Consider the following 57,671-nt stretch of genomic DNA (forward strand, 5'->3'; position numbering starts at 1 on the left):
CCTGGAACCGCACCGGTTTGAATTTCATGCCTTCCGACATCAGGCTGTCCTTGAATCGCGTAATCACTTTCAGGAAGGCTTCGGAAGACTTGAAGCGAATGCCTGACATACGCGCCGTGTATCCTGGATCCTCCATATTGGAGAGGACGTATTCAAGCTGAATGAATGGATCCTCCAGCTGATATTCGCGGCCAAGCCTGCGTTCCAGGTACTCCTGAAACGTCGTTTGCAGCATATTTTCTTCCCCTAGCTCAGGCAGTACCGTGGATACGTAACTGTTGAACATCGGATTCGGCGAAAAGAGTACCATCTGATCGGCCTGCAAATGCTCGCGATACTTGTATAGAAGATAGGCTACACGCTGCAGTGCAGCTGACGTTTTGCCGCTGCCGGCTGCTCCCTGCACAATCAGCATACGTGTACGGTCATTGCGGATAATTCGGTTTTGTTCCTTTTGAATGGTCGCCACAATGCTTTTCATTTGCGCATCCGATGTACGGCTCAGCACCGCCTGAAGAAGTTCATCTCCAATGGTAACCCCAGTATCGAACATAAAACGGATACGACCATCCCGAATGACAAACTGTCGTTTCATTTCGATATCGCCACTGATTTCCCCGCTTGGTGTATGGTAAGTAATTGGTCCGGGGGCACCATCGTAATACAGATTGGATATCGGCGCTCGCCAGTCGTAGACCAGGAAGGATTCTTCCTTCTCATCCAGCAGTGAAGCAATACCCAGATAAATCCGCTCTGCTTGCGGATAACCGTCTTCCTTAAAATCGATACGTCCAAAATAGGGCGAGTGATGCAGTCGTTTCATTTTATCCAGCGCCGCTGCCGTATTCAGATGACTGCGTTCCCGATCCGACAGGACCTGCGATTGCTGCCGCATGCTGGTGGATGTTTCCCCAACATCATCCGCCTCACTGAAGTTCATGGTGACTTCATCCCAGAAGTCCTTTCTCATTTCCACAACTTCATCCCGGAAGGAACCTACCTCCTTTTCAAGTTCGGTTATTTTCCGCTCGATCTGATCGGTTACGATGTCTACTCTCCGCTGCTCCTCGCTCCATTGCTGGTCAGTACTCATATGTTAATACGCCCCTCTTTCCCCGGATTGTGTCCTCAAAAGCCCATTTGACAAGCCCGAAAAGGCTATGGTATAATTAATTAGAAAGTAAACATTTTAATTTTATGTTAATTAGTTCTAATTTTCTGAAAACCATTTTTTATTGTACCAGTGACAGCGTCCCGATGCAAGCGGAGGCGTTTTTTGTTGTTTCTACCCTTAAATACGAACCGCATATACGAAGGTCATCGTTCCCATAGACCTCTTTATTATTACCCTCGAAATGGATGAATATAGATATGGTTTGTCTTCTATTGACGCAATTCTGCAATCGTCTCTTTCCATCTTGATATGGATGCTGCTTCGTCTTTTAGTTGAAACGTGATTCCTGTTGTGATATCAGCATACGGAGCATGATCCACGCGTACGCCTGCTACTTGAGCCTCATATCGATCTCTAGGATGAACGGCTTCCTTCAACGAAGGAAGAGCCCTGATCTCCAAGCGCACAAACAACAACTTATGCTCATGTACGGCAATCAAGGTAGCCTTGCCTGTTCTGTTCATATTCATACTTGTTTGTGTCCCTGGCCATAATGCGAGTCTAAGTTTATTTGGGTTCATAGCGATAATCTCACCCACACTAATCATGGCCTGATGCGGCCATCCATCCTCTGACACGGTTAGCAGCTGCATGGCATCATGCTGTTTCTCCTCCAATTGATCTCCACTCAGCCATTCAACAAATGCTGTATTAAGATGTTTATCGTTCATATTATTCTCCCTCGGTTCATTAAGATGACCTTCATCCCTTGGTTATGTATACAAAACAACCCGGACACAGTCGTCCGGGCTACACGTTGTTTTTCTATTGTATCTGATGGAGAAGCCTGTGTGCAATTGCTGTTAAGGCCACTTAAGCCAGTTCAGCATTTTATCCTGTGACTCGTTGTCTTCCGTGGAGCTATGCACATGTTCAGCAAGCCTGTTGAGTCGTTCCAGCTGATATCCGTAATCGTATATTGCTGCAGCAACGATAGATAGTCTCAGCATGCCTTCCTGATCCATATCAAACTGGGATATGGCTTGTTCCATGAACCGATCATTATCCAATATGAACTGTGCTGCCTCTTCCCCGTTCGGCTTCAACTTATCCTCAAACTTGAGCAGGGCGTGCTCATGGAATTTAATGACCAATTCAAGATGTGTATCAAAAAACTGATCCATCTCCGGCGTCCGCTGTGCCTGGAAATAATGCCGCTCCACGGAATCCAGCACATCATACCCTTTTTGCAGGCTCAGCAGCATTTGTTTATATACAACCATCTGCCGGGTCTCGCTGAATTTGGAACGCTTCATTTTCTTCTGTTCTTCCTCAAACAAATTGTACTTATCCGAGAGCGATTTGATGGAACCACCCAGACTGCCCTTCTCATCCCTGAAAACGACTTCCTTGATCTCATCCGAGATGGACGTGCGTAACAGCAGGGACATGCTGTTGAATACATTCTGGATCTGCTTCACAAACTGCACCTTGGGCTTAGGCGGAAATACCGTAATATTAATAAGAAACGCAGATACAATACCAACAAGCGTCAGCAGGAACCGGTTCAATGCAAAGTGCCAGTCACCTGAAGCTTCCATAATGGAAACGACGGTAACCAGAGTCAGCCCTACGGTCTCACCCATATTCAGTTTAAGACAAATCATAATAACAAGCACAATGATCAATCCCACTGCGATTGGCTCATTGGACAATACCATACCGCCCAAGAGGGCAACAATGGCTCCAAGCGTCGTTGTCTGCAATTGATCCAGGAAATACTTCCAGGAACGATAGATTGATGGCTGCATCGCGAAGATGGCAGCTATGGCAGCCGGTACCGGTGACTGCGGATTCAAGAACATGCTCAGGTACAGAGCAAGCGTTACCGCAATTCCTGTCTTAAGCACGCGTGCTCCAAACGACACGGTAACCCCTCCTTACCTGTACTCTCATTTTGAACGAAACCATTAATAATCATTATTACCCCGTATTTCTTTTTTTGTTGAATTATTTTGATCCAATACTCCACTTTTTCATCCATTAACGATAACAGCAGCTCCTTTTAATGTTCCGTAGCCATGTAACTTCAACATAATTTTTATCAGAACGACTTATTTTACCACGGACGCTATGTGGTTACCATGTGATTCCTCATAATGTTTATTTCACAAGATTATATAACCTGTTTTCTTGCAAAAAAAAGCAAACCTTTGGAATGTGTTATTTACCACCACCAAAAGTTTGCTAGTATATTGCTTTGGTTATCGCTCACCATGTACAAGGGTGCTTAACGATCTGTCCCTTCCCACTCCCGCTTAAACTGCTCCACGAACTCTACCATAAACGCATGGCGCTGCTCGGCCAGTTCCTTGCCATAGGATGTATTCATGAGATCCTTCAGTTTAAACAGCTTCTCGTAAAAGTGATTAATTGTCGTGCTCCGTCCATTCCGATATTCCTCCCGGGTCATCTGCTCCCGCGGCGGAAGGGATGGATCATACATTTCACGGCCTCGCGCACCTGCAAAAGCAAACGTGCGTGCAATACCTATGGCCCCCATTGCATCCAACCGGTCGGCATCCTGCACCACCTGCGCTTCCAGCGATGATACAGCAGGGCGCTGCCCTCCCGCATAGGAGATTGTACTGATGATGTTAACCACAGCTTCCCGGGTGCCTGGCTCAAGCTGCTGCTGGTCCAGCCAGTCGTTCAGCTTGTTCATCCCCGCTTCCAGGCTTTCGTTCAGCTTCTCATCCGGCACATCATGCAGCAGTGCAGCCAGCTCACATACAAATGGATCTGCTCCCATTCGATGGGCTAGCTCAACAGCAAGAGCCGTAACTCGCTCAATATGCGGCCAATCATGACCGTCCGTGTGCTTCCCGGCATCCCCTTGGACAAAGGCTCGTGCGGCGCCAAGGATAGCCTCTCTGGCAGATGTACCATCTACATGCTCAGGATGTCCGGATATATTCATTGTCAGACTGGAATTGTCGTCCACGATTACTCTTCCCCGCCTTCTCGGGCTTGTTCACGCGGCACACGCCGGGCAACTCCAGTTCTCACTGCAGCTTCAACTACACGCTTACGGATCGACTTGACCACCTTCTCGTTGAATACACTTGGAATAATATAATATCGTGTACGTTCCTCATCCGAGATGGCAGAAGCAATGGCCTTCGCGGCTGCGAGTTTCATTTCTTCATTAATCTCCGTCGCACGGCAGTCCAGAACGGCTCTGAACATCCCTGGGAAACAAAGCACGTTATTAATCTGATTCGGATAATCCGAACGGCCTGTAGCCATGACGGCCACGATATCCTCCGCTACTGCCGGCATAATCTCCGGTACCGGGTTTGCCATCGCAAATACGATAGGGTTCTCAGCCATGGATTGCACATCTTCACGGGTTAACAGATTGCCACGGGATAATCCGATAAACACGTCAGCTCCGCGAATGACATCACGCAATGAGCCCGACTCCAGCTCCGGATTGGTTCGCGAAGCATAATCACTCCATACCTCATTTTCATAGGTTTGTGTCCGTACTATAGCTCCCTCGCGGTCAACACCGATTAACCGGCTTGCTCCAGCGGACAGGAGAATATTGCTGCAGGCCACCCCTGCGGCGCCAATACCACAGACAACCATCTTCACATCGTTAATGGATTTGCCGACAAGTTTGAGCGCATTAATCAGACCCGCATATAACACAACTGCGGTACCATGCTGGTCATCATGAAACACGGGAATGTCCAGTTCTTCATTCAGTCTTCGTTCAATTTCAAAGCACCGCGGAGATGATATATCCTCCAGATTAATACCACCAAAAGCAGGTGAAATCGCTTTCACCGTTCGAATGATCTCCTCGGTATCCTGTGTATCCAGGCAGATCGGGAATGCATCCACACCGGCAAACTGCTTAAACAGCATTGCCTTTCCTTCCATGACCGGCATCGCTGCGCGAGGTCCAATGTTCCCCAGTCCGAGCACGGCACTGCCATCGGATACAACGGCCACCGTGTTCCGTTTGATGGTCAGCGAAAATGCCTTGCCCGGTTCATCGGCAATCGCCGAACATACACGAGCCACATCGGGTGTATAAACACGAGACAAGTCTTCCCGGTTATGAATCGGCGTTTTGGGAGTGACTTCGATTTTGCCGCCAAGGTGCAGCAGAAACGTACGGTCAGACACGTTAATAATGGATACACCTTTGAGCTGGCGTACCGCTTCTATGATTTTGCTGTTATCCTGCGCATCCGTTACCGCAACTGTCAAGTCGCGCACACTCACATCCTGATTGGTCGAAATCACGTCGATGGCAATGATGTCTCCCCCAGCTTCCGAGATGGCCGAGGCCACTTCGCCAAACTTGATATCTTTCGTTGTCATTTCCAGCCGAATAATAATGCTGTTGCCGTCCAGATTTCTCTGATTCATTCCAATTCCTCCCAGACTGAAAGTCTTGAGTTGCACGTTACCTGTTTCTCTTCGCTGTACATGCACTCTTTTCCTTTATCTTGTCCAGAAAAAGTGACAACTGCTACATGACTTTATACAAAAAAAGACCACCCTTACGTCTGACCTGACGTGTAGGACGGTCTTTCTCATGTATCTTATTTTCGTGCGGCCTGTCTTCTCAAGACACGAATGTCATACGGCTGCAGATCCAACTGGGCATTAACTTCATCACCATGTAGCAGGTCCGTATAAGATTGCTTGTCCAGTTCAAGCTGCTTGGTTTCCGGCGTATAGTTCTGTACAAATACATAATCGGATGTACCATCCGTCCGCAGATGCGCAGTGACTCCTCCCGGAAGTTTGGTATCGATTGCACGTTCAATTCCCAGATCGGCAATGAGCTTGCCGTAGAAATCATCATAGAATGGTGCAGTGAAACGTGTTGCGATATAATACGCTTTACCCGATCCCAATCGGTTAACGGTCAATGCCGGCCGACCGGCATAAAAGTCTGAACGATAGGTTGCCAGCGTCTCTGCCCCTTCCAGATGGATGAGATCACATAATTCGATGGCATCATATTCAGCCTGCAGACCGAGCTCGTTTCCACTCACAGGAATCGCCCCATTCTGATCCCGGTCATGCAATCCGTCGATCTCTTCGGACCAGATTCCAAGCGTTTTGCGAAGCGGGCCGGGGAAACCTCCCAGGAAGCATAGGTCATTCTCATTGACGATCCCTGACCAATAGGTTCCGACGAATGTACCGCCATTTTCGACAAATCGCTCAATCCGTTCGCCTACACCTTCCCGCACAAGGTAGAGCATCGGTGCGATCAGCAATTTGTACTTGGAGAGATCCGCTTCCATATCGATCACGTCCACAGGTACTCCTTTTTTCCAAAATGCATCATAATGCCACTCTACCGTCTGCTCATATTTCACGCCAATATTACGTGGTCCCTGGGAATCCTTCACTGCCCAGCGGTTCTCCCAATCGAAAATGATGGCCACTTCTGCCGGTACGGACGTGCCTACAACTGCTTCCATTCCTTCAAGAGCTGTGCCTACGTCCGTCACATCCTTGAACACACGTGTGTGTTCATGTCCAACATGATCCACGACAGCGCCATGCAGTTTCTCGCTGGAGCCTCTGCTCTTTCTCCATTGGAAGTACTGCACACTATCCGAACCATGCGCTACCGCTTGAAGAGAAGACAGCAGATGCATGCCTGGACGTTTCAGCTTGCTGGTCTCCTGCCAGTTCGTAGAACTTGGCGTACTCTCCATCAGCAGGAACGGCTGCCCGCCTTTGATCGAACGAACGATGTCATGCATCATTGCTATTCTGGAGGCCTGCTTATCTTCCTCGTCCGCATCATGCCATGTCGGGTAGCTGTCCCAGGACAGGAAGTCCAGAATTTCGGCAAACTTCCAGTAGTTCAACCCTTCATAGAATTCCATCAGATTTGTGGTGACGGGCAGATCCGGATTACTTGCTTTGAGCGGCTTGGTTTCATGCACGATGAAGTCTGCTGTCTGATCCGTAACGAACCGGCGCCAGTCCAGATTCATGGCATGTACCTGTGTCTCACCATGCGGCGAAGGGGATTCCACCTGACTCCAGTCTGTAACCGTATGGCTCCAGAACGTAGTCCACCAGGAATGATTCAATTCATCAAGCGTGCCGTATTTATTTTTCACCCAGCCGCGAAAAGCCTCCTGACAATAGTCACAATGGCAGTCGCCGCCAAATTCATTGGAAATATGCCAGCCGATAACCGCAGGATGTTGCGAATAACGTTCTGCGAGTTTGGTATTGATCGCCGTTACCTTTTCCCGGTATACGGGAGATGTATAACAATGGTTATGACGGAAACCGTGCAGGTTGCGAACCCGATTGGCTCCTACACGCAATACTTCCGGGTATTTGGCGGACATCCAGGCAGGTCTTGCACCGCTCGGCGTTGCTAGAAAGGCGTAGATTCCATTCGCTGCAAACGTATCCAACACACGATCCAGCCATTCAAAGGTGTATACACCTTCCTCTGGTTCAAGGGATACCCATGAGAAGATGCCAATGGACATCACGTTGCACTTGGCAAGCTTCATCAGGCGGATATCTTCTTCCAGCACCTCAGGATATTTAAGCCATTGCTCCGGGTTATAATCTGCACCATGCAGCATGTGCGGCACCTTCGTACTTACAGGTGGATATTTATAAGTCATATTTCGATTCTCCTTATCCTTATGTTGAATAGCTCTCTATCTGATCAATGCTGAGCCCTTCGGCGTATCCGTTTCGGATTCTTCCGAAGTTACATCAGCCTTCAAAGCTGTAAACGATTCCAATTTGCGGCCTTTAAAATCAAACATCGTCAAATTGCCCCAGTTGTTCGGATGTCCAACAGACCATTCCGGCTTACTCGGAATCCATGCAGGCTCCCAGTAGTAAAAACCTTGACCCAATCCTCCCGGAACCTCACGAATAATCTGAAGTAAGTCCTGCAGGTAGCGCGCTTGGCCTTCCACACTTGCCGGATAACCTGGCAGCAGCAGATCTTCCTGATTCAGAATCCACTCGTGATCTTCGGGTTGCTCCAGTGTCCAGGGATAAGCGGTTTCAACCACGTTAATGGGCTTGCCGTATCTGGCGGCCAGGTCATGCAAATTGTCACGCAGCGCGTCCAGTGTTCCATGCCACCATGGATAGTACGAGAGTCCAATCGTATCGAACTCCACGCCAAGTGCTTCGAAACGGTCGTAAAACTTCCGGCTTTCCACGTTATCCCCGCCACGATCAATATGGATCATGATGTTGATATTGGAATCAACGGATTTAACAGCAGCAATACCGTACTTCACCAGGCCTGCAAAACGTTCCCACTGCTCGTCAGTGTCATGCTCTTCACCGCTCACTCGTCCTTCATCCCACAGCATGCCAGGGGTAATTTCATTCCCGACTTGTACCATGTCAGGCAGCGCGTCATGTTCTTGTAACGTGCGAAGCACATCTGCTGTATAGGTGCACACCGCCCGCTGAAGCTCTTCATAAGACAGATTCTCCCACGCCTTGGGCTTCCACTGGTTGGCCGGGTCTGCCCAGCGATCCGAGTAATGGAAGTCGAGCAGAAATTGCAGCCCTTGTTCTTTGATCCGCTTGGCAATCGTTACGGTTCGCTCCAGATTGCAGAATCCTCCGACAGGATCGTTCCAGATCCGCAGCCGAATCGCATTGGCACCGTTCAGCTTCAGGATGGACAGCAGGTCCTGTTCCCTGCCGTCCGTGTCGCTGTAGCTCCCTCCATGCTGTTCGATTTCATCCATAAAAGACACATCCATCCCAAGAATGAATGGCTTATTCTCCAAGTTGCTCACTTGTTCAACCTCCATTGGATTAGATTTAGAACCAGGCTCAGCCTTTAACTGAACCCAGTGTCATGCCTTTAACAAAGAAACGCTGCAGGAACGGGTACACAATCAGAATTGGGGCGCTTCCGATAAAGATTTGTGCAGCTCTTACCGTGGTTTGAGATATGGTCTCCATCTCTTTCGGGTTCATGGCCATCGTACTCATATCACGCTTAATAATGACGGTCTGCATGAACGTAGCCAGCGGATAATCCTTAGCATTGTTCATGTAGAGCAGTCCGTCAAACCATGAGTTCCAGTGAAATACCATGCTGAACAGTGCAATGGTTGCGATCGATGGCATGGAGATCGGCAGGAAAATACTGAACAACGTTCTGAAGTGATTCGCTCCATCCATCAGCGCCGCTTCCTCAAGCTCTTTCGGAATACCCCGGAAGAAGTTTAACATCAGAATAACGAGGAAGGTATTAACGGCTCCCGGCAGCACCAGCACCCAGAAGGAATCCATTAGGCCGATTTTCTGAATAACCATATAGAAGGGAACCAGTCCCCCATTGAAAATCATACTAAAAACGAAAATCCACGAATAGACGGTTCTTCCTTTAAATTCATTATTTTCTTTCGACAACGGGTACGCCGCCAAAAAGGTAATCAGCAACGTAATTCCCGTACCAATAACGGTCCGCAGCAAGGAAATCCAGAGAGAATTTAGGAAAATCGGATTATTCATCGTTTTTTTGTATGCTTCAAGTGAGAATCCTACCGGCCAGAGGCTGACGAGGTTGGCGTCAGCGGCAGCCTTGTTACTGAAGGATACAGCCAGGACATGAATCATCGGTACAATACACATAATGGCAACCAAAATGAGAAAACAAATATTAATGACGTTGAACACGCGATAAGGCGTTGATTTATGATACATCGTGGTCCCTTCTTTCTCCGTTCATTCGATTAGAATATACGATATCCGGCGTATTTTTTGGCTAGGCTGTATGATACCAGGATCAAGACCATGCTGATGACCGATTTAAACAATCCAATCGCGGTCGCGAAGCCCATCTCTCCATTTTCCAGCGCAGAGCGATATACGAATGTATCAATAATGTCGCCCGTTTGATATACGAGCGGGTTGTACAGGTTGAAAATCTGATCGAACCCGGCGTTAAGCACGTTGCCCAGTGCCAGTGTTCCAACCACCATCAGCATCGGTACAAGAGACGGGATGGTAATATGCAGCGTCTGCTTCCAGCGACCCGCTCCGTCAATCTCTGCTGCTTCATACAGCGCCGGGTTGATGCCGGCAAGGGCAGCCAGGAAAACAATCATGTTATAGCCGAATTCCTTCCACACATCCGTTAGAATGATCGTTGGTCGGAACAAGCTGTTATCGCCAAGGAAGAAATATGGCCCAAGTCCGAATGTCCCGAGTACCCGGTTCACCAGTCCTCCGGTGGATAACAGATCAATCAGAATGCCGCCCAGGATGACCCATGACAAGAAGTGAGGCAGATACACCAAGGTTTGAATCGTTCGCTGGATCGCCATCTTGCGAACCTCATTGAGCAGAATTGCAAACACAAACGGGACAAACAAGTTAAAGATGAGTTTTAGCACAGCAATGATCAATGTATTCCAAATGACCTGCAGGCTGTCCTCGCGTTCAAACAAATATCTAAAATTATCAAGCCCGACCCACTCCGAGCCGCTGATGCCGAGCCATGGTTTGTAGTTCTGAAATGCCATAACAATTCCGCCCATAGGCACATAACTGAATATAATCAGAAAGATGATGGCTGGCAGCAGCATTACGTGAAATGGCCAAGTTCGTTTCAAAGTTCTCATGATTGCTCCCCCTGTAATTCTTCCTACTCAAGGCTTCCTGAGTGGCTTATAATGCGATTATATCAACCGTTTGCATAGGTCAAACAGCACATAAAAGCAATATAAATGGCACAAAAGCAACCACTTTGGACTCGCTGTCTATCGAGTCATTCATTCACTGCAGACACGTATCTCCCGCAAGCAAATTATGCTCTCCTAACGACAAAAAAGCGTGCAGACCCTGGATGGTCTGCACGCTCCTTGTATCCTTATTTTTTCACACTGTCATACCATTCGTTGACCTCTTGTGTGATTTGGTCACCGCCACCCGATTTCCACGTTTGTACAAATGTATCGAACGCATCTACAGGATTTTTACCATAAATAATTTCGTTGAATGCTTGATTCTCGATTTTGTTCAGATAGTCGAGCTTAGATTTCATCGTCGCTGTTGTAGGACCTGTAAACATGTTTTTGTATGAGATTTCTTCCTGACTGAGCAAAACTTTTGCAGCAGCAGGAGTTTCTGGTCCATAGTTAACCGCCACATCCTTCTCCAGCTTCGTTTCAGGCTCTTTGCCGTCTGCCAGATTCAACAGTGCTTTCATCTGGGCATCCGGAATACGGGCACCATCACGCACAAGCAGATAACGGACAACGTTCACATATCCGCCCTCAATTTGATCAATCGGCAATTGTTTGCCGTCAGCATCCAATTGATAGTCATACTTTTCAAACAGACCGTTATCATAAGGGCTTCCTGGTGCTGGATCTGCATAGTTGTCGAACAGGTAGTTCTCATAAGTAAAGAAGGCTTCAGGATGCTCCATGTCTTTCTTGATCAGGATAACACCATTAACAAACTGTGTACCGTGACGCATGGCTTTACCTTCAGGTCCTACTGGAATTTCGATCGGCTTCCAAACGGCACTTGGCACATTTTTCACCGTATCCAGCAGCGGCCATCCGCTCATCCAGTAAGGGCCTGGAATAATACCGGCCGTACCCGCCACGGCAGGCTCTGCCGTTTTGTTCTCATCCCACAAAGCTGCTTCCTGCGGAATGTAACCCTTTTTGAGCCACTCGCTCAATTTGGTCAAACCTTGCTTCATGCCAGGGTTGATGGAGCCATACTCCAGCTTGCCATCTGCACCCAGATTCCATTGGAACGGCAGTGTACCATATGCACCGAAGATCCAGGATGGATCACCCATCCAGGTGTTCATGGATGTTTTGAAACCGATACTCAGTGGAGTGACCTTGTCTGGAGCCAATCCATCCGGGTTATTATTTTTGAACGCTTCCATTACGGCTTCCAGTTCGTCAATCGTTTTTGGCGCTTTCATGTTCAGCTTGTCCAGCCAGTCCTGACGGATCCAGAGCAGGTAGTCATTGTTGTAGGCATAGTCGAGTACCGGGATACCCATTCTTTTGCCATCACGGCTGTACTGGTTCCATACGTTCGGGTCCTGCTCCATTGCTTTCTTCCAAGTATCGGATGCGTATTTATCGAAAAGTGGACCGACTTCCTGATACATGCCGGAATCAATCAAATCCTGAGCCAGCAGGTTATCTCCTACCGTTACCACGTCCGGCATCTCTTGACCGGAAGACATGGCCAGACGAAGTTTTGTTGCGAATGCGTTGTTCGTATCTGTCACAGACCACAAGGATTTGATTTCAATTCCAAATTTGTCTTTGGCCCATTTGGTTGCCACGTTATTTTCCATCGATTCGCCATTTTTGAATTTCAGCTCAGGGTCGATTCCCCATGCTGTTGTAATCGTTACTGCCGGATCATATTTTTCTTTGTATTCGTTTTCAACGGCTGGCGTGCTGGAACCAGCACTCTCACCGCCACTGCCTCCACCACATGCAGCAAGAATGACAGCCAAACATGTTGTCGTAGCCAGGAGCGGCAGCCATCTCTTTTTTGTAGATTTCGCTCTCATTGTTGTTCCCCCTCAATCAATCGTTTTGGTTACCCTTTCATTATAGGCCTGCCAGGCCTTTCAGCCTATGTCACGAAAACAAGATTTCTGCACCTTTGACAACCTATATATTGGAATGGAGGATGAAATTATGCCTGGTCACGGAATTCATTCGGCGTCATGCCGTAATGCTTTTTGAACATTTTGCTAAAATATTGCGGATTTTGATATCCTAGTTCACTCGTAATCTCGTATATCTTCTTGTTGCTGTTCTTCAGCAGATACAGCGCACGTTCCATACGCATGCGAATCATATAGTCCCCAAGTCCTTCACCCGTTTCGGCTTTGTAAATCTTCGACAGATACACGGGATGCAGGTATACCTTGTCGGCAATCATCTTCACGGACAGATCCTGTCCCGTATCTCGAGTAACCATCTCCTGAACCTGCTTAATGACATGCCTGCGGCTCTGGGTTCCCGCCTGATCGGACAACTCTTCCTGCAGCTTCGCAAGCATTTCCGTAGCCCAGCGTCGCAACCGTTCGGGAGATTGGATCAACTGATGTGCCAGCAGCAGGTCAAAGCCTGCATGATCGATCTCGTGCACCAGGTGACCCTGCTTGTGGGCGATATACATAAACGCATTGGTCACAGACAAATACATCTCATACACGTGTTCTCTGGACAAACACACCCGATCTGCCGCGTCAAATACAGTATTAAGCTTGCTTGCTGCAGCTTCCCACTGCTTCGTTTCGAGTAACTGGGGCAACACGGGAGGTTTATAGAGTTCTTCCAGCGCGTGCGCTGCATCATTTTCCATCCGAAGGGATCTATCCTTGTCCATGAAAATAATCTTGTTCTCTTCCGGTCCGGAAAGAACCAGCGATCCCAGACTTCTGCGATAAGCCGCAGTCATTTCTTGAAACGGAAACGGAGGTGTAACCACCATGGACAGATCACCCTGCAGGTAACGAATGACATGCTCCCGGAAAGTATCCACCGGTCCGGTCAATGTCTCCTGGGTCATGGACGCTTCCTCCACTTGTCCCTGATGTTGTAGAAACATGACCAGACATTCATGCGGCCCTCGTCCAAACCAGACTCTGAATTGGTCTCCGAGAACTTCCTCTGCTATATTCCCCACCGCAAAGTCCATCAGGTCGAGTGATTGCTGATCCATGGAAGAAAATCGACCTGTAAGACGAATAAGGAGCATAACCACCGGTTGTTCGGGTTCAAGTCCAATCTCATATTGCTGAAGCTGTTCGCGAAGGGCACGCGTTGTAATTTCACGGCCAAGCAGCAGATCATGCATCAGATTTTCACGCAAAATTTTATAATCCGATTTCCGGCTGTACAGGAGCCTATGATATTTATCGAACTCATCCCACTCCCCGCGGAGAGACGTAATCGCAGCAGAGACTGATTCCATAAATTCCTCATCATTCACGGGTTTCAGAATATAATCGGACGCCTGCAGCTGAATTGCCTTTTTGGCATAATCAAAATCACTATGCCCGGTCAGCAGAATACAGCGGATATGAGACCATCTGCTGCTCACCTCTTCAATCAGGTCCAATCCGCTCATACCGGGCATACGAATATCGGTTACGACGATATCTACCGCATTTTCCTCCATGATCTCTAGCGCTTCCTTGCCGGACGCTGCACGAAGCACCGTCGTTACTCCAAGTTCTCCCCACGGAATGGTCATTTCCAGACTCTCCGTTACATACGTTTCGTCATCCACCAGCAGTATATCGATCAACGTTCGTCACTCCTTGTCTGCTACATTTGCAATATATTTTCACTCTCTAAAAACAATCAATGGTCGTTAATCACTCTGCATCGGCACTTGCCTCTTCCTCATCTATTTCATCTTCTGCTGGCCATGACAAAGCTACACAGACCCCCCCCAGTGGGGATTCGGTTATGTGAATGCCTGCCTGTTCTCCATACCGCAGCTGCAATCGTTGATTCACATTCCACAGACCACAACCCATATCCTGATCCATTGTGCCCCTGAGCTTGTCCAGCAGCTTATCCCGTTCCTCACTGGTCATGCCCTGACCGTCATCTTCGACCTTTAGAATCATGACACCATTCTGTTTTTCTCCGGATACCCTAATCTCTCCAGCATCTGCATCGGCTTCAATGCCGTGAATGACCGCATTTTCAACCAAAGGCTGCACGATAAGGGGTGGAACCTCCTGCCTCATCATGCTGTCTGGCAGATCAATGCGGTAACGAATCCGATTCATGCGCATCTGCTGGATTTCGAGGTAACAGTTCACGAATTCGATTTCCTCGTTCAGCGGCACAACATCACGTTCCTGTCTGGTTGTATAGCGATAGTATCTGGATAAATTGTGTGACATGGCTACTACGGCATCCACACGTTTCAATTTCGCCATACTTGTGATAAAAGAGAAACAGTTATAGAAAAAGTGCGGGTTAATCTGGGATTGCAATTGCTTCAACCTGGCTTCACGTACGTGAATCTGTTCCAGATACACATGCTCAAACAGCTGCTGAATCTGTTCCACCATGGAGTTGAATCGCTCAGACAAAAAGCTGAATTCATTCCGGCCCTTGGGCTTAATTCGTACCGAATAATCTTCCTGCTTCAATCGCTGGAATCCGCGAATAAGCTGCTTCACAGGTACCTGTACCTGAACGTACAACAGATAGGCGGCCAGGAAACTCATGCCGAGCAAACATATCATTGAGGAATAAAAAAGCACATTCGATTGATGAATGGGTTTCAATATATCGGATAACGGCATATAATCCACCAGATACCAGCCTGTCGTGCTGGATTTGACCGTATTCACCATGTAAGGTTCGTTGTCAATGACCACCGTTCGATTGTCCACATCCTGAAGTGTATGAATCGCCAGCTGGTCCATCAGCCGATTGGTCAGCTCACGATCCGAGGTTCGGTTATAGATGACACCGGATTCCTCTCGATAATAGAAAGGATCATGTCTTCCATCGTCCTTGAACTTGTCCAACATATCCCGAATGTTATCACTGTCGAATTCCAACTTGATAATGGTCTCTGCATTCACAGCGGGGTCCTTAATCCCATACGGAGAAGCAGTAATCCAGCTGAACATGAATTTCTCATCTTTCCCGTCCACAATCTTGCGGACATCCCAGCCCGAAACCATACTTTCCCTAAGTGCCTGCTTGTCATAAAAACGGGCATCCCTTTCGGAGACAACCCTGCCCATGGAAGGGGAATATAAATATAATTTCGTTGTCCAGTTCGACGAACTTTCCTGGATGCTCAGCTTGTTCTGGATCCGCTTGACCAGATTGATTGCATCAAGGTCAAAATACCGACTATCGGTATAAATCCGGCGGAAGCTCGCAATATCCGGATCATGGATGAGAAGATTAGGCCAGGACGATAACAGCTCAATGTGCGTATTCACCTGATTTTGGAAAAACTCAAGCTGGTTGCTATTGGAACGATTCAATTCATCCCTGAGTACAGCCGTCGTTTTATGATTCGAGTACCAGTAGAGCAATACAACGGGGATTAGCATAATCAGAATTAAGATCACCATTTTGGAAAACAGATTGGTCCGGTATGACATTATTCATCTCACCTTGTCTAAAATTGTCGTGACATTAATTGTAATGATGTAAGCGGTAAAAACAATCACTTTTTTATCCGCACAGTTCTCTGCCTTCACCCATTCATCAGACTTAATCAAACCGGCTCATTTATAGCGTAAGCGTTACCATATTGAGGATAAAGGTCACAAAACCAATATTTCTGCACTAAATGCAACTTCCACAACACAAAAAAGCCAGCCTATTGGCCAGCTCTTCGCGGATAACATCGCTATTGCATGCTTCTTAAAATCTGATTCTATATGTATTGTTCCTTGCTGAAAACTTATGGTTTGGCATAATCGAATACAATATTCTGACCTTCTACCTCTACATCCAGCACAATATCCCTAAGCTTTCCCCTTACTTGAAGCGGTGACTGTGCAGAGCCTGAAAATGCAATTTTGCCGGTGAACGTGCCATGCGGCATGATCTCGAGATGGACCGGCTGGAGTTCAACAGACTTCAGAGCTTCGGATAGAGGATCATCCTGCTGCCTGTAACTTCTCGCCAAGTCGGGCAAAATCACAGCTGCGACGGGCTGCCTGCTATAATTTTTAAGTGTGAGATCACAGCTTACTCTAGTATTTCCATCCAGAGCCACTTGGTACATGCAGGTGCTATCATTCTGAAGATATGAGACACTATGGATGCCTGTGGAACCCCATTTGGCGACATACATCACCTTATCTGTTATGTAGGAATAACTTAAAATAATGACCACGACGATCAGCCAGAGCTGTCTTGCCAGCCGAGGATACGAAGACTTGATTTCTTTGCGGGTTAGATAAAAACTGCATCCTAATAAACCTAGTCCTATAAATAGCGTAATATGTACACCGCTCACGTACGCTGTGGTATAGGGGGATAACCCTATTTTGGATAACATCTGATCTCCCACCGAGTAACCGAGGTGGTGATTAAACGTAAAAATGATTGCAAAAAGCAGCAAAATCGCAGAGAACGCTAATTTCGTCCTCGACACAGGAACACCCCCTATTTAGCCACCTGATTATATCATAATTTTCCTAATTATGGTGTACAATCCATATCAAAAAAATAAATCAAGGCGTCTTCGACTATTGCCGAAAACACCTTGATCATAAGAAGTATCGTTACTTGGCTAGGAATGCGTCGAGCTGTTCCTGTTTGGCTGCAATGATTTTATCGATACCTGCTGCCTTCAGCTTCTCCAGATACTTGGGAATCATTTCGTTTGGATCCACTGCTCCGGATGTCATGCCTGGTTTGAACTGTTTGTTAACGTTATTAACCGCTGCGATTTCGTTTTTGACGGACTGGCTGTTGAAGGTAAAACCAAGTGCAGGCGACTTGACTCCCTTGGCATTAAACTCCTTGAACTTCTCCCACTTCTGAGGATCTTCATTATCCCAGAGGAAGTTCAGGAACTGGTTACCAAGCTGCCACTGTGCACCAGGATTATATGTGCGGCTGTTTGCATCCACGCCTTCAGGCAGCGTGATAATATTGTCCTGACCATCCTTTTTCACATAATGCTTGCCTTCGATTCCGAAATTCAACAGATTATTGATTTCCTTGTCCGAGTGGAGCAAGTTGATGACCTGCATCGCTTTTTCCGGCTGCTCGGAAGAACGTGAGATGGCCAGCATGGCACCCGAAGCATCACCGGTTGTGATGGTCGGCTCTGTCATTTCAATCTGAGTCAGCGGGTATCCGACGTACCCTTCTTCTTCCTTGTCCTTCCCCGGTTTCATGCCGTCCGTCCACATAAACGCCTTGCCTGCCTTCGCCTGATCTTTCGGGAAGACGTTGGAAGTTGCCGCATCGCTATTGATGTACCCCGCTTGATACCATTTGCGAGCCAGTGCAGCGGCCTCCTTGAATTCAGGTGTCTCCACTTCGTTCAGCACAGTTGTTGTGCCAGCTGTCTTGGAGATGACTCCAGGTACGGATGCATCACCGAGATAATCCCAATCCAGATTTTCCAGCAGTCCGTTACCATTGGTGTTCGACATATAGAATGGAGTAACGGATGGTTCATTTTCCTTGATTGTTTTCAGCAGAGGTTCCAGATCGGTCCACGTTTTTACCGTGGTCAGGTCGAGTTTGTATTTATCCGCGAGATCCTGGCGCACCAGAACACCACGTGTAGCTGCCAATTCCTTGTTTGTCGGAACGCCGTAGTTTACACCATCCACCTGGGAACCTTCCAGGAAAGCAGGGTCCAGATTTTTTTTGATATCCTGCCCATACTGATCAAGCAGGTCATTCAGGGGCAGGAACGCACCTTTGGCCACGTTGACGGTATAGTTCTGCCATGCCGCCGTGAAAATAATGTCCGATTTTTCTCCAGAAGAGATCATCAGGTTGAGCTTGTTATCCCACTGTCCCCAGTCGATTGCGTTAATCTTGAGCGTAGCTCCGATCTTGGGCTCCATTTTTTTGTTAATCTCGGCTTCCACCAGTGCCACGTCTTTCTGTGGTGTCCCCGGGTAGTACAACGTTACCTCATACGGTTTGGCTGCACTTTCCCCTGAGCCTCCATTTTCTGCCCCTTGCGTTGTTCCGCCTTGGTCTGATGAACATCCGGCAAGCACCAGGCTGAATGCCATCACGGCTGCCGTAAGTCGCGTCCATACCTTCATTGATTTGATCAACTGAACCCCTCCCAATAATGTTGAACTTTTGCGCACACGATTTCCCCAATTCGCATGTAACCCGGATCTAACTCAGATCCTTCACTGCATTGTATATATGCCCTTTCATTCTATCTTGGGATCATCCACTACCCCGCTGACCGGGACGGAGTTATCCCTTCACAGCACCCACCGTCAGACCTTTAATAAAGTACCTTTGGAAGAACGGATAGGCCAGCACAATCGGACCGATGCCCACGACAGCCATCGCCATTTGCAGCGTTTTGTTAGGAAGATTCAACAATCCGCCCTGTGATGAAATCTGTGAAGAAACATTGGAGTTGGATGTTAAATATTGAATATCGAGCAGTGTTCGGTACATAAGGTACTGAAGACTGATCGTCCGGTTATCAGAGATAAAAATCATACTGAGGTACCAGTCATTCCAGTAGTTCAGTGTGCTGAACAATGCCACGGTGGCCATAACCGGTAAAGAAAGCGGCAGTACGATACGTGTAAACGTTCGGAGCTCACCTGCGCCATCAATTCGAGCCGATTCAAGAATGGATACCGGAATGGAATTGGCGAAGAATGTCCGCATCACCAGAACGAAGAACGGTGATAACAATAACGGCAATATCAAGGCCAGAATGGAATTTTTCAGATCCAGGACATTGACGTATACGAGATACCAGGGAACGAGCCCCCCGTTGAACAGCATCGTGAAGAAAATAAAGAAAGCAAACCATCCGCGGTAGGGCAAATCCCTTCTGGAAAGCGGGTAGGCATATAGTGCAGTCAACGCTACGCTGGTAATGGTACCTACCACCGTTACGATGATGGAAATGCCGTAGGAATGGATAATCTGATCCATATCCTTGAACAGAAACTCATAAGCGGTCAGGCTAAACTTCTCAGGGATCAGCTTGTATCCATTCGCAATGACGGTTGTCTCGTCCGAGAAGGAAATGGCGAAAACAAGCAAAATCGGAACGATGCAGGCTATGGCATAAAAGATGAACATCGCGTGTATAACTGACGCGGAACGCCGTGATACAGCAAGTGGGTCACGTGATTTCACAGCAGACTTGCCTCCTCTCTAAAATAATGCATTATCTTTATCCATTCTTCGGACGATCGTATTGGATACAAGCACAAGTACAAATCCGACAACAGCCTGATAGAGTCCAGCCGCAGAAGACATCCCAATGTCGCCACCAATGAGGAATGTGCGATAGACATAGGTATCCAGAACGTTCGTTACAGGGAACAATGCCCCCGATTCCAATGGAACCTGATAGAACAGACTAAAGTCCGCATAGAAGATTCGGCCGATCTGCAGCAAGGTCATGATGACAATGAGCGGAACGAGAAACGGAACCGTGATAAACCGGATCTGATGCCACTTGCTTGCTCCATCCAGCACGGCGGCTTCGTAGTACTCCTCATCAATGCCTACGACAGCTGCGAGATAAATGACGGCATAGTATCCGATGTTTTTCCAGGTGTTCACAATCGGCAAAATGTACGGCCAATACTTCGGCTCGGAGTACCAGTCAATGGGCTGCCCGCCAAAGAGCTGAAGGATCGTCGAGTTCATAAAACCTGAATCCTTGCCGAGAAACGCCAGAACCAGATAGCTAACCACGATCATGGATAAAAAGTAAGGCAGGAGCATCAAAGATTGATACAGTTTGGACATCGCTTTGTTCTTTACTTCATTCAGCAGGATCGCAAGTCCTACCCCTACAAACAGATTCAGCGCAATAAATACCGTGTTATACGCAAGTGTGTTGCGTGTGATCTCCCAAGCATCACTTGTTGAGAACAGGTACTTGAAGTTATCCCAACCGCTCCAGGGACTGCCCCAAATTCCGTCGGCATAATTCACATTTTTGAATGCAATCAGGACGCCAAACATCGGCATATAGTTGTTCACCAGCAGAAACAGAATCCCTGGCAAAAACATGAGATACAAGACTTTGAACTTACCAAGATTGTACAAAACAGACTTTCGCTTGCGGACGGATCTATCCGGTATATCCGCTACCCGTACACCCTTACCCGCCTGGGGTTGTGTCTTCATAACCTCTTCTCCCTCACTCCTCTTGATTTCCTTCCTCAGGATGAAGCACCGCTGTGTATCCTGTGGTTCAAGTATAACCGCGGGCGCTCTGGCCCAATATCGGCTGTGGTGACCTTTTCACTTATCAAATGATGACATTGGCATAATACCAAAAAAAATAAAAACAAAATAAAAGACGCAGCATGCTGCGTCAACGCTAGACCGTTTTGGACTGTTTACGGAACTCCTGCGGCGTAATGCCCGTGCACTTTTTGAACATTTTCGTGAAATGGGAGTAGTTATAGTAACCCACTTTGCCAGCAATATCGGTGACCTTTACGGTGGATTCAGACAACAAGGTTTTGGCTTTGTCTACCCGCCGCTGCAATATAAATTCAGAGAGAGACATTCCCTTCTCCTTCCGAAACAGACGGGACAGATATGCTGGATTGAAGCCGGCAAACGACGCCAGTTCCTCACGCATCAGATCTTCGCCAATATGATTCTCGATATAAACGCATAGTTGGTCCACAATCGTCATCGGACTGTGATCATCCGGATACAGGATCGGTATGGCACGGTCAATCAGATCTAGCGACCAAAGTTTTAATTGCGGCAAGGAGCGTGTAACCATACCTTCTTCAGGCTCACGCTCACCAGGGTACAGACTGCGTACGGATACATTTTTCTGATGAAGCAAGGGATAGACCACATGCAGCATGGCATGATAGAACAGGCGCAGAATCTCTGGAGATAACTGTTCCTGTGCAGCCAGCAGCTCGAATATTTCTTCCACGCGTTCCCGAAGATCATCCACTTTGCCGGTTTCAAACAAAATCGACAACTCCGAAAACCAGGGGATTGGCAGAAATCGGTCCTCCGGTTTCTTTCCCTGCTCATCATATACGAATACTCCCTCAAGCTCCCTGATATTGCGTCGCTCCATATCCATCAGTTCATTCAGCAAACCCTGCAATTCGGTTACGGCCACGGGTGCACCTACGTAACAGGACAAGCGGCAGTAGAAATACGTCCCACATTCCCGAATATACAGCTGACAATTCTGTGCCGCCTGGCTAGCAGCAGGTACGACCCCATCCTTTTCATACGCAAGTACAATATTCAGACCGCTATGGTCCTGAAATACTTCTCCTGGCCGGTCCCCAAGGATCATCTCCCTCGCTGCATTCCGAAGAGCATATTCCAGTACCTCCTCATCACGCAGATCGAATTCCCTTACCCACTCCTCTACTGATATGACAATCGGCAGAATGCGGGCGTGCGGGTCAATCTCCGCACCATAGACTTCGGCCAGCTCCTTCAGCCTTGGCCTGGTTAGAGTCACTCGCTGGGAAATGGCATCTTTCCAGAACCGCTCCGTCAGCAGTGGTTTGTGAGTTTGCCAGCGCTTGTATACCGACTCATATATTTCGTTGGTACGCGAACGCTGCTCTCCGGCCTTGAGTTTATCTACGGCCTGCGTAACCACCTTAAGAAGTTGATCAGCCTGGGCAGGTTTTAGTACATAATCGAAGCTGTTTAACTTGAGCGCTGTCTGGGCGTAGTCAAATAGGGCATGACCAGTCAGAAAGATCGTCAGGATTCCCGGAGCATGCTTCAATACCCAGCTCTGCAGATCCAAACCCGTCTCTCCCGGCATTTCAATATCAGAGATCATGATCGAGATGGACTGGCTCTGAAGCACCATTCGTGCCTCTTCCGCATCACCCGCACTAAATACCCGATCGATGCCGGCCAAACGCCAATCAATCCCTTCTACCATGGCCTGAAGAGCATAAACCTCATCGTCCACGATTAATAGATTTCGCATCCGTTCAAGCCCCCCCTTCTTCCTCTTCCGTTTGCGCGGGCAGATACAGGATCACTGCCGCTCCGCCAGCATTCAGATTTTGGAACTCCAATTTGGCTGATTCATCGTATTTCACCAGTAATCGGTGAGCAACATTCCAGATCCCGATGTGCTGTCCACTCGGGTCTTCCGCATACTTTCCCCGCTGGAGACGCACAAGCATGTCTTGTTCGAAGCCGACACCGTTATCCTCGACCGAAACCCTTAATATAGTGTTGTGCTGTATAGCTTCAACCTCAGAATGTGGACTGGATAACGTTTTCGTTAAGTTGGCTGAGATGCGTATGACAAATGGTTCCGTACGTCGCCTAAACCCATGAATGATTGCATTTTCCACAAAAGGCTGGAGGGTCAAAGGCGGCAGTACAAAATGACCAAGACCTTCATCCACGTCCAGAGAAAAATCCAATTTATTCGGGAACCTGAGCTTTTGAATCTCCAGATAGTGACGAATGTGCTCGAGTTCTTCATCCAGCCGGATAACACGTTTGCCTGCCCGGAGACTAAACCGGAAATAATCGGCCAGATGTCCGGCCATTTGCTGGACCAGTTCATGTTTTTGCAGTGAAGCCAGGCTATGAATAATATTCAGGGAATTCAGATAAAAGTGTGGATTGATCTGCATCTGAAGCTGCTTGAATTCGGCTTCCCTGGTACGCAGCTGTTCTTCATAGACATCGATTTTCAGATGCTGAATCTGGCTGGTCATCTGATTGAAGCTGTGAGTGACGAACTCTAATTCCGATGAAGTCGGCGGATCAAGTCTCACGTCGAGCTCTCCACGACTGACCCGTCTCATTCCTTTGATTAGCGTATTCATAGGTCGAAACAGCAGCTGACGAAGGAAAATCAGGGCCGTGATCAAAATGACCGCTGCACCAATAGGCAGCAGACGAATAATCTGCTGAAAGAACGGCAGGTTGCGAAGCATATCCTCTTCCGGCAGCAGGACAATATAGTTCATGTCGGACATCGCCGAAGGCAGGCCGAGCATGAGGTACTGCCTTTCATCCCCCTTGGATGTAACCTCCGATATGACCTGGTAAGGATTCTCCAAACCGGAGAGATGTGCTGCAGCCAGCTTGATCTGCGCCGAGCTGAGGGCTGAACCGGACAGTGCTCCCCCATTGCTATCCACGATAACGGCACCTCCCCGTTCACCGGACTCAGTAAATTGTTCGGGGTGGTTCAGTGCATTCATATCCACAAGCGCTCCAGCGTAGAACTGCTGATTAATTCGGACCGTTTTGACCAGTGCATTCCATCCACCACCGCGAACAATGCTCCATTCTGGCCGCTGAGTCTCATCATCTAGTTGTGTCATCTGTACAGGCATGCTCTCCCGGACGAGTGACATTTTGATGTCATAACTGCCCGAAGTCGCCAGCAGCAGATCATCATTTACCGCATCATATAGAAAGAAAGAATCAATCAGATTGTAAAATCCGATATCGGTCATGAATTTGTTCATGATCCGCTGTTTCGCAATGATATAGTCCCCGCTGCCGTATTTCAGGAAAAAAAGCGAAATAATATCCGGGTCCCGCTCGCCCAGACTGTATAGGTACCGATTGGTCTCCTGCAGCACTCGCTCATTCTGCTCCACACTCTTCGCCAGATGGTTCATGTTGGTTAGGGATACTTTGTCTCTGACGACTCGAATTGCATAGACATTGTTGTAATACAACAGCAGAAACAGCGGCAGCATGATCAGCGTCAAGCCAACCATGAATTTGAAGCGCAGTGAACGGATAAAGTTCATGGGTTCCAGCCCTCTTATTCTCAATGTTTTAAATGTCCCTCTACTCTGTAAACGTTATCAAAAACAAACAACTTACGATTCTGTTTCTACTCCGACCTACCGTTAAATTTCCATATTTCTTCCTTAACGACGGCATGTTCATTGTAATCATGCTTATTACGTGCTGTATATATGATGAAGTGACTTTTCTCTGTCAGCTCTGGTGACCTAATCACGTCGTTCATTCGATATGTACCGTCTAACCAATTCTCCATTTGCAAAAAAATTCCTGCTGGTTGTCACACGCACACATTTTTACACAAAAAATAAAGCCTTTCTGCCCTCCTCTTCTCCATGAACGCCCGGTCTTGACATGCATACGATATATCACGCCTTAGGACTAAGGTGGAAGGAGGTATGCGGTGTGAATATTCAATTGGTACCGTTACATTATGTATATCTGGCTTTTATCGTGCTCATTGTGGCTGTCATGATACGGCGCCGGGATACGATGATTATCTGTGTTGCCGGGATTATGACGATTGGATTACTGGCAACAGAGACGTTAAGCGGTGCGGTGTCAGGAATCTTTAATAGTTTTGTATATGCAGCCAAAGAGCTGCTCAGCACGATCTTTATCATCTCGATCATTGTCGCCATGAGCCGGGTACTGATTCGCACAGGTATTAATGAAGTCATGGTTGCTCCACTAACCCGGTTTATTCGTTCTCCGCAGGTGGCCTATTGGGGAATTGGGCTCATCATGATGACGGTCTCCCTGTTTTTTTGGCCTTCGCCCGCGGTAGCATTGGTCGGGGCAGTTTTGCTTCCCGTCGCCGTTCGTGTAGGACTTCCACCCATTGGAGCTGCTATCGCAATGAATCTGTTCGGACATGGGATCGCCCTCTCGGGAGACTATATCATTCAAGGCGCTCCCAAACTGACAGCAGATGCAGCTGGCCTTCCGGTTACTTCCGTCATGACCGCAAGCATACCGCTCGTCCTCGTGATGGGTGCAGTATCCACACTGACGGCCTTTTGGATGTTACGAAATGAGATGAAAAGTGGCGTCGGCACTCAGATGCGTTCTCCTATCCCAGGTGAACCTCTAATTGGGGCTTCTTCTCCTTCCGAAACCTTACCTGGGTCAGGGGTTGTACCTGTACAACAACGTCAAGCGATACCGATACGACTACAAAAGGCATTCGCCATACTTATTCCATTGTTATTCGCAGTGGATGTGATTCTGATGTTTGTTCTTAAGCTTCAGGGCGGGGACGCTACAGCCTTAATCGGAGGCACCGCCGTACTTATCCTTATCACGGTTACTCTCGCAGCACATCGGCATGAAGGCCCTGAAGAGACAACGAATTATTTAATTGAAGGCTTTCAGTTCGGCTTCAAGGTATTCGGTCCCGTTATCCCGATCGCAGCTTTCTTTTATCTGGGAGATGCAGCCATCACTGAATTGTTTAGTAACCCTCTACCCGATGGATCACACGGGATAGTCAATGATCTTGGTGTTGCTCTTGCGGGGCTGGTTCCCTTGAATGATACGGTAGGTGCGATCACAATGACCTTGATTGGAGCCGTTACAGGAATGGATGGTTCGGGGTTTTCAGGGATATCCCTGGTGGGGTCCATCGCTTCGATGTTTGCCGGCACAGCAGATTCAGCCCCCGTATTAACAGCACTCGGTCAGGTTGCAGCCATCTGGGTTGGCGGTGGTACCTTAATCCCTTGGGCTTTAATTCCAGCTGCTGCCATCTGCGGAGTCAGTCCATTTGAACTGGCGCGTCGCAACCTGAAGCCGGTACTGCTTGGTTTAACGGTCACGACGATCGTCGCCATCTTCTTACTATAATTAGTGCAATCTTTTTACGTATTTTGAAAAGAAGTACGCTGCCTGGCCCAGAGCCATAGCTCGTGCCTGCTCCAATGGGCTAGATGCAGCAGCTCCACATAAGGGTCACCCTGTAACCCCAGCACTGCGGCAAAGGCTGGCTCTGTCTTCAACCCAGCCCATTTCAGTCTGCGTATTTCGGCGTGACCTTCGGCACCCCAGAGCTGCAGCAGCTCCCATTCGACTAACATATGAAGGTAGGCATTTTGTTTATTGATCGGCAACGACTGGGCGTAAATCTCCAATGGCCAGCCCTCAATCTGAAAAGTACAAGTCATGTAGGCACTAGGGATATCCATACCTAGCCCCGTTCCGTGTTTACACGAAAAATGCTCCATTCCGCTAAAATGCTGAGTCACTACCCTCTCGAACGAGTTCAGATCGGGAACTTCACACAATATATCAAGATCACTGCCAGGAATGTCTATATCAATGGGTACGGTTCCTGCCGGATAAGGATTATATGCCTCCAAAATGGAGAACAAACCACTCTGAAGAAGCACCCGGTGAGCATCCCGCTGCCGTTCATTCCCGGATGCCAGATGTGCCAAAACCTCAGCAGTTGTCTTCATGAATTCTGAGGCAGCCGAATCATTCCGCCGCTCCTGTAATCACCTGTTTTACACGACCAACTTGCCCACTTGTCAGACGAACCTTGATGCCATGGGGATGCGTGGGTGATTTGGTCAGCAAATCCTTGACGATTCCCCTTGTCAGTTTACCTGTAGGCTGATCTTGCTTCAGTACGATATCCACTTCCAGACCAGGTTTAATGTTCACTCGTTGTTGTCCGTTCATTATTCAATCCTCTCCTTCCTCTTTTGCAACGTCAATCCATTCAGCTATGTTAGAGCAAAGCTTCATCTATTGTAAATCTTTTGGATTTAAAACAAAAGCCATGCCCGCTGCATGGAAACGTGCAGCAGCCTTATTTCGGATCTGAATTGGGAGGGGAGGATTTGCTCTTCATGTCCCGCAGAGCGGACCGGTAGACCTCATCCGCACTCTTTTCAACTTCATTAGAGGTGGACTCGACTGGTTCCTCTTGGGGTTCAGGTGGTTTGCGAAACTGAAGCAGAGCCTGACGGTACTCACTATCATTTCCTTTTGTTTGAGTCTCCTGCTGCCTGGCTTGGTGGCTCACTTCCATCTTGTTTTCCCGCAATTCCGTTTCCGTCTCTGTTAGTCCATCCGGGTTCGTATAAACCACCGGGTCTGAAGAATCGAGCAATTGTTCCTCTACCTGATCGTCCCCCTGCAGAAGGACAGGCTCTCGTTCTGTCTCCGCGGATTGGGCAGCCCTGGCTTCTGCAGCTCTGCGTGTCGATCTTGAGTTAAAGATCATGAGAAAAATAACCCCAAGTAAAACAATTACGGCCAATATAATCAACATCTGAGCATCCTCCTTGTCATCGCCTGTGGCAACTTATCAATATATTGGTTCCCCAATCTGCGAATTATATTTCATGTTGTTTCGTATAGAGCAGCAGAGTACCGGGAATGCTCCAAACAGGATTGTCAGCAGAAGAACATATTAGGAGGAATGATCCACATGAACTCTCGTGCCATATTGATCAATATCATTGTCATTCTGGTGATTTTGGGGGCAGGTGCCGCAGGCATATACTACTACAACCAATCCACCAGCTATGTGAAAACGGATAATGCGTTAGTCTCGGGTCAACCCATCTCTATTGCTTCCACCGTAAGCGGTGAACTCCAAACGTGGAAAGGCAAAGTAGGTACCTCGTACAATCAAGGGGATACGATCGGGACTGTCTCTGCAGGCGGTAAATCAACTCCCATTACCATGCCTGTTGCCGGCACCGTTGTCCAGGCGACCGCAGTGGAGAACTCATTGGTTTCTGCAGGTAATCCACTGGCTAGAGCCTATGATTTTAATAACTTGTATGTGACCGCTAATGTGGAAGAAACCGTCATCGACAAAATCAAAAGCGGACAAATCGTTGACGTATACATCGATGCATTTCCAGATACCACACTAACAGGCAAAGTAGATCAGATTGGGCTTGCTACGGCTTCCTCTTTTTCCCTGCTGCCGTCGTCCAATACCAATGCCAATTACACCAAAGTTACGCAGGTTATCCCGATTACTATTACGATTGAGGGTTACAAAGGTCTGGGTGTTGTCCCAGGCATGAGCGCCACTGTGCGCGTTCATATATAAAGGGCTGCCGATGGATAATCAATTGCCGCTCGGAAGAACCATTGCCGTCCTGCTGCTCGGCGCCTTTATCGCCATTCTGAATCAGACTCTGCTTAATGTGGCGATCCCCCATCTGATGAATGATTTCAACGTCTCGGCAACAACCGTGCAATGGCTATCGACTGCCTATTTGCTCGTGAATGGGGTTCTCATCCCCATAACAGCCTATCTGATTGAGTCATTCGGGACCCGTAAACTGTTCACCACAGCGATGCTGCTGTTCACCGTTGGCTCTGCTATCTGCGCAATCAGTCCGGGATTTACAGTCATGCTGATTGGGCGTATCGTACAGGCCAGTGGTGCCGGCATTATCATGCCGCTGGTCATGAACGTCTTTTTAACCGTATTTCCACCCGAAAAACGGGGAACAGCGATGGGAACCATGGGGATCGCCATGATGTTTGCTCCAGCTATTGGTCCTACCTTGTCAGGCTGGATCGTGGAGCACTACACCTGGCGCATTCTGTTCTACATGGTTATCCCGCTGGCTTTGCTCGATATCCTGTTTGCTTTTCTCTGGCTGCGAAATGTGTCCAAGCTCAGTTCTCCCAAATTCGATGCATATGGTGCGCTCTTTTCTACGATCGGATTCGGATTTCTGCTGTATGGCTTCAGCTCTGCCGGTGACAAGGGATGGAGCAGTGCCGTTGTGCTGTTAACCTTGATCATCGGTATTCTGTTCATCACGTTCTTTGTTCTCAGGGAAACAGCAATGAAACATCCCCTGCTGGAATTTCGTGTGTTTAAATACGATATTTTCACCATCTCCACACTGGTCAGTGCCACCATCAACATGGCACTTTTCGGGGGGATGCTTCTGTTACCCATCTATCTACAAAATATAAGAGGATTCTCCCCTCTGCAATCGGGTCTCTTGCTGCTGCCAGGTGCACTGCTCATGGGGGTGATGTCACCCATATCAGGAGCGCTATTCGACCGGATCGGCTCCCGCCCACTAGCCATTGTAGGCCTGCTGATCACGGCATTCTCTACCTATGAATTCAGCAAATTGACCGGGGAAACACCTTATGGCCACATTATGATGCTGTATACTCTTCGGAGCTTCGGCATGTCCATGCTGATGATGTCCGTGCAGACCGAGGGCCTAAACCAGTTACCTCCTCATCTGACCAGTCACGGTACAGCCATGTCCAACACAATAAGGCAGGTAGCAGGCTCGATTGGAACAGCTCTGCTAATTACCGTTATGGCTACACGTTCAGGCATTCATTTGGCTGACTACAGCAATACGGTCACGACAACCAATGTGCCCCTGACTGAACAAGTCGGGCTCCTGGGGTCGCAGATGGCTGCCATAGCAGGCGTGCCAGCTGAACAGGGTTCTACACTGGCGTTACAGCAGCTGTACGGTATCGCAGTTCAAACCTCGACGATTGAAGGCATTAACGATGCCTTTATTGTTGCCACCTGGATTTCCATTATTGGTTTACTCCTGTCGCTGTTTCTGCGGCGGGCAAGAGCCCGCCCTCGTGCGGTGAAGACAGAACAATAATCTTATTCCGAAACTTAACAAAAGCCGCCGGTCTCTCCTAAGAGAAACCGGCGGCTTTTAAAATTGTATTAGGAGCGCTATTTAAAGGAAACGCCATCCTTCGCTGCTTCTTTTGCCTTCACTGCAAGCAGTTCTGAGACGGTGACGAAGCGGTATCCCTCTTGCTGAAGCTTGGGAAGAATTGTTTTGAGCGCAGCAACGGTCTGATTCCTTCCTTCCACCTTGTCGTGGAACAGCACGATATCCCCATTGCGCGCGTTTTTCAATACCTTGTTCGTAATGGCTGCTACCCCAGGGGAAGCCCAGTCCCGTGTGTCCTGATGCCAGGACCATAATACAATGGTATAACCTTTTTGTTTGGCAACATCAATGACCATGTCATTGTAAAATCCCCCTGGTGGACGGAACAGCAGCGGACGTGGGACACCAGCATCCATAATGGATTGCTCGGCAGCCACCATATCCTGCGTAAACTTGTCCTTAGCAGTGGATTTAACCGCATAAGTGTGTGCATAAGTATGATTGGCCACTTCATGTCCTTCATGCTGTTCCTGCATGACCAGCTCAGGATACTTTTCCGCCCATTTACCCAGTACGAAAAAAGTGCCTTTCGCTTGGTACTGCTTAAGCAGAGCCAGAATCTGCGGGGTCTGTACCGGGTCAGGACCATCATCGAAGGTCAACGCAATGAGCTTGTCATGGGTAGGGACCTCCCAGACAATCTCTCCTCGTTCCTCGTAATATTGACGATTCTTCTGCACCGGCTTCGCATAGGCAGAACTGGTGCCTAGCATGAGAATCAGGGTGAACAATCCGATCGTTCGGGCTGCCTTCAGGTTCATGTTTAAGTCCTCTCTTTATCGTCAAACGTAAACTCCCTGTTAGCATTTCCCGAAATGCCGGAACTATTTAACGGAAAATCTGGTCAATCACTGCGATCTCCTCGGCAGACAACGTTACATCCAAGGTTTTCAGATTGTTGATGACCTGCTCCGGTTTCTTCGCCCCTGGAATGAGTGCATCAATCGAAGGCTGAGTCAGGTACCAGGCCAGCACAAGATGTGCAACCTCGGCATTTTTGGATTCAGCAATGCTGCGGAGCTGTTCCACTTTGTCCAGATTGCGGATAAAGTTTTCACCCGTGAACAGCGGATTTTTGGCCCGTCCATCCTGGAATGTCGTATCCCGATTATATTTACCACCCAGCAGTCCGGCTGCCAGCGGAAAGTATGGAACAAAAGAAATTTCATGCTCTGCCGTGTACGGAAGCAGTTCTTTCTCAGCCTCTCGTTTGAACAGATTGTATTCGGATTGCAGCACATCCACATAACCATCCCGGTTCGCTTCTCGCAGCTGTTCGACGGAGAAGTTGGATACACCGATCGCGCGGATTTTGCCATCGTCTTTCAGTTGTTTTAATGCACCTACAGCTTCATCCTTCGGTGTCTGCTCGTCGGGAAAATGGATATAAAACAAGTCGATGTAATCCGTCTGAAGACGTTTCAAGGCTTCATCCACAGAATCTTTCAGAAAAGCAGGAGAGTTATCAATCACCACGCTGCCATCCACAAATTTGTGAGCTGCCTTGGTGGCGATAATGGTTTGTTGACGCTGCCCCGTTTCCTTAAGTACCTCTCCAATTAAACGCTCTGAATGTTCAGGTCCATAGATGAAAGCCGTATCCACAAAGTTAATGCCTTGTTTCAGCGCTGTACGAACCACTTCCTTGCCTGTTTCATCGTTCAGCATATCCGGGTAGATATTATGTCCCCCTACTGCGTTTGCCCCGAGTCCAACGGGGTTAACGAGCAAATCGGTTTTCCCCAAGCGAGTCTGCTTTTGTGCCATAATTCATCCATCTCCTTTTCCTGAGCGTTGGCTTCATGGTTATCGTAGCAGTTCTTCCTGCGATGAACCCATTATATCAGAGTCGTATTCGCATTTAAAATATCGGATTTATCGGGTTAGCTATTTTTCAGTACGGTCGCTTCAACATCATTGATAAATCGGCGGAGCTTCGCAGCCACGTCTCGATTGATCTCACCATTCTCATATAGCTGTTGAACCGTGTTACGCTGCTCTTGAATGGCTACCATTTGCAGCTCAAGCTTCTCCTGATTGAATGGATCTTCGGTTCTCCCCTGATTCCAGCTTCTGAGTCTGGCGATTACCCGCTCATACTTGGCAATCACGAACAGAGCCACAGGCCGATTGCCGTCGTTCATATGTGCCCGTATGGCTTTGATAGCCGCTTCCGAAGTACGAAGCTTAACCTGACGAAATTGATCTGCATTTTCTAACATGAACGGCTGCTCGGGCTTCTCCGAGCGATTCGTAAACAGATGACCGAGCACGCGTCCGATCTCACTAATGGAGAACATCATCTGCGTATTGGTGCGGTTAGCCAGCATCATTTCCTTACGGTCCAGCCAGCTGTTACATTTAAACGCCGCTTCGGATGCAATGACGTTCTCATCCATCATACTTTCAATTTCCTTGCGCTCCGCACGCGTGCCAATCAGGTTAATGGCCGTTTCCTGCTTCATGATGTCCTTGCGTTTGCCGGCCGTCATCTGTCCTGCAGCCTGCCTGATGTATTTCGATAAATCAGAGACTACAGCAAGTGCAGCGGCTTTGTTCTCGTCGGTCATCTCGGACTTGACTGCCCGAATGGCCGCATTAAGCATGATGTCCTGTGCCTTTCGTTCTGTCGTTTGCTGAGAGCCATCAGCAGCCTTTTCATCATTCTTGGCGAGTACGGGCAGAAACACGCTTGCTGCGATTAACGTAAACAGAATAACTCCGGCTGCCAGGAATATGATCAAATCCCGTTCCGGGAAAGGCGATCCGTCCTGAAGCACATACGGGATGGAGAATGCACCCGCGAGGGTTACCGCGCCTCTCACACCCGACAGGGAGATGATGGTCATCTCTTTTAACCTTGGTTTTCCAATCGGGGACTTCTTGCGGAACCATTCATTCCCTTGCCAGAACAAATAGATCCAGACAAAACGAAGCAGTAACAATAACACGGATATTAATCCGACATACCCCAGCACTTGAAAATTGTTAAAGGTTACATTCTTGAAGATTGTATTCAGCACATCCGGAATCTGGACACCCAGAATGACAAACACCAAGCCATTCAAAATAAATAGAATAACGGACCATGTGCTTGCAGAGACCACCTGCATCTTCAACTGAACCGATTCCGTTCGGTCACGTTCAATGGCATGGATAATCCCTCCCGCCACAACGGCCAAAATGCCTGAGACGCCAATTTCTTCACTCACCAGATAAATAACGAATGGCGTAAGGATCTGCAGCAGCATATGCACGGTAACGTCCTCCATACCCAAACGCCTGATCCATACACCGAGCCGAATGAGCAGAAAGGATAATAGCGCACCTACCAGCAGACCACCAATGGCAATGATAAGAAAGCTGAATGAGGCCTCCGCCAATGAGAAAACGCCTGTAACGGTTGCTGCTATGGCAAATTTAAATGCAACCAGGCCGGATGCATCATTCATCAAAGCTTCGCCTTCGAGTAGTCTATGTATGCTTTTGGGCAGATGTACACGCCCTGCCATGGCGCCAACGGCGACCGCATCAGTCGGGGACAGAATGGCCGCAAGAGCAAAAGCGGCAGGCAGCGGAATAGTGGGAATCAGCCAGTGAATGGCATAGCCAGCCACAACGACGGTAACAAAAACCAAACCGAGTGCCAGCAGCAGAATGGGAGCCCTTAAATTCCACAGTTCATGCCTTGGTGTTCGTTTGCCATCGTTGTATAACAATGGCGCGATAAAGAGCACAAAAAACAGTTCCGGATTCAATGGCAGATGTACCCCTGCAGGAAGAAGCGCAATGGCTACCCCGAGGACAATCTGAATGAGCGGAACCGGGATGAAAGGTACAAACCGGTTCAGGATGTTTGATAAACCGATGAGTACCAGCAATACAAGTACCGCAATAAACAATTCCATGATGGTAATCCCTTTCTCTAAATGAAGTAATAAATCCAATTGGAGTAGTCTTATTTTAACATATATCCGTTTTTGTTATAAAAATGTTGTCATATCCATTACCCCGATAGTGAAGACAAGTAGCTCAGAGTAATAATTCAGTTTGGATTTGTTTATAAGATGTTACAATATGCTCAGGACAATACCCGTTTGGAAAGGAACTTAATATCTATGGCATTTGGAATTAATCGGCAGGAGCTGTCAGAATGGAAAGACCGTGTATCACGCGGCGAGCTTGCTTATCTCACTCATTTTTGGATAGACCCACGTTTCCCGGGCATTACAAGCGTAACCAAGGTAGGCTGCTCGAATCTGGAATGCCTTGAACAATGGTGTCTGGAACATGGTCTTGATCCGCGCTATATTCATCGACGTCAGCCTTTTCCGCATTTTGACCTGCTTGGACAGAAGCAAAAAGAAATTCTGATGGAGATTGGCCTACTGGACCATATTGAACGATTCCATCTGTAATAGTCAGCTTAAAACATGAAAAAACGTCAGCCTTCAACATTCGTCCCAACCCGGGGCGAACCTTGAAGACTGACGCTTCAGTGCCATTTTAACGATGAGTTTGCTCCAAAACCTTCATTTTTTCGAGCAGCTTCAGTTCGATTTTCTTAAGCATGCCTATCATCTGCTGCTGTTCTTCTTCCGTAAGCGCTTGTAACAGTTCCCATGTCATACGTCCACGGTTTGCAGTCAGGGATTTGGCCAGCTGCTCTCCATCTTCCGTCAGGGATAACCACACGATTCTTCGATCCTCTTCACTGCGTACCCGCTGAATCAACCCTTCACTCTCCAGCTGATTCAATACAATGGTCGTAGCGCCGGATGATAAGCTGAGCTGCCTTGCCACATCGACAGCCATACAGCGCTGTTCCCTTAAAAGCATGCCCAATATATGACTCTTAGTCGGATTCAGTTTGCAGTTTGTTTCTGTTTTCTGCTGCTGGTCCAATACCTTATTTTTATATCTGAAGAAGGCCTCCAACAATTGATCAATGTTTGCCAATTGAGAGTTTTGCTCCGTATCCAGGCTCATAAACGTTCCTCCTGCCTTTCATCATAACCTTCCTAACATTGTAACATATTTGTACTTTTTTGTTTGTGAAAAATCCGATTGTTCCATGAATCCTTTGTAGTTTGTAAAGTTCATGCTTATTTTTGCGATACATGTGACAAGCTACCTCATAGCATGATAAATGATGCATTTTGAGGAGGTCATGAAGCTTGAATATTTATATTGTTTTCGATAGCGAGGGCGGTCATACACAGGCGCTGGCTGAGGCGATTGCAGCCGGTGCTGCCAGTGTGCACGGGGCCACTGTTCATCTGCACTCCACCGAGGAAGCAGATGTATACAAACTGGTGGAAATGGATGCCATTATCTGGGGATGTCCAGGTCATTTCGGTTCCATCAGCTCCGGTCTGAAAAAATGGATCGACAAGCTGGGTTACCTATGGGCTCAAGGGAAACTCGTGGATAAAGTAGGTGCTGTATTCTGTACGATTGCCACAGAACACGGAGGGCTTGAATCAGCATTACTTCATCTGCTGACCCCCATGCTGCATCAGGGAATGATTATAGCCGGGCTGCCAGGAAACTTTGCTGACAACGCCTTATATGGTTCTTATTATGGCGTTGGAGTTACCTGCCCAGTGGATAGTGATGTTCTGTTGAGCGATCAAGGAATTGCTCTTGGCAAAGCCCTTGGAGAACGTGTCGCCCGAATCACCAATCGTCTGATCACCTAGACCGTGTTTCATTCGGGCGGATGTATTTTTCCTTCTATTTCTCAAGCCTGCCCTCCCTTCAAGAAGCGAGAAAACAGCGCAGGCTTGAGTCAACTTCGAAGCAAAGTCACAACTGCCTATTGCAAAATTGAAGCGTGTTTGTTTATAATAACTAGTATCTTAAAGTTACTTTTAGTTACTTAATAATTTTTATAAATTTGTTATCAGAAAGTAATATAATAACATAGCAAGGGAATTTTATATATGAATGACAATAATCCATTACAAGTAGATGTCTGTATTGTTGGAGCCGGACCAGGCGGGGCCCTCCTGTCTTACTTGTTGAACCGCCAAGGAATATCGACAGCACTAATTGAGCGTCAGCCTCATCTGCACAAATCATTTCGCGGTGAACTGCTTAACCAGGACGGTGAAGCTGTACTGAGCAAGCATGGACTCTATTCAGGTGTAGCACAGCTTGGAGCCATGGCCTTGGAGCAGATTCAATACTGGGAGAACGGACAGATTATCCACACGGTGTACCCTGGTGAGGGAGAATCGCATGTGGGCATCCACGTACCACAGGATCACCTGCTGGATTATATTGTTTCACAATCACAGGCGCTACCGCACAATCACGAGAAGGTATTATTTAATACGGTGATGACCGGACTGCTTAGAGATAAGACAGGAAACACAGTAGGCATCAATGTTCGGCAAAATGGTGTTCCTGCTTCTATAGAAGCAGCCATTATTGTCGGAGCGGACGGGAGATATTCTGCTGTACGAAAATACGCTGGCCTCACCCCGGATATACGCAAGCATGGGTACGATCTGTTATGGGCCCGAATTCCCGCGCCTGCAGGCTGGGAACCAGCCGTTCGTATGGCGAGCATGAACGGTCAGCAGCTGGCGCTGTTCTCCCAATACGGCGGGTATGTACAGATTGGCTGGAATATCCCGCAGGGTTCCTTCTCCAAGCTGCGTGAGCAGCCCTTTGCCCCTTTTGTGGAGAAACTCGTGCAAGCCTTCCCGTGTCTCGCGGAATCGGTCGCTGCACATATTCAGACCTGGAGCGATTTTGTACTGTTATCCGTAGAGAGCAGTTACAGCGAGTCATGGACTCAAGATAATGTGGTTCTGCTTGGCGATGCGGCTCATACCATGACACCTACAGGAGCCTTTGGGCTTAATGCAGCGCTGGAAGATGCCGATGCACTTGCCGAGATCATCATTCGGATGGCCTCTGATCAATCTCAATCGATAGAACTATTGAAGCAGCTTCAGGTGATTCGGAGCAGCAAAGTGAAACAACAGCTTGCTCGCCAGCTGGAGATGGAATCCTCCTTCCAACAGCGTTACGAATCCCTGCGCTAGCAACCGTTCATATAATCAATAGCATTTAATTCAAATCAAACATGCCGGGTGGCTTCTGTTCAGAGCCCATCGGCATGTTTTGCTTCATTTTGCAGTTATATTTCGCGACCGTTCATTGCACTTACACGAAGCTCATTCAGGGGCAGCGACTCCATCTCTGGATGGCGCAAATACACCGTTCGGCTCTCTCCTGGAAGCAGGTCGAAATAGTTGTCACTGAACCGCACACGTCCCAGCGGAAGCTCCAGTTTAACCATTCTTGCGATGGCACCGCTGGCTGTAACGGTAACAGACTGCTCCTCCTCATTCACATGCACACTCAGCTGAGACAACGGCAGCGCGATGTCCTTCGGATCACGCAGGAAATATCGGTTAAGCGGCGCAGCAAATCCTTCCGATACAAGTTCAATCATGACTTCTTCGGCACGTCTGCCCTGCAGCACTGCTGCTTCACTTAATACTCCAACCTTGGAAGAGGATTGGGCTTCAACCTCCACCTGCAGTGTATCCGAGTAAACTTTCTCCCCATTTAGCTGATATACATTAATTCGAAGATGGCCCTGTAACCCCTCAAGTTTATCGTTCACGACCCATAGTGCAAGCGGATCGCCTGGTTCATGCTCAAGAGACAGTAGAACCGGATGGAAGAAGGTCTTCCCATAATAAAAGGATGCCTTAGGCAGCAGCTCATAATCAATCATAGACCAGCTCGTTCCCGGCCAGCTGTCGTTCAGCTGCCACACAAGCGCACCACTGTTCCGGTGATTGATCCTCCGGAAATGTTCGATTCCGTACCGCAAGCCTTCCGCTTGAGTCAGCATCGAATAATTCATATATTCTTCAATCGTTTGTGGAATGCCCGTGTAGCCTTCCATCAGAAGAATGCCCTTTTGGTGATTGGTATCCTTGTTGCGATAGGCCATCTCCGGACTTCCCCAGTAGAACTGCCCTTCAGGCATATTTTTCTCCAGCGTATAACGGTTGGCCGAAGCATGCATGCCGAATTCACTGCTGAACAAGGCATAATCCTTTTTAAAATTTTTAAATGTTACGCCCTCAATACTGTAGTCAAGCAGCGGTGGTTCACCGTGTTTTCTTGGATAAACAGAACCATGCCAAACCTGCCAGTTGTGACGGTCACCAACATCCGGATCATTGGCATCATTGCCATCCTTGTCTCCAAACGGTGAAGACGGCCAATACGGACGGGACGGATCCAGACGTTCCAGAGCCTCAGGAATCAGCTCATGATAGATCAGCTCCCCATAGAATGGACTCGTGATGTCTCCGCTGGCAGACTTCATATCATAAAGCCAGTCAATCTCGTTATTGCCGCACCAGAGGGCAAGGGATGCCCGGTTCCGCAGCCTGATCACATTATTTTCAACTTCGCATCTGACATTCTCCATAAAATCTTGATTAAAGTCAGGAAATAATGCATTGGCAAAAGCAAAATCCTGCCACACCAACACCCCTAGCCGATCACACTCATCATAAAAGACATTCTTCTCATAGATGCCGCCTGCCCACACTCGCAGCATATTCATGTTTCCTTCGACGGTCAGCTCAATGAGCTCCCGATATCTCGAGTCGGGAATAGCACCAATTAGATGATCAGCGGGTATCCAGTTGGCCCCCTTGGCATACATTTTGATTCCGTTCAGTATAAAAGCAAATGCGTCTTCTCCCTGTTCATTATGGAGGGCAAGTTCAATGGTTCTTATCCCATAGGGCTCGCGATAACGGTCTACTTCAATTCCATCTGCGTATAAGACTACCTCCAGTGTATACATGTACGGTTCACCCAGATCATGCGTCCACCACAATCGCGGTGAAGGCACAGCCAGTGTTGTATCCGCCTGTCCATCTTGGACAGTCAGCGCAGCAGCTTGAGTCACTTCCTCACAGCCAGCATCCAACAAGCGAACATCACATGTCGTGACCACAGCTTGCTTCAGCTGCTGTCTGCTGCGGAAGGACATCACCGATTTCACTTTTGCCGTAACGTCAATAACCGCCTGTTCTTGGCTGACAGACTTGGTCCGGGCATACACACTATCCAGCTTCGCTATCTTGTGTCTCTTCAACCAGACTTCACCCCAGATGCCGACAGTAACCATGCGCGGTCCCCAGTCCCAGCCGAAATTCATCGCTGCCTTGCGCAGCCATGGCCGTTCCTTCGTATAGGATGACCAGTCGAATGTCTCTTTGTCCCGGTTGTGCAGAGACAGCGGATCGAATCGAACTGCAATGGCGTTCCACCCATGGTGGACCAGTGTCGTAACATCGAAGGTATGGGACATGAGCATATTGGCTGTTTTCCCCACCTCATGTCCGTTCACATAGACGGTTGCAAACGTATCCAAACCTTCGAAGACAAGCTCAAAATGTTCCTGATCCTCTTCCGCCTTCACCAGGTTAAAGTTGGTACGATACCACCATTCCTTTTGCTCAATCCAGCGGCTCTTGGCATCGTTATGCCCGTAGTATGGCGGATCAATTATGCTCCTCGCCACCAAGGCCGAATGAACATCCCCTGGCACTTCGGCCCCGATCCAGAAACGGTCATCCAGTGCAGCAGCTGCAATGTCCATCGTCCGTTTTTCCAAGGCTTCAAAATGCTGGATCTTCCATTGACCTGACAGATCCTGAATTGAATCACTCTTCTTCATCATATGCCTCGCTCCCCAGATCCCTGAATCATTCCACATGATCGAAAACGTTTGCAGAAACAAGTACAACCATTCATGTCTGCTAACTTCCCGAAGGCTTGAATGCATACGCCTCTTCGCGAAATTCACTCGGGGTCTTGCCTGTATGTTTTTTGAACAGCCTGCTAAAGTATTTTACGTCTTCATACCCACTCATGGCAGCCACTTCACTGACTTTTGCAGGAGAGACTGCCAGCATCTCCATCGCCCGCCGAATACGCATATTCGTTACAAAATCCCCAAACGTTGTACCTGTCTCTTTCTTGAAAAGTTCGCTGAGATGTCCAGGGTGCAAATGGATTTGACCAGCCACCTGCTGTAGACTGATTTCTTGTGCCAATCCGGATTCCATGTAGGCAATGGCCTTTTGCACATGTGAAGCCTGCCCTTGGCCCATTTGACTGTAATATGTATGCATCAGACCATATAAATGGTGAAACAGCATATCCTGAAGGTCCGCAGCATCTGCATCAGATTCCGGCACCCATGGATCATATCGTACAGGCTCTTCTCTTCCTATTGCACGCATCGTTCGAACCAGCCAGCGTTGTCCTGCAATGACCGCAGAATGCAAACAGGCATTGAACGATTCTGGTGTTACTTCCGGGTCTAACATGAGTTCTTTTACAAGCTCCCGTGTCCATGTGGTGAGCGCGACAGGGTCATTATCGAGCAATAGGGTCCCCAGCACGGTTTCCTCTTCATGCGTAAGTAATGTTTTACCACCCTTGCGGTGTTTTACATGCTCGATGCTCCAAATTTTATCGTCAAGCAGACTCATATATTGATACGCTTGAGATGCTGTTAAATAGCTTTCGTGAAGGTATACCTCGCCACAAACCGGATGCCCTACAGCTGCACGCAGCGTACATTTCAGAAGCTGCTCCATATGATTAACTACCGTTCCCAGTGTGTTCAGTAATTCCTGCTGCCTGCTCGTTACCTGCATTACCCCAATAATCTGTTCCTTGTGAATATGAGCGGCTGCACCAGGCAGCATATCCTCCAGCATATTTTGCACGGCAAATCTCAGAAGTGCTGCAGAAGAGCGACTCCATCCTTGCGCACGAATAACAAATACAACCTGCTGATAGACCTGACGGCCGTCCAATGTTACACCAGCAGACTCCGCCGCGCCCGGCTTCAAAAATGCTGGACACGAACCTGTAATCACATCACCTTCGATAACCCACCGTTCAAACAATCGCTGTTTATTCTCCTGCAAAAGGCGCCCTTCCTTGGACTTTTCTGTCCAGCGGTCCATAACTCTTTGCTTGGCCTGAAGAACCGTTTTGATGATCTCTTCCGGTTTGCTTGTCTTTAACAGATAATCCGTCACACCCTGCCGAATCGCCTGCTGTGCATAAGAGAAGTCATCGTAGCCTGACAAAATAATGACTTCCATCTCAGGCAGCAATTGCAGTCCTTCATTTGCAAGTTCAAGCCCTGTCTTGCCTGTCATGCGGATATCAGTCATCAGAATGTGCGGACGCTCCTCAGCCAACCGGGACAACGCTTCTTCAGCCGAGGCTGCTGGTGTAAGGAGATCAATCCCCAGCTCGCCCCAGGCAATAACACTGGCAAGTCCGGTGCGAATGATCACTTCATCATCGACAATCAGTAGTCTCATGGCGATTCCTCCAGAAAGGGTATGGAAAATGAAATACGGGTCCCTCCACCGACACGGCTGTCTATTTCAAGTTGAGAAGCTGCCCCATAATGGAGCAGCAATCTCTCATTAACGTTGTGGATCCCGTAGCCACCAGCAGCGGGATTCACTTCCGGCAGTCTTTCCTTCAGCTGTTCCAGCCTCTCCTGCTCCATGCCGACACCATCATCCAGCACCAATACGTTCATCCGTGCTTCATCCTGATCCTGACGAATCATGATGGTTATCGTTCCTGGACCATTCTTGGGCTGAATACCATGTACCATGGCATTCTCAACGAGCGGCTGCAGTAGAAGCTTCAGCATCATCCGCTGCTCCAGTGCAGGATCCACAATATAGTGCACCGAAAATTTATCAGGGAAGCGGATGGACTGCACCCGTACATAATGCTGAATATGGGCAATCTCCTGCCCAACAGGACAGAAATCCTTGCCGTTATTCAGGCTGATGCGCAGGAAATCACTTAAACCTTCGACCATATCCGCAATTCGGCTCTCTTTTGACATCAGGGCAATCCAGTGAATGGACGAAAGGGTATTGTACAGAAAGTGGGGATTGATCTGTGCCTGAAGTGCCCTCAGATCAGCTTCTTTCTTGCGGGCTTCACCTTGTATAACCTCTTCCTTCAGGCTCTCGATATGTGCACCGAGCAGATTGTAGCTCTCTCCCAGTCTTCCGATCTCATCATCACTCTCCGATCGAAACAAGGGCAGCGGCCGATCCGGGTCAATTCGGGACAGATGCCTGGTAAGCACACGGAGCGGCCTTGTCACGCGGCGGACGGTGAACCAGACCAGCCCTGCACAGATTACAGCAGAAGTGACCACGGCTACAGCCGTAAGAATCAGAATATAACCATTCTCCGACTTGTATTGGTCGTAAGGAACAGTTCCAGTCAACGTCCATCCAGTCAGCTGTTCCGGGTAATAGAGCAGCGTTCGTTTGTTTTCTCCACTGCCATACGTAGTCGTCCCGCTCTCACTCTGCCGAATCAGCGTCTGCAATTCAGGTTCGACCTGCTCCAGCGTCAGCCCAAGCCGGGATTTATCCATGGAGGACAGGATCTCTCCGGATTGTCCGACCAGCTCTAGACGCCCTTCACCTCTGCCAAGTCCGAGCGCAGCCCAGTCTTTGGAAATAGCCTTTTCATCCAGGCTGATCGCGAGCCATCCGATAGGTCGATAATCATGAATACTGCGGATGGGACGCACCAACGTGATCACATTTTGTATGCCTGCATAGTTGCGAACCGGGTAGACGCCGGTCCACATTTTTACCGCATCGCCAGCAGGAGCTGGCGGATCGGAAGTACCCGGTTCATACCAGGTAGCCGTTGTCAGAACAGCATCAAACCGATCCGGATATATCGCTATATTCGCAATATATTTTTTAGATGCCGCCAGATTGGTCATCCTGCCGACAATATCCACGCGGTCCAGTTCATGATCTTCATTTCTGCTCAGATACTGTTGAATATCGCGCTCTCCAATCAGGAAAATGGATATATTCTCCGCGTCCTGCAGCATGTAGCGAAGATTGGCTTCCACCTGTTTCAGCGTGTCCATACCGGACAGCTTCGTTTTCTGCTCGGTAATGCGGGAAGAGATCAGAAATGCGAACAGACCCAGCGCAAGCAGCGGCACGATCATGGAGGCAGTTACGACAACCGAGAGCTTCCTCTGCAGCGATGATGTGAGCCAGCTTCCCAATGCTTTTCCTCCTCTGGATGCGCCTTCGTTTACCCCTTAACCGCTCCAGCCGTCATGCCTTTCATAACCTGTTCCTGAAAAACAAGATATAGTATTATGGTCGGAATAACCGACAGTGTCATGGCGGCCAGTGTTAATCCATAATCCGTCTGGTATCCGTCCGCAAAATTTGCAATCGCCAGCGGTAACGTTTTCAATCCTGTCTTGTTAATGAATACAAGTGCAAACGAAAAGTCATTCCAAGCATGCAAAAAACTCAGAATGGTAACCGTGGACAAGGCAGGCACTGACATCGGCAGCATGATCCGGGTAAACAGTCCCCACAGACCTGTTCCATCGATAAACGCCGCCTCTTCAATGTCACGTGGTACACTTGTCAGATATGCCGTCAGTACAAAGATGGCCGTTGGCAGTGCAAAGGCCGTATACGGCAGGATTAATGCCCAATACGTATTTAATAGAGACATCTGCTTCATCAGAATGAACAAAGGCACCAGTGTGCTATGAATGGGAATCAGCATGCCTACAACGAAAAAGGTCATGACCAGCCCTTTCCAGCGAAACTGGAATCGTGCCAGTATGAATGAGGCTAGAGCTGCAATAAATAAAGTCAAAATCAATGATCCCAATGATACCACGAGTGAGTTGCCAAATGCCGTACCCAATCTGGAGCTTTCCCATGCATTGGTGAAATTAGCTACATTCCATTGGGCCGGCAAACCAAATGGCCTGCTGTAGAAATCTTCATTCGTTTTGAACGCACTAATCACAAGCCAGTAAAACGGATACAATGTTAAAATACCATACACCGTCAGCAGCGTCCAAACAATTCCGCTGCGCAGCCGGCGAACCGGATGGCCTGAAGCTCTTCCTGGTGATGGCATCGTTACAGGTGTCGTACTCATTACAGTTCCCCCTCTCTTCTAATTCTCTTTTCTTTTGCGACTGGTCACCCACTGGCTTGTTCCGATAAGCAGCAAGGAGATCAATACGATGGTTGTCGAGATTGCACTACCGAAACCGTAACGGTAGGTTGTAAAGGTCGAATTATACATATACGTAGCGAGCAGCTCGGTTGCATGAGCCGGACCACCTTTGGTCATGATGTACACCAGATCAAACGATTTCAGACTGCCCGAAATACACAGAATGATCGCAACCTGCACGGTTCCCCAGATCATGGGCAGTGAGATCGATACCAGCTTACGGATGCCCGAAGCGCCGTCAATTTTGGCAGCATCATGAATTTCACCAGGAATGTTTTGCAGTGCAGAGATGAAAATAATAAGGTACAAACCAACGAAGCTCCACAGTAGTGGCGGTACGAGAGAGAAGATGGCAATTTTGTCGTCAGAAAGCCATTGCAGTTTCCAACTCTCCAGGCTGAGCGCATCCAGCAGGAAGTTCAGGATCCCGATCTGCGGATGATAGATATACTGCCAGATCATGCCGATAACGACGGTAGACAAGACCATGGGCAGGAAGACAGCAGAGCGCAGGAAACGCTGCAGCGGATTGCTTTTGTGTAAAATGACCGCGAGCATCAGCGCTAACGGAATCTGACCGAACACGGAGGCCAGTACAAAAATGACGTTATTTTTTAGTGCCCGCCAGAATACCGGGTCATGCCAGATCTCCACATAGTTATTCAGACCGATATATTTGGACTCCCCGATGCCGGACCAGTTGAAGAAGCCGTAATAGGCTGACCATACAACCGGAACAAATACAAACAATGCATATATGATGACTGCCGGAGCAAGCCCCAGCATGATAAAACGACGACTGCGCAGTGCATTCATTCCTTCACTTCCCTTCTTTAATGCCTTACATATCCCCTTCACACATTGAAGCCTGCAAATGAAACGTAAAACCCCTCCCCTGCCGGGAAGGGGCTATACTGCTCAGTTAATCCCAGGAAGTACGAATCACCGAGTGTTTTCAATCTACAACCTATTCCTCATCCATTCTGTTAGTTGCCAGCGGCATTGGCCTGTGCAGCCTGAATTTTGGCGGCGATATCTTCCGCTTTGCCTCCCATCAGCAGTTCCTGCAATCCATTATTAATAACTTCAACCGTTGCAGACCCCAGCTTGGAATCGTAAACCGGATTAATCTTCACTTCCTGCATCAAGTCGTACAATTCGATGAACAAAGGATGTGCCTTGGATTTATCCAGCTCAATGTTGTAGCTAACGAGTGTACTGCTGTCCAGCGTAGCTTTTTGTCCGTCAGGTCCTGCCAGGGCATAGAACAGCTCCATGGCTGCCTCTTTTTGGGCACCGCTCAGCTTTTTGCTTACACCCAGACCGGTACCTACCACGCCTGATGTCGTTCTTGGCTCTCCTTCACCACCATCTACCGGGGGAAGAATAGTAATATGCGTGTTGTCCAATACCTCCGCAGGTGCGTTGTTCACCAGGTTCGCCAGGGCCCATCCACCATTCATGACCATGGCTGCTTTCCCCTGAAAATACAGCTGCATCATCTGGGTTTCGTCAATGCTGTTGAACCCATCCTGAAATGCTTTGCTGTTACCAAGCTCCTGCATTTTGTTTAACGCCTCGATAAACTGCGGATCCGTAAAACTGGCACCATCCTGGGCTGCTGCTTTCAGAAACCAATCTGTACCCGTAATCCGGTCTGCCAATGTACTGAAGATCGTCGATTGTGCAACCCAGTTTGCCTTGTTCCCCAGGGCCATTGGAATAACCTTGTTCTCATTAAACGTTGCAATGGCCTGTTCCAATTCAGCCCACGTTTCTGGAACTTTGACGTTATACTGTTTAAACAGTGCCTCGTTGTAATAAATGAAGGAACTTGGCGCCAGATTCATCGGCACGGAGTAGATGTTTCCGTCAACCGTATATCCATCCAGTGCGTTCGGGATAAAGTTGTCCTTCCACTCCGGCTTCGCATCCAGCTCTGAGTTAATGGGCTGAAGCAGGTCGCCTTTTACAAACTCTTTCGTCATGGCATCCGGCCACATAACAAACAAATCTGGCATTTCGTTTGCAGCTGCTACAGTACGGAGCCTTGTTTTAAGGCCGTCTGTCGGCAAGCCCTCATCCACCACTTCAATATCTGGATGTGCTGCCCGGAAATCTTCAATAATTTTTCGCATGGCTACTGCCTTTGCATCCTGTCCGGTCCAGTTATGCCACAGCGTAACCGTGACTTTATCGCTGCTGCCCGTTCCCTCCGAACCATCACCGCCACTGCAGGCAGCGAGTACCATCGAAAACAAGGCAATTGCCACAAAACCCGAAAGCCATCTTCTTAACATCTCTATACTCCCCCTTGGCTGTTTGAATACCCTCATTGTAAATGGTAACGCTATCATAACGTAAGGTGACGATCTACGGATGGTGGGGTGAAAAATATCGGATTCCTCAATAGCTTGTTACTTGTAATTAGAACAAAAAGAGCTCTCAACCTGAGAGCTCTTTAAGCAAACAATCTATTTCATATGAAAAAGAATAAGTTCAATTTATTTCATGCTGCTTTTGATAAGTGCCGCAAAAGCTTCCGAGCCTTCCTTCGTCAAATGTACGCCATCTTTTTCAAAGTACTCATCGTGCCCTTCGCTTGCACTGTTCCAATCAATGAGGGAAACATTACTGTAGGATGAGGCTGCTTCGTTCAGTGCTCTGTTAACCGTTCGCTCCCAAGGACGAGGGACCCGGACAGTAACCAGATATACATGATTCTCATCCTTGAGGTAATCCAGCACGGAATCCAGGCTTTTGGAATTGAATGAACCGTTGGTTCCCAGTTCCAGGACAACCTGATTGCCAAGTTGGTCATTTCGTTTGAGCCCATCCAGGACATCGGCTGCCTCCCACATCTGACGGCCAACATGACCGTCCACGTGTACCCCGGACATATGTTGTTCCAAATAAGGCTTGGCATCCAAGATGACCGAATCCCCTATCACGGTATAGTGGATCTTGCCGTCTTCAGCAGGAGGAGCTTTGTCTTCACCCTCTTGCGAAGCATCTCCCGGCTGATCCGGGTTCCCCGCAGTATCATTCCCGTTATCATCTGCATGATCCTGATTTCCAGCAGCACCTCCAGCAGTCTGGTTGGGCTCATCAGCAGCCGTTCCATCTCCTTCATCGGATGCCGGTTCTTCCGTTTTGGAAGGCGTATCTGGCTTCGACGTCTGCTCTGCTGGCTTGTCTTGCTGATTTCCACCATCATCTGCAGGCTTGTCATTCTTCTGCGGTGCCGGCTTCTGGCCGGAACCTGCAGTATCAACAGGAGCCGGAAGAACATCCTGTCCTATCTCTTCATGCACTGCATGTTCTCCATTCAATGTGGTAGACATCGATACAGAATGTGAGTCGGAGTTCGCCGCAGAGGAAATCATCATCTGTGACACGGTGAAGCACATAAACAGAACTGACATCACCACTCCGCCCCGCTTCAACCATATCTGATGGGTACTAATACCGTTTCGCCCTCTACCCCATAGCCGGGACCAGGTATCACGGAATCCGTTATAGCGGATTGGATTTTCGATAAACTTCAATGATAGTGAAGCCAGCACTACCGTTGCTGCCACCTGCAGAATCATTCGAACCGGATGTAAACCTCCCGTATCGACCACAGGACTTGTCAGGATAATTACTGGATAATGCCAGAGATAGAGCCCATAGGAACGCTCCCCAATCCACCGCAGCGGTTTTGCACCAATCAAACGTCCCAGCATCGAAGAGGGATGCGCCAACACAGCGACCAGCAGCGTAGTAGCTATGGCTTGAAGTACCATCCCCCCTTGGTAGAGCGACGGTTCATATTCACTGCTGTTCAGCATCATGTAGACCAGCAGGGCCAGCGCTGCCAAGCCCGATACATCAAGCACGGCTCGATTAAGGTTCGCAAGGGAGGAGGACAGTTTGCGGCTTGGCCACACAACAGCCAGTGCAGCCCCGGCCAGCAAGGCAAAAGCACGCGTGTCCGTACCATAGTATACACGGCTTGGGTCCAGATTCGGATTATATAGAATAGCCATTGCACCAGCAGATAACTCAGCGGCTACAACAATGAAAACAACGAGCCATCCCTTTCTTTTGAACAGCTTAATCGAAAGGATAAGGAGCAGCGGCCACACCAGGTAAAACTGCTCTTCCACGGCAAGCGACCAGAAATGTCCGAACGGTGATGGAGGACCGAAACTCTCGAAATAGGATACATGGTGGAAGATATACCACCAATTGCTTATGTATAATACACCCGATATAACGTCCCCACGCAGGGCAGCAAGCCGGGAAGGATCTGTGAAGAGAAGCCAAATCATTACCACTGCTGTCATGGTAAGCATGCCAGGAACGAGACGTCTGATTCGTCTCACCCAAAAATCACCGAGTGATATGCGTCCATGTTCCTGCCATTGGGACACAAGAATATCTGTAATCAGATAACCTGATAAGACAAAGAAAATACCTACACCGAGCAAACCGCCGGGAATAAAACTCAGATTAAGATGATATCCAATCACAGCAAGCACGGCAATGGCCCGCAGGCCATCCAGTCCGTTCATATGGCGCCTGTTGTTTAGCGTTTGTGACATTCGCGCCCCTCCTTGTTGCTTCGGTTTGGCATCGTGGATGTCTGGGGCAGTTGCAAATCAACTTGGCTTCGCATCGTGATTCTGGTTGTCATTAACATACGTATTGCACCTTTCGTCATTCATTTCCAATATATCGATCAACACTCACGTTTAGCATTATACGCTCAAGCGCAGTGAGATAAATTACAGTAGTAGTTACAAAGTGGTGAAACGATGTAATCTTTCCTGCCAGCTAATATAGCTGTAAAATCATACTCCAAAATTGTCGTTTAATACAGTCTTTTTCTTGGGCTGGGTAATATTACCTCACTGCCATATCAAAACAAAAAGACCGCCCACTTCCTCAGCAGCCACAATCCATTATAAACCTATCCCCAACCGGATTGAAAGTTTTGCCCATAAATGCTTCTAGATGCCTAGGACTCTGGAGGTGAAAAGGACAAAACCTCTTATATTCCGGGAATCCTGTAGTTGAAATCATCCTTTGAAGCCCGCTAATTCTATGTCAGTTCATACAAAAAGGGCGACCAAAGTGCTGGTCACCCTTACAGTATTCTTCTCAGCACTTTAACCTGGCTGATGTCTTCTAACCTCTAATTACATTTGCTGTATCCACACTGGCTGCAAGTCTTGCAGCCTTCAATATTGATTAATGAAGCTGAACCACAGGAAGGACACAAATCTCTCGATGCTGTATAGGTTACTGACGGTTCGTCCACAATCACCGATTCAAAAATTCCATTCACATTTTGGTCTGCCTCTTCATTAGTGGAGGATGCACTCTCTTGAGGGGTGCTCTGTACATGACTTTCGAGCGCCTTCGCTACTGCGTCTGCGATGGACTCTACCCGGTTTACACCAAAGCCAATCGCTCCCGAACCACCGATGCCTTTCAGATGTTTGATAAGAAGCTCCACTTTATGTCCGTGGTCACCATATCGCAGGAACAGGGAGCACACTCTTCCCAGCGCTTCAGCCATGGCGAATACATCTGAACCGGCTTTGCCCACGTTCAGGAAGATCTCCGCCGGAATGCCATTTAGGTCGTTGATCGTAATGTAAGCCATACCAAACGGAGTATTTATTTTGTACGTTGCTCCCCGCAGTACCTGTGGACGACTCTTGTACTGTTTATCCAGTACTTTGGCAGAGGGCGAAGCCGCCACACTTGTTTTGACCTCGTTATCTGTCTCCGAAGGTGCGGACGAGAAGGCTGTCGTTTCGTTTGCGGCACTTGTTTCTTTTACCGTATCTGTCACACTTGTTAGTTCACTTACTTCGCTCTTCGCCTCTTCCTTCTTCGTCGTGGAGAGAACCTGAACATCGCGGCTGCCGTCCCGGTAGATGGTGACTCCCTTACAACCGAGATCAAAAGCAAGCTCATACAACTGTGCCGTATCTTCAACCGTAAAATCAGCCGGGCAGTTAGCCGTCTTCGAGATGGAGCTGTCCACCCACTGTTGAATCGCTGCCTGTACCCGAATATGATTTTCTGCTGACAGATCCATCGCCGTTACATAATAGTCAGGAAGTTCCTCGCCAGGGTGTTCATCCAGCCACTCCTGGGCAATGGGGACAAACTGCTCATCGTAACCGAGCCGGCTTTGACGGAAGTATTTAAACGCAAAGTATGGTTCAATCCCTGTCGACGTACCCACCATCGTTCCCGTACTTCCTGTTGGAGCCTGCGTGATAAGCGTTACATTACGAATGCCATGCTTGCGGATGGCCTCTCCTACTTCCGGATAAGTCCCTACCAGATTTTTCATGAATCCACTCTGTAAATACGGCTCCACTTCAAAGGCAGGGAACGATCCCTTCTCGGCCGCGATCTCTGCTGATGCGAGGTATGCTTCTTTTGCGATAAAGCCATACAGTTTATCCAGAAATTCAAGCGATTCCGGACTGCCGTACCGGATGCGCAGTTTAATCATCAGCTCTGCGAGACCCATCGTTCCAAGTCCAACGCGGCGCTCCCGCTGCTGATTCTTCTGGTTTTCCTCAAAATGATAAGGGGTTGCATCAATCACATTGTCCAAAAATCTGGCTGAAATGCGTGTTGTCTCCGCCAGCTCCTGCCATGCTACATCGTGACTGGTTTCATCGTAAAATTTGGATAAGTTGATAGCCGAGAGATTGCAGACGCCCCATCCTGGCAGGCCTTGTTCACCGCATGGATTGGTACATATAATCGGATTAAAATACCAGCTGTTGGACATCTGATTGTAATACTCCATAAAGACAACACCCGGCTCTGCTGATTTCCAGGCCGATTCGATAATCGTACGCCATATATCCCGGGCCTTTACTGTGCGGTAATGGATAACCTGGTGCCCGGCTTCCTTCCATTGCTGCAGATCCCCGTTCCACTCGTTGTCATACTCGGGATCGCTCGTATCCGGAAAAACAAGTTCCCAGTCCCCGTCCTGTTTGACGGCTTCCATAAATGCGTTGCTCACGCATACGGACAGATTGGCATTGGTGACCTGACCCATCGTTTGTTTGACCGTAATAAAATCCATCACATCCGGATGCCAGTCGTTCATCATCAGCATAAGTGCTCCCCGGCGGCTGCCTCCCTGTTCAATCAGTCCAGTGGTATAACTGAACAATCCACCCCAGGATACCGAACCGCTGGATGATCCATTGACCCCTTTAACAACTGCACGACGTGGGCGAAGTGACGACAGGTTGATGCCAACGCCACCACCACGAGCCATAATCTCCGTCATTTCAGTCAACGTTCTCATGATGCCACCCCGACTGTCCTGCGGAGAAGGAATGACATAACAGTTAAAGAGGGTCAGCTCATCGCTAGCACCCGCACCCGCAGCAATTCGGCCTCCCGGAACCAGCTTCCAATCGTCCAGTACAGCCCGGAACTTGGATTGCCACTTTTGCTGTTGTTCCGGAGTGGATTCTACAGATGCCATCGCTTTTGCGAGCCGGTCCCACATCTCCTCCGGTGTTTTTTCTATATTAAGTGTCAGCTTCTCAACTTCCGTCTGGATCGTTTCTCCACTGCGAGTCCTCACTTTCACCGTCTGACCCTGCCGTTCCATGATTTCCCCCACTTCCTTTGTCGGAAACTTCGGGTCATCTTTCGTCAGAACGAGTACAACATCTCCTACCTTGGCATGGTTTGGATCGGCATCCTTCCAGGCATAGCGGTCCAAAAATATTTTTTCACTTAGTCCTTCCAACTTGTGCGACAATTTGTTCGAATTGTGCGACAATTTGTTCGAATTCATTATGTTTAACAGCCTCCCCAAAAATCCCATTACATTTCTATTATGTGTTTAAAATATGCCAAAACACCACATATAGTGATTTATATTCAGTATAGTACACCATATATTGATTTTCCATGTGACTTTAGTCACAGCTACCCTTTCTATTCGCCCTGTACTTGGACTAGCTCACTCTTACGCCATCAGACTCTCTCATTCGAAATTTGTGAATTTTTTTAGACATAAAGGTTCGAATTCCCACCTTATTTGGAGGTTGGTTATGAACTGCCTCTCATTCGTCCATACTATGACCTACGAATAAAACGTCATCATGTATGGCAGGGGAGGCATCACCATGAACCGGAAACATCCGCTTCACATGAATCAACCTGCAGCAGAACTGCCCGTTCCGCTCGAATTCGATCGCAGCTGGCTGACCCAATTGGAGTCACGGCTCGATAAAGGCGGTCCTTGGGGAGATTACAGACTCTTTCAGCTTGGCATTCAAGCCGAAGAGACCAATCTGATTCCCAATTTTGATGAAATACAGTGTCTGAAGCACCTGCAGGGACTGACCCCGCTTCCGCACCAGATGGACACTGCACGCAAAGTATTATTTGAAATGTCAGGCCGTGCCATTCTTGCCGATGAGGTCGGTTTGGGAAAAACCATAGAAGCCGGTCTGATTTTAAAAGAATATATGGTCCGCGGTCTCGTATCCAAGGTCCTCATTCTCGTGCCTGCATCCCTTGTACTTCAATGGGTACGAGAGCTGAATTCAAAGTTTGGCATTCCCGCAGTTGCACAGAAAAAAGCCTATTCCTGGCAAAATGAAGTAGTTGTGGCTTCCATGGATACGGCTAAGCGAGATCCGCATAAGGACATCTTGCTGAGTACGGACTATGACATGATCATTATTGACGAAGCCCACAAACTCAAAAATAAAAAAACGACTAACTATCAATTCATGCTGAAACTGCGGAAAAAATATTGTCTGCTGCTGACTGCAACACCGGTACAAAATGACATGAGCGAGCTGTTCAATCTCATAAACTTGCTGAAGCCGGGCCAGTTGGGTCGTCAAGGTGACTTTAGCGCCAACTTTGTCGTGGATAAACGAATCCCTAAAAACCAGGAACAGCTTAAGGACGAATTGTCCAAAGTCATGATCCGGAACCGCCGCGGTGAAGGACCAGTGCAGTTCACCAAGCGGAATGTTTCCAATGTGAATTTGCAGCTATCTCCTGAAGAGCAGGCACTCTATGACGGGGTAACTTCCTTTGTTAAAGATCAATATCAGGAGGCTGGTGGAAACCTGAGCAGCATGCTCTCACTTGTTACGCTACAGCGGGAAGTGTGCAGCAGCCGGGATGCAGTATTTGTTACGCTGGTCAATCTGTCCAAGAAGCTCCCGCTAGACTCTCCGCTCCGGGACAAAATTTGGGATCTGGTTGCCCATATCAAGGCCATTAAGGAAAATACGAAGGCCGAGAAAACGATGGAACTAATTCGAAACATGAATGAGAAAGTCATCATCTTCACCGAATACCGGGCCACGCAGGAGTATCTGCTGAATTATTTTCGCAACAACGGACTCACGGCTGTTCCCTATCGTGGCGGCATGAACCGGGGGAAAAAGGACTGGATGATGGACCTGTTCCGAGGCCGTGTTCAAGCCATGATAGCAACCGAAGCTGGTGGCGAAGGCATTAACCTTCAATTTTGCCATCACATGATTAATTTCGACCTGCCCTGGAACCCGATGCGCGTAGAGCAGCGAATTGGTAGGGTACATCGGCTGGGACAGCAAAATGACGTCAACATTTACAATTTGTCGACGACAGGTACGATTGAGGAACATATCCTGAATCTGCTGCATGAAAAGATCAACATGTTCGAGATGGTCATCGGCGGACTCGATGTTATTCTCGAACGGCTGGAGAAAAAGGAGTCCATCGAAAAGAGTCTCTATAAAATCATGCTCGAATCCCAGAACGAAGATGACATTCGCCGGAAAATGGATTCGCTTGGACAATCACTGAATTCCATTCAGCGTGAAGTCGCCGATGAAGTGCCGTCCGTCTCCCTTCTGGATCTGGGCAAAGGAGGACACTGACCATGACCATGTCACCCCAAGAAGTTCAGGCCTATGTGACAACCTATCTTGAAGCCATGGAATGCCAGATCATGGAGCGTTCTCCTGCACATCTAACCGTTAAACTATCGCCGGAAGCGGACAAGGCGTTAACCAACCGTCCGTACTATTGGGGATTTGTTGAGCGCACTGGAGCTCCAGCGGAGACGATGTCCTTTACGTTCGTATTTGATCCGGCAGCGCATCAGCAAGCCACTGAGGCAGCAGAAGCCAGAGCCGCTCAGGCATCTCCCTCTATCTCTGCAAGTCAGAGCGGACCTGTCGGCACAGGCAGCGCCGGGTCTGGTTCCGGACCAGATGCACCTAAAGAAACCATTCTTGGCCGCTATTTCGGCATTACTCCAGCTCTGCCGCAGCTCGGGCCCGGCCGCATCCTGCGTGAAGACGTCGTCTATGGCAGTCGCAGACTGCAGCAGATCTTCGAGGCAGCCCGTGAAGGCGGCGCATTCGTGAACCTGTTTGAGCAGGCACCCAAGCGTCAGCTGCGCGCTGCCGTACCAGCTGTATATGAACCATGGCTTGGTGTATGTTTCAAAGTGGAATTTGCCTGTGATTTGAAACGGGAGGAGCTCCATTTTCTTGGCATCTCCCTTCGCACAGGTGAAATTATTGAACAATTCGGTTCCAAGCTGAACCGGCGAGACCTCAGCCCCAGGCTGGCTGAGAACATGCATGTCCAGACAGCCAAGGTAACGCTGTCGGATGCTGGAGCAGCACTCGAGAAACACCTTACCAGGCGTCTGCTGGAACTGGATTATGGTTGGGCTGAACAAGCCAAGGCACGACTGGACCTGGAACTTGCTGTGGTTGATGCGTATTATGAAGCCGTACTGAGAGAGGATACGCCTGAGGTTGAGATAGACGACAACTCCACAGGAGCTGGTCATCATTCTGCTTCCACCAAGCAAGAGCCCGTGACAAACGCCATGAGGATTCAGTCTACTGCGGGGGATCACTCCGGTGTCCCTCCTATGAATCGAATCTCCGCAGGCATGGCTAAATTGGAGACACATTCGGATGCCGAACTTGCTGCTGAACAGGCTGTCCCTTTGGATGAGGAAACGGATACCGAGCAGGAGAAGACACGCCAGGCGGTTCTGGACCGTGAAGCGATGAAACTGCAATACGAAACCCGCCGGACAGAAATGATCTGGCAGTATGAGCCCAAAGTGAAGGTCACGGCCATAAGCACCGGCATGTTTCATTTAAGATAGACGCAGACACTACTTTTCCAGCAAATGACGGCAAAAGTAGTGTTTATTCATGAGCAGCCACCCGACAGGTTGCAGCAACCTTTGCATGGCTTGTCCACTAGAATGAATCTAGAAGTGATCGTGCAGCGAATAATCGTCCCTGTTCGTCATAATGTACTCCAGAAAAAGAAGGTGTTAATTATGAACCGAATCTTCCATAGGCCATGGCTTGTCATCCGCCGGGCAGCAGGCGTGGGCGTCATGTGCCTTTTGGGTTTAACTACGTTGTCCACAACATTGCAGGCAGAAGATGTCTTAGGTTTGCAAGCAGCCACCACAGAACTTTCCTACCAGTTAACGACGGCAAAAAGCGATGCTTCCCATTCATCTAATAAGTTTGCTCCTGTTGCTGTTCAGCAGTTTGCTCTTCAACAGGTTAAGGCCCTGGGCTCCTTACAACATATGGACCAAGGCTGGAACCAGGCGCAGCTAGACTATTCGCCTCTTGGCCCCGGAACGCACAGCTGGCTTGTTAACGCTCATATCGATGGAACACCTGTTGGATATATGATCATTACAGCTAACCGTACAGGGAAACTGCAGCTAAGTGAGTACGGACAGGGAGAACATCATCCTTATGACCTTTCTCTACTGCAGCAGTCTCTTCAACGACATCATGTGAATTTGAACGAATTGTCACATGCAGAAGACATCCAGTTACGTTATGCCTCCCCTCTTCTTGCCTATTGGAAAGTGGAGCAATCAGGTGCTGAAACCATCTATATCGATGCAACCAACGGTGACACTTTACCGAATGGTGCTGTAAAGGCCATTGAGCGTGAATCTCGGGCTGAACATACACGACCGCCTTCTCCCACGCTATCCGTGTATGTACAAGTCCAATCCAGAACAGATGAACTACCCAAGGTTCCATCCTTCTCAGCAGATCAGTTCTACGTGCAACCGGATTTCGATCCTGCCGATAATCTCTTGTGGATTACTTCGGAAGCCGTCCCTGTAACAAGTTTGCAGCCGTTGATACAGCAGTGGAAAAACCATCAGGCCATCGTCTTTTCGGCAGATGAGCGCAATGTATTATATGGAGGCCCTCTTCCTGTTACCGGATATCAGGTCTGGAGAGTGGATGACGGTTCGGAGCAAATGGAATATGTAGCGATTGGGGGGAATTCTTCCGTAAGACGTTTCGTTCCGATCGACACGCTGATGAACGACGGTCATTTTTATACTTTTAAGCCGTGAGGCCGTGAGTTTTGTATAGTCTCAAGCAAACACAAATAAGACGCCTTCCTCTGATTTCAAAATCAGGAACGCGTCTTTTTATTTTGTGGCTAGAAGCCGTTTATCCCTTTCCAGAGGAGCTTCGTTTCTGCATTTCCCCGCGTGGATCTAGTGCTTTTTCCTTTTTTCCTACCCACAATGATACGGCAAAGGGGAGCATGCCAAACCATTTCATCGCCCAAGGCTCTTTTACCTTGGAACGCCCTTTACGCTCTTCCTTCGGTGTATCCATAAAATGAACAACCCGCTGCGTAATATACTTCACCAGCTCATCACTTTTGGCCATCCATCTCTGCCTCCTTCTTTACCTGAGCATTTATACGAGCTGCTCAACTGTAATGCGCAAGCTTACGATACATCTATTGTGTGCAGAACGGTCCATGCATAAACATTTTTTTTACTGCTGATAGTATGAAATAACCAAGAATGCACAGTCTAATGCCAAAGGTATCCATCCGAATACGCTATTGCATGAGATGCCTATAATGAAAAGGAGCGTGCATACTCATGGTTAAGCTGTTAGCTGCGTTAGTGGCATCGCTGATCGGGTTCAATTCAATACTTATGTCACCTGCGCAAGCAACCTCCGCGGTTATTGCTTCATCTCACCCTAACCAAAAATCAGTAAGTCCTTCCTTGCTGCCTGTAACGGATGGTGACAGTTATCGTTCCACGCACCATGCTTTTGCAGCTCCAGTCATCCTGCTGGATGTGGGACACGG

The 57,671-nt window shown here is 48.4% G+C and carries 44 protein-coding genes (2 of these 44 cut by a window edge); 10 read left to right on the top strand and 34 right to left on the bottom strand.

Annotated elements, in window-relative coordinates; genetic code table 11:
- The 18 genes from helD to GUA98_RS02780 form a co-directional block, all read right to left on the bottom strand.
- A protein-coding gene (gene helD, locus GUA98_RS02695) for an RNA polymerase recycling motor HelD (RefSeq protein WP_193721982.1) crosses the window boundary here: on the bottom strand, window positions 1-1,093 show its 5' end (the start). It extends 1,283 nt beyond the left edge of the window; the window shows 1,093 of its 2,376 coding nt (coding positions 1-1,093); the start codon lies at window positions 1,091-1,093; the stop codon falls past the left edge of the window.
- Window positions 1,094-1,383: 290 nt separating this feature from the next.
- Window positions 1,384-1,845 carry a pyridoxamine 5'-phosphate oxidase family protein gene (locus GUA98_RS02700; RefSeq protein ID WP_193721983.1) on the bottom strand — a complete coding sequence of 154 codons (462 nt, stop codon included), beginning with the start codon at window positions 1,843-1,845 and terminating at the stop codon, window positions 1,384-1,386.
- Window positions 1,846-1,977: 132 nt separating this feature from the next.
- Entirely contained in the window at window positions 1,978-3,042 is a 1,065-nt protein-coding gene (locus tag GUA98_RS02705; RefSeq protein WP_153977919.1) for an FUSC family protein, read from the bottom strand.
- Between the two features lie 362 nt (window positions 3,043-3,404).
- Window positions 3,405-4,118, bottom strand: coding sequence for an HD domain-containing protein (locus GUA98_RS02710; RefSeq protein WP_321573826.1), 714 nt, complete (start codon window positions 4,116-4,118; stop codon window positions 3,405-3,407).
- Between the two features lie 2 nt (window positions 4,119-4,120).
- A complete protein-coding gene (locus GUA98_RS02715) occupies window positions 4,121-5,560 on the bottom strand; it encodes an NAD-dependent malic enzyme (protein WP_193721984.1) in 1,440 nt (479 codons plus the stop codon).
- Window positions 5,561-5,736: 176 nt separating this feature from the next.
- Window positions 5,737-7,809, bottom strand: a complete 2,073-nt coding sequence (locus tag GUA98_RS02720; RefSeq protein WP_321573827.1) for a beta-galactosidase — start codon at window positions 7,807-7,809, stop codon at window positions 5,737-5,739.
- 36 nt (window positions 7,810-7,845) lie between these two features.
- The gene (locus GUA98_RS02725) at window positions 7,846-8,958 is read right to left on the bottom strand and encodes an arabinogalactan endo-beta-1,4-galactanase (protein WP_153977916.1); all 1,113 of its coding nucleotides are present in this window, start codon (window positions 8,956-8,958) and stop codon (window positions 7,846-7,848) included.
- Window positions 8,959-8,995: 37 nt separating this feature from the next.
- Complete coding sequence (locus GUA98_RS02730) at window positions 8,996-9,874, bottom strand: carbohydrate ABC transporter permease (RefSeq protein WP_062321957.1); 879 nt, start codon at window positions 9,872-9,874, stop codon at window positions 8,996-8,998.
- 29 nt (window positions 9,875-9,903) lie between these two features.
- Window positions 9,904-10,794, bottom strand: a complete 891-nt coding sequence (locus GUA98_RS02735) for an ABC transporter permease (protein WP_153977915.1) — start codon at window positions 10,792-10,794, stop codon at window positions 9,904-9,906.
- Window positions 10,795-11,042: 248 nt separating this feature from the next.
- Complete coding sequence (locus GUA98_RS02740; protein WP_127536365.1) at window positions 11,043-12,725, bottom strand: extracellular solute-binding protein; 1,683 nt, start codon at window positions 12,723-12,725, stop codon at window positions 11,043-11,045.
- A gap of 128 nt (window positions 12,726-12,853) precedes the next feature.
- Entirely contained in the window at window positions 12,854-14,476 is a 1,623-nt protein-coding gene (locus GUA98_RS02745; protein WP_193721985.1) for a response regulator, read from the bottom strand.
- A 70-nt stretch (window positions 14,477-14,546) separates the two neighbouring features.
- A complete protein-coding gene (locus GUA98_RS02750) occupies window positions 14,547-16,313 on the bottom strand; it encodes a sensor histidine kinase (protein ID WP_193721986.1) in 1,767 nt (588 codons plus the stop codon).
- 305 nt (window positions 16,314-16,618) lie between these two features.
- Window positions 16,619-17,317 carry a hypothetical protein gene (locus tag GUA98_RS02755; protein ID WP_193721987.1) on the bottom strand — a complete coding sequence of 233 codons (699 nt, stop codon included), beginning with the start codon at window positions 17,315-17,317 and terminating at the stop codon, window positions 16,619-16,621.
- 130 nt (window positions 17,318-17,447) lie between these two features.
- Window positions 17,448-18,971 carry an ABC transporter substrate-binding protein gene (locus GUA98_RS02760; protein WP_193721988.1) on the bottom strand — a complete coding sequence of 508 codons (1,524 nt, stop codon included), beginning with the start codon at window positions 18,969-18,971 and terminating at the stop codon, window positions 17,448-17,450.
- A gap of 151 nt (window positions 18,972-19,122) precedes the next feature.
- A complete protein-coding gene (locus GUA98_RS02765; protein ID WP_127536375.1) occupies window positions 19,123-20,031 on the bottom strand; it encodes a carbohydrate ABC transporter permease in 909 nt (302 codons plus the stop codon).
- A gap of 18 nt (window positions 20,032-20,049) precedes the next feature.
- Window positions 20,050-21,036, bottom strand: coding sequence for an ABC transporter permease (locus tag GUA98_RS02770; RefSeq protein WP_176476010.1), 987 nt, complete (start codon window positions 21,034-21,036; stop codon window positions 20,050-20,052).
- Window positions 21,037-21,232: 196 nt separating this feature from the next.
- Window positions 21,233-22,846: a helix-turn-helix domain-containing protein gene (locus GUA98_RS02775; protein WP_193721989.1), complete on the bottom strand. Its 1,614-nt coding sequence runs from the start codon at window positions 22,844-22,846 to the stop codon at window positions 21,233-21,235.
- Window positions 22,847-22,850: 4 nt separating this feature from the next.
- The gene (locus tag GUA98_RS02780; protein ID WP_193721990.1) at window positions 22,851-24,647 is read right to left on the bottom strand and encodes a sensor histidine kinase; all 1,797 of its coding nucleotides are present in this window, start codon (window positions 24,645-24,647) and stop codon (window positions 22,851-22,853) included.
- Between the two features lie 469 nt (window positions 24,648-25,116).
- Between GUA98_RS02780 and GUA98_RS02785 the strand changes: the two genes are divergently transcribed.
- The gene (locus GUA98_RS02785) at window positions 25,117-26,490 is read left to right on the top strand and encodes a hypothetical protein (RefSeq protein WP_415752991.1); all 1,374 of its coding nucleotides are present in this window, start codon (window positions 25,117-25,119) and stop codon (window positions 26,488-26,490) included.
- A gap of 14 nt (window positions 26,491-26,504) precedes the next feature.
- Here GUA98_RS02785 and GUA98_RS02790 read toward each other — a convergent pair whose 3' ends face one another.
- The 3 genes from GUA98_RS02790 to GUA98_RS02800 all read right to left on the bottom strand — a co-directional run bounded on the left by GUA98_RS02790 (window position 26,505) and on the right by GUA98_RS02800 (window position 27,922).
- A complete protein-coding gene (locus GUA98_RS02790; RefSeq protein WP_193721992.1) occupies window positions 26,505-27,101 on the bottom strand; it encodes a DUF4269 domain-containing protein in 597 nt (198 codons plus the stop codon).
- 19 nt (window positions 27,102-27,120) lie between these two features.
- A complete protein-coding gene (locus tag GUA98_RS02795; protein ID WP_095287993.1) occupies window positions 27,121-27,327 on the bottom strand; it encodes a YwbE family protein in 207 nt (68 codons plus the stop codon).
- A gap of 130 nt (window positions 27,328-27,457) precedes the next feature.
- The gene (locus tag GUA98_RS02800) at window positions 27,458-27,922 is read right to left on the bottom strand and encodes a hypothetical protein (RefSeq protein WP_193721993.1); all 465 of its coding nucleotides are present in this window, start codon (window positions 27,920-27,922) and stop codon (window positions 27,458-27,460) included.
- A 159-nt stretch (window positions 27,923-28,081) separates the two neighbouring features.
- Here GUA98_RS02800 and GUA98_RS02805 point away from each other — a divergent pair, with 159 nt between their 5' ends.
- Both GUA98_RS02805 and GUA98_RS02810 read left to right on the top strand, forming a co-directional pair.
- Complete coding sequence (locus tag GUA98_RS02805; RefSeq protein ID WP_193721994.1) at window positions 28,082-28,717, top strand: efflux RND transporter periplasmic adaptor subunit; 636 nt, start codon at window positions 28,082-28,084, stop codon at window positions 28,715-28,717.
- 10 nt (window positions 28,718-28,727) lie between these two features.
- On the top strand, window positions 28,728-30,269 hold the full coding sequence (locus GUA98_RS02810; protein WP_193721995.1) for a DHA2 family efflux MFS transporter permease subunit: 1,542 nt from the start codon (window positions 28,728-28,730) through the stop codon (window positions 30,267-30,269).
- 77 nt (window positions 30,270-30,346) lie between these two features.
- On the opposite strand, the gene GUA98_RS02815 is transcribed toward GUA98_RS02810, so the two are convergent.
- The 3 genes from GUA98_RS02815 to GUA98_RS02825 form a co-directional block, all read right to left on the bottom strand.
- The gene (locus tag GUA98_RS02815; RefSeq protein WP_193721996.1) at window positions 30,347-31,111 is read right to left on the bottom strand and encodes a polysaccharide deacetylase family protein; all 765 of its coding nucleotides are present in this window, start codon (window positions 31,109-31,111) and stop codon (window positions 30,347-30,349) included.
- Window positions 31,112-31,178: 67 nt separating this feature from the next.
- The gene (locus GUA98_RS02820; protein ID WP_193721997.1) at window positions 31,179-32,117 is read right to left on the bottom strand and encodes an aldo/keto reductase; all 939 of its coding nucleotides are present in this window, start codon (window positions 32,115-32,117) and stop codon (window positions 31,179-31,181) included.
- Window positions 32,118-32,233: 116 nt separating this feature from the next.
- Window positions 32,234-34,258, bottom strand: a complete 2,025-nt coding sequence (locus GUA98_RS02825) for a Na+/H+ antiporter (protein ID WP_193721998.1) — start codon at window positions 34,256-34,258, stop codon at window positions 32,234-32,236.
- 210 nt (window positions 34,259-34,468) lie between these two features.
- Between GUA98_RS02825 and GUA98_RS02830 the strand changes: the two genes are divergently transcribed.
- Complete coding sequence (locus GUA98_RS02830) at window positions 34,469-34,768, top strand: hypothetical protein (protein ID WP_193721999.1); 300 nt, start codon at window positions 34,469-34,471, stop codon at window positions 34,766-34,768.
- A gap of 88 nt (window positions 34,769-34,856) precedes the next feature.
- Here the strand turns inward: GUA98_RS02830 and GUA98_RS02835 are convergent, their stop codons facing one another.
- A complete protein-coding gene (locus GUA98_RS02835) occupies window positions 34,857-35,339 on the bottom strand; it encodes a MarR family winged helix-turn-helix transcriptional regulator (protein ID WP_095358788.1) in 483 nt (160 codons plus the stop codon).
- 188 nt (window positions 35,340-35,527) lie between these two features.
- Here GUA98_RS02835 and GUA98_RS02840 point away from each other — a divergent pair, with 188 nt between their 5' ends.
- Both GUA98_RS02840 and GUA98_RS02845 read left to right on the top strand, forming a co-directional pair.
- Window positions 35,528-36,052 carry an NAD(P)H-dependent oxidoreductase gene (locus GUA98_RS02840; RefSeq protein ID WP_193722000.1) on the top strand — a complete coding sequence of 175 codons (525 nt, stop codon included), beginning with the start codon at window positions 35,528-35,530 and terminating at the stop codon, window positions 36,050-36,052.
- Between the two features lie 243 nt (window positions 36,053-36,295).
- Window positions 36,296-37,408 (top strand): FAD-dependent monooxygenase, encoded by a 1,113-nt coding sequence (locus GUA98_RS02845; RefSeq protein WP_193722001.1) that lies wholly within the window; start codon window positions 36,296-36,298, stop codon window positions 37,406-37,408.
- Between the two features lie 95 nt (window positions 37,409-37,503).
- Here the strand turns inward: GUA98_RS02845 and GUA98_RS02850 are convergent, their stop codons facing one another.
- The 8 genes from GUA98_RS02850 to GUA98_RS02885 all read right to left on the bottom strand — a co-directional run bounded on the left by GUA98_RS02850 (window position 37,504) and on the right by GUA98_RS02885 (window position 52,323).
- Entirely contained in the window at window positions 37,504-40,080 is a 2,577-nt protein-coding gene (locus GUA98_RS02850) for a beta-mannosidase (protein ID WP_415752992.1), read from the bottom strand.
- Between the two features lie 82 nt (window positions 40,081-40,162).
- Complete coding sequence (locus GUA98_RS02855; RefSeq protein ID WP_193722003.1) at window positions 40,163-41,749, bottom strand: helix-turn-helix domain-containing protein; 1,587 nt, start codon at window positions 41,747-41,749, stop codon at window positions 40,163-40,165.
- On the bottom strand, window positions 41,746-43,497 hold the full coding sequence (locus GUA98_RS02860) for a sensor histidine kinase (RefSeq protein WP_193722004.1): 1,752 nt from the start codon (window positions 43,495-43,497) through the stop codon (window positions 41,746-41,748). Before GUA98_RS02860 ends, GUA98_RS02855 begins: the two co-directional genes overlap by 4 nt.
- Before the next feature lie 29 nt (window positions 43,498-43,526).
- On the bottom strand, window positions 43,527-44,381 hold the full coding sequence (locus GUA98_RS02865; protein ID WP_227779400.1) for a carbohydrate ABC transporter permease: 855 nt from the start codon (window positions 44,379-44,381) through the stop codon (window positions 43,527-43,529).
- A 39-nt stretch (window positions 44,382-44,420) separates the two neighbouring features.
- Window positions 44,421-45,299 (bottom strand): carbohydrate ABC transporter permease, encoded by an 879-nt coding sequence (locus GUA98_RS02870; protein ID WP_193722005.1) that lies wholly within the window; start codon window positions 45,297-45,299, stop codon window positions 44,421-44,423.
- Between the two features lie 170 nt (window positions 45,300-45,469).
- Window positions 45,470-46,783: an extracellular solute-binding protein gene (locus GUA98_RS02875; RefSeq protein WP_193722006.1), complete on the bottom strand. Its 1,314-nt coding sequence runs from the start codon at window positions 46,781-46,783 to the stop codon at window positions 45,470-45,472.
- A gap of 204 nt (window positions 46,784-46,987) precedes the next feature.
- A complete protein-coding gene (locus GUA98_RS02880; protein WP_193722007.1) occupies window positions 46,988-49,072 on the bottom strand; it encodes an acyltransferase family protein in 2,085 nt (694 codons plus the stop codon).
- A 593-nt stretch (window positions 49,073-49,665) separates the two neighbouring features.
- Entirely contained in the window at window positions 49,666-52,323 is a 2,658-nt protein-coding gene (locus tag GUA98_RS02885; RefSeq protein ID WP_193722008.1) for an adenosylcobalamin-dependent ribonucleoside-diphosphate reductase, read from the bottom strand.
- 334 nt (window positions 52,324-52,657) lie between these two features.
- Between GUA98_RS02885 and GUA98_RS02890 the strand changes: the two genes are divergently transcribed.
- The 3 genes from GUA98_RS02890 to GUA98_RS02900 all read left to right on the top strand — a co-directional run bounded on the left by GUA98_RS02890 (window position 52,658) and on the right by GUA98_RS02900 (window position 56,910).
- Window positions 52,658-54,418 (top strand): DEAD/DEAH box helicase, encoded by a 1,761-nt coding sequence (locus GUA98_RS02890; protein ID WP_154893672.1) that lies wholly within the window; start codon window positions 52,658-52,660, stop codon window positions 54,416-54,418.
- 2 nt (window positions 54,419-54,420) lie between these two features.
- Window positions 54,421-55,671 carry a YqhG family protein gene (locus GUA98_RS02895; RefSeq protein WP_193722009.1) on the top strand — a complete coding sequence of 417 codons (1,251 nt, stop codon included), beginning with the start codon at window positions 54,421-54,423 and terminating at the stop codon, window positions 55,669-55,671.
- 180 nt (window positions 55,672-55,851) lie between these two features.
- Window positions 55,852-56,910, top strand: coding sequence for a hypothetical protein (locus GUA98_RS02900; protein WP_193722010.1), 1,059 nt, complete (start codon window positions 55,852-55,854; stop codon window positions 56,908-56,910).
- 100 nt (window positions 56,911-57,010) lie between these two features.
- Here GUA98_RS02900 and GUA98_RS02905 read toward each other — a convergent pair whose 3' ends face one another.
- Window positions 57,011-57,235 (bottom strand): YqzE family protein, encoded by a 225-nt coding sequence (locus GUA98_RS02905; RefSeq protein ID WP_095358801.1) that lies wholly within the window; start codon window positions 57,233-57,235, stop codon window positions 57,011-57,013.
- 221 nt (window positions 57,236-57,456) lie between these two features.
- On the opposite strand from GUA98_RS02905, the gene GUA98_RS02910 reads away from it, so the two are divergent.
- A protein-coding gene (locus GUA98_RS02910; protein WP_193722011.1) for an N-acetylmuramoyl-L-alanine amidase crosses the window boundary here: on the top strand, window positions 57,457-57,671 show its 5' end (the start). 547 nt of this gene lie beyond the right edge of the window; 215 of the gene's 762 nt are visible here — the first part of the coding sequence; it begins with the start codon at window positions 57,457-57,459; the stop codon falls past the right edge of the window.

The organism is Paenibacillus sp. P13VS (assembly GCF_015143645.1).
Lineage (GTDB): Bacteria > Bacillota > Bacilli > Paenibacillales > Paenibacillaceae > Paenibacillus > Paenibacillus xylanilyticus_A.

Coding starts and splice junctions, on each gene's coding strand:
- GUA98_RS02700 (WP_193721983.1), bottom strand. CDS start 1,845: ATGAACGATAAACATCTTAATACAGCATTTGTTGAATGGCTGAGTGGA.
- GUA98_RS02715 (WP_193721984.1), bottom strand. CDS start 5,560: ATGAATCAGAGAAATCTGGACGGCAACAGCATTATTATTCGGCTGGAA.
- GUA98_RS02720 (WP_321573827.1), bottom strand. CDS start 7,809: ATGACTTATAAATATCCACCTGTAAGTACGAAGGTGCCGCACATGCTG.
- GUA98_RS02730 (WP_062321957.1), bottom strand. CDS start 9,874: ATGTATCATAAATCAACGCCTTATCGCGTGTTCAACGTCATTAATATT.
- GUA98_RS02735 (WP_153977915.1), bottom strand. CDS start 10,794: ATGAGAACTTTGAAACGAACTTGGCCATTTCACGTAATGCTGCTGCCA.
- GUA98_RS02740 (WP_127536365.1), bottom strand. CDS start 12,725: ATGAGAGCGAAATCTACAAAAAAGAGATGGCTGCCGCTCCTGGCTACG.
- GUA98_RS02750 (WP_193721986.1), bottom strand. CDS start 16,313: ATGTCATACCGGACCAATCTGTTTTCCAAAATGGTGATCTTAATTCTG.
- GUA98_RS02770 (WP_176476010.1), bottom strand. CDS start 21,036: ATGAAGACACAACCCCAGGCGGGTAAGGGTGTACGGGTAGCGGATATA.
- GUA98_RS02775 (WP_193721989.1), bottom strand. CDS start 22,846: ATGCGAAATCTATTAATCGTGGACGATGAGGTTTATGCTCTTCAGGCC.
- GUA98_RS02780 (WP_193721990.1), bottom strand. CDS start 24,647: ATGAACTTTATCCGTTCACTGCGCTTCAAATTCATGGTTGGCTTGACG.
- GUA98_RS02785 (WP_415752991.1), top strand. CDS start 25,117: ATGATACGGCGCCGGGATACGATGATTATCTGTGTTGCCGGGATTATG.
- GUA98_RS02790 (WP_193721992.1), bottom strand. CDS start 27,101: ATGAAGACAACTGCTGAGGTTTTGGCACATCTGGCATCCGGGAATGAA.
- GUA98_RS02795 (WP_095287993.1), bottom strand. CDS start 27,327: ATGAACGGACAACAACGAGTGAACATTAAACCTGGTCTGGAAGTGGAT.
- GUA98_RS02800 (WP_193721993.1), bottom strand. CDS start 27,922: ATGTTGATTATATTGGCCGTAATTGTTTTACTTGGGGTTATTTTTCTC.
- GUA98_RS02805 (WP_193721994.1), top strand. CDS start 28,082: ATGAACTCTCGTGCCATATTGATCAATATCATTGTCATTCTGGTGATT.
- GUA98_RS02810 (WP_193721995.1), top strand. CDS start 28,728: ATGGATAATCAATTGCCGCTCGGAAGAACCATTGCCGTCCTGCTGCTC.
- GUA98_RS02815 (WP_193721996.1), bottom strand. CDS start 31,111: ATGAACCTGAAGGCAGCCCGAACGATCGGATTGTTCACCCTGATTCTC.
- GUA98_RS02820 (WP_193721997.1), bottom strand. CDS start 32,117: ATGGCACAAAAGCAGACTCGCTTGGGGAAAACCGATTTGCTCGTTAAC.
- GUA98_RS02825 (WP_193721998.1), bottom strand. CDS start 34,258: ATGGAATTGTTTATTGCGGTACTTGTATTGCTGGTACTCATCGGTTTA.
- GUA98_RS02830 (WP_193721999.1), top strand. CDS start 34,469: ATGGCATTTGGAATTAATCGGCAGGAGCTGTCAGAATGGAAAGACCGT.
- GUA98_RS02835 (WP_095358788.1), bottom strand. CDS start 35,339: ATGAGCCTGGATACGGAGCAAAACTCTCAATTGGCAAACATTGATCAA.
- GUA98_RS02845 (WP_193722001.1), top strand. CDS start 36,296: ATGAATGACAATAATCCATTACAAGTAGATGTCTGTATTGTTGGAGCC.
- GUA98_RS02850 (WP_415752992.1), bottom strand. CDS start 40,080: ATGAAGAAGAGTGATTCAATTCAGGATCTGTCAGGTCAATGGAAGATC.
- GUA98_RS02855 (WP_193722003.1), bottom strand. CDS start 41,749: ATGAGACTACTGATTGTCGATGATGAAGTGATCATTCGCACCGGACTT.
- GUA98_RS02865 (WP_227779400.1), bottom strand. CDS start 44,381: ATGCCATCACCAGGAAGAGCTTCAGGCCATCCGGTTCGCCGGCTGCGC.
- GUA98_RS02870 (WP_193722005.1), bottom strand. CDS start 45,299: ATGAATGCACTGCGCAGTCGTCGTTTTATCATGCTGGGGCTTGCTCCG.
- GUA98_RS02875 (WP_193722006.1), bottom strand. CDS start 46,783: ATGTTAAGAAGATGGCTTTCGGGTTTTGTGGCAATTGCCTTGTTTTCG.
- GUA98_RS02880 (WP_193722007.1), bottom strand. CDS start 49,072: ATGTCACAAACGCTAAACAACAGGCGCCATATGAACGGACTGGATGGC.
- GUA98_RS02885 (WP_193722008.1), bottom strand. CDS start 52,323: ATGAATTCGAACAAATTGTCGCACAATTCGAACAAATTGTCGCACAAG.
- GUA98_RS02890 (WP_154893672.1), top strand. CDS start 52,658: ATGAACCGGAAACATCCGCTTCACATGAATCAACCTGCAGCAGAACTG.
- GUA98_RS02895 (WP_193722009.1), top strand. CDS start 54,421: ATGACCATGTCACCCCAAGAAGTTCAGGCCTATGTGACAACCTATCTT.
- GUA98_RS02900 (WP_193722010.1), top strand. CDS start 55,852: ATGAACCGAATCTTCCATAGGCCATGGCTTGTCATCCGCCGGGCAGCA.
- GUA98_RS02905 (WP_095358801.1), bottom strand. CDS start 57,235: ATGGCCAAAAGTGATGAGCTGGTGAAGTATATTACGCAGCGGGTTGTT.